General features: G+C 31.5%; 53 protein-coding genes (1 of these 53 running past the window's edge). 16 read left to right on the top strand and 37 right to left on the bottom strand.

Annotation, left to right across the window (positions count from 1 at the left end):
• The 6 genes from ulaG to glcT all read right to left on the bottom strand — a co-directional run.
• Nucleotides 1-740, bottom strand: the 5' portion of a protein-coding gene (gene ulaG / locus LQ688_RS10460; protein WP_135020174.1) for an L-ascorbate 6-phosphate lactonase. The gene continues 325 nt to the left of window position 1, outside the view; the window shows 740 of its 1,065 coding nt (coding positions 1-740); its start codon is at nucleotides 738-740; the stop codon falls past the left edge of the window.
• Nucleotides 741-867: 127 nt separating this feature from the next.
• A complete protein-coding gene (mprF, locus tag LQ688_RS10455) occupies nucleotides 868-3,399 on the bottom strand; it encodes a bifunctional lysylphosphatidylglycerol flippase/synthetase MprF (protein WP_239724888.1) in 2,532 nt (843 codons plus the stop codon).
• Between the two features lie 175 nt (nucleotides 3,400-3,574).
• Nucleotides 3,575-4,726, bottom strand: coding sequence for an AI-2E family transporter (locus tag LQ688_RS10450; RefSeq protein WP_082892512.1), 1,152 nt, complete (start codon nucleotides 4,724-4,726; stop codon nucleotides 3,575-3,577).
• A 211-nt stretch (nucleotides 4,727-4,937) separates the two neighbouring features.
• Nucleotides 4,938-6,965, bottom strand: a complete 2,028-nt coding sequence (ptsG, locus tag LQ688_RS10445) for a glucose-specific PTS transporter subunit IIBC (RefSeq protein ID WP_016999576.1) — start codon at nucleotides 6,963-6,965, stop codon at nucleotides 4,938-4,940.
• A gap of 271 nt (nucleotides 6,966-7,236) precedes the next feature.
• Nucleotides 7,237-9,303: a glucose-specific PTS transporter subunit IIBC gene (gene ptsG / locus LQ688_RS10440; RefSeq protein ID WP_239724887.1), complete on the bottom strand. Its 2,067-nt coding sequence runs from the start codon at nucleotides 9,301-9,303 to the stop codon at nucleotides 7,237-7,239.
• A 118-nt stretch (nucleotides 9,304-9,421) separates the two neighbouring features.
• Nucleotides 9,422-10,258, bottom strand: a complete 837-nt coding sequence (gene glcT / locus LQ688_RS10435) for a glucose PTS transporter transcription antiterminator GlcT (RefSeq protein ID WP_064204985.1) — start codon at nucleotides 10,256-10,258, stop codon at nucleotides 9,422-9,424.
• A 98-nt stretch (nucleotides 10,259-10,356) separates the two neighbouring features.
• Between glcT and LQ688_RS10430 the strand changes: the two genes are divergently transcribed.
• On the top strand, nucleotides 10,357-11,340 hold the full coding sequence (locus tag LQ688_RS10430; RefSeq protein WP_064204986.1) for a DUF1002 domain-containing protein: 984 nt from the start codon (nucleotides 10,357-10,359) through the stop codon (nucleotides 11,338-11,340).
• 140 nt (nucleotides 11,341-11,480) lie between these two features.
• Here the strand turns inward: LQ688_RS10430 and alsT are convergent, their stop codons facing one another.
• The 3 genes from alsT to parE form a co-directional block, all read right to left on the bottom strand.
• Nucleotides 11,481-13,040: a glutamine transporter AlsT gene (alsT, locus tag LQ688_RS10425; protein ID WP_239724886.1), complete on the bottom strand. Its 1,560-nt coding sequence runs from the start codon at nucleotides 13,038-13,040 to the stop codon at nucleotides 11,481-11,483.
• Between the two features lie 85 nt (nucleotides 13,041-13,125).
• A complete protein-coding gene (parC, locus tag LQ688_RS10420; RefSeq protein ID WP_214269860.1) occupies nucleotides 13,126-15,540 on the bottom strand; it encodes a DNA topoisomerase IV subunit A in 2,415 nt (804 codons plus the stop codon).
• A complete protein-coding gene (gene parE, locus LQ688_RS10415; RefSeq protein ID WP_064204987.1) occupies nucleotides 15,540-17,540 on the bottom strand; it encodes a DNA topoisomerase IV subunit B in 2,001 nt (666 codons plus the stop codon). Before parE ends, parC begins: the two co-directional genes overlap by 1 nt.
• Nucleotides 17,541-17,740: 200 nt before the next feature.
• Between parE and plsY the strand changes: the two genes are divergently transcribed.
• On the top strand, nucleotides 17,741-18,319 hold the full coding sequence (plsY, locus tag LQ688_RS10410; protein ID WP_016999584.1) for a glycerol-3-phosphate 1-O-acyltransferase PlsY: 579 nt from the start codon (nucleotides 17,741-17,743) through the stop codon (nucleotides 18,317-18,319).
• A gap of 13 nt (nucleotides 18,320-18,332) precedes the next feature.
• A complete protein-coding gene (locus tag LQ688_RS10405) occupies nucleotides 18,333-18,632 on the top strand; it encodes a HesB/YadR/YfhF family protein (RefSeq protein ID WP_016999585.1) in 300 nt (99 codons plus the stop codon).
• Between the two features lie 55 nt (nucleotides 18,633-18,687).
• Here LQ688_RS10405 and menI read toward each other — a convergent pair whose 3' ends face one another.
• From menI to LQ688_RS10390, 3 genes are all read right to left on the bottom strand, one after another.
• Entirely contained in the window at nucleotides 18,688-19,134 is a 447-nt protein-coding gene (menI, locus tag LQ688_RS10400; RefSeq protein WP_016999586.1) for a 1,4-dihydroxy-2-naphthoyl-CoA hydrolase MenI, read from the bottom strand.
• 100 nt (nucleotides 19,135-19,234) lie between these two features.
• Nucleotides 19,235-21,940, bottom strand: coding sequence for an aconitate hydratase AcnA (gene acnA / locus LQ688_RS10395; protein ID WP_070045238.1), 2,706 nt, complete (start codon nucleotides 21,938-21,940; stop codon nucleotides 19,235-19,237).
• A gap of 294 nt (nucleotides 21,941-22,234) precedes the next feature.
• Entirely contained in the window at nucleotides 22,235-23,860 is a 1,626-nt protein-coding gene (locus LQ688_RS10390) for a BCCT family transporter (RefSeq protein WP_214269859.1), read from the bottom strand.
• Nucleotides 23,861-24,055: 195 nt separating this feature from the next.
• Between LQ688_RS10390 and mscL the strand changes: the two genes are divergently transcribed.
• The gene (gene mscL, locus LQ688_RS10385; protein ID WP_016999589.1) at nucleotides 24,056-24,415 is read left to right on the top strand and encodes a large conductance mechanosensitive channel protein MscL; all 360 of its coding nucleotides are present in this window, start codon (nucleotides 24,056-24,058) and stop codon (nucleotides 24,413-24,415) included.
• A 376-nt stretch (nucleotides 24,416-24,791) separates the two neighbouring features.
• Here the strand turns inward: mscL and LQ688_RS10380 are convergent, their stop codons facing one another.
• The 3 genes from LQ688_RS10380 to sbcD all read right to left on the bottom strand — a co-directional run bounded on the left by LQ688_RS10380 (nucleotide 24,792) and on the right by sbcD (nucleotide 29,660).
• Nucleotides 24,792-25,412 carry an SCO family protein gene (locus LQ688_RS10380; RefSeq protein WP_214269858.1) on the bottom strand — a complete coding sequence of 207 codons (621 nt, stop codon included), beginning with the start codon at nucleotides 25,410-25,412 and terminating at the stop codon, nucleotides 24,792-24,794.
• Nucleotides 25,413-25,509: 97 nt separating this feature from the next.
• A complete protein-coding gene (sbcC, locus tag LQ688_RS10375; RefSeq protein WP_239724884.1) occupies nucleotides 25,510-28,533 on the bottom strand; it encodes an exonuclease subunit SbcC in 3,024 nt (1,007 codons plus the stop codon).
• On the bottom strand, nucleotides 28,533-29,660 hold the full coding sequence (gene sbcD / locus LQ688_RS10370) for an exonuclease subunit SbcD (protein ID WP_218688584.1): 1,128 nt from the start codon (nucleotides 29,658-29,660) through the stop codon (nucleotides 28,533-28,535). Before sbcD ends, sbcC begins: the two co-directional genes overlap by 1 nt.
• A gap of 69 nt (nucleotides 29,661-29,729) precedes the next feature.
• Between sbcD and LQ688_RS10365 the strand changes: the two genes are divergently transcribed.
• Entirely contained in the window at nucleotides 29,730-30,242 is a 513-nt protein-coding gene (locus LQ688_RS10365; RefSeq protein WP_276325830.1) for a DUF2621 domain-containing protein, read from the top strand.
• Nucleotides 30,243-30,260: 18 nt separating this feature from the next.
• On the opposite strand, the gene LQ688_RS10360 is transcribed toward LQ688_RS10365, so the two are convergent.
• From LQ688_RS10360 to sosA, 6 genes are all read right to left on the bottom strand, one after another.
• A complete protein-coding gene (locus LQ688_RS10360; RefSeq protein ID WP_026023651.1) occupies nucleotides 30,261-30,734 on the bottom strand; it encodes a CcdC family protein in 474 nt (157 codons plus the stop codon).
• Nucleotides 30,735-30,768: 34 nt separating this feature from the next.
• Nucleotides 30,769-31,455, bottom strand: a complete 687-nt coding sequence (locus tag LQ688_RS10355) for a cytochrome c biogenesis CcdA family protein (RefSeq protein WP_016999595.1) — start codon at nucleotides 31,453-31,455, stop codon at nucleotides 30,769-30,771.
• A gap of 182 nt (nucleotides 31,456-31,637) precedes the next feature.
• The gene (locus tag LQ688_RS10350) at nucleotides 31,638-31,868 is read right to left on the bottom strand and encodes a YneF family protein (RefSeq protein WP_016999596.1); all 231 of its coding nucleotides are present in this window, start codon (nucleotides 31,866-31,868) and stop codon (nucleotides 31,638-31,640) included.
• A 204-nt stretch (nucleotides 31,869-32,072) separates the two neighbouring features.
• Nucleotides 32,073-34,061 (bottom strand): transketolase, encoded by a 1,989-nt coding sequence (gene tkt, locus LQ688_RS10345; protein WP_016999597.1) that lies wholly within the window; start codon nucleotides 34,059-34,061, stop codon nucleotides 32,073-32,075.
• An 83-nt stretch (nucleotides 34,062-34,144) separates the two neighbouring features.
• Nucleotides 34,145-34,381 (bottom strand): DUF896 domain-containing protein, encoded by a 237-nt coding sequence (locus LQ688_RS10340; RefSeq protein WP_016999598.1) that lies wholly within the window; start codon nucleotides 34,379-34,381, stop codon nucleotides 34,145-34,147.
• Nucleotides 34,382-34,460: 79 nt separating this feature from the next.
• Nucleotides 34,461-34,691, bottom strand: coding sequence for a DNA damage-induced cell division inhibitor SosA (gene sosA / locus LQ688_RS10335; RefSeq protein ID WP_016999599.1), 231 nt, complete (start codon nucleotides 34,689-34,691; stop codon nucleotides 34,461-34,463).
• Between the two features lie 143 nt (nucleotides 34,692-34,834).
• Between sosA and lexA the strand changes: the two genes are divergently transcribed.
• Nucleotides 34,835-35,455: a transcriptional repressor LexA gene (gene lexA / locus LQ688_RS10330; RefSeq protein ID WP_016999600.1), complete on the top strand. Its 621-nt coding sequence runs from the start codon at nucleotides 34,835-34,837 to the stop codon at nucleotides 35,453-35,455.
• A gap of 318 nt (nucleotides 35,456-35,773) precedes the next feature.
• On the opposite strand, the gene LQ688_RS10325 is transcribed toward lexA, so the two are convergent.
• The 3 genes from LQ688_RS10325 to LQ688_RS10315 all read right to left on the bottom strand — a co-directional run bounded on the left by LQ688_RS10325 (nucleotide 35,774) and on the right by LQ688_RS10315 (nucleotide 38,830).
• Nucleotides 35,774-36,790 carry a CAP domain-containing protein gene (locus LQ688_RS10325; RefSeq protein ID WP_064204994.1) on the bottom strand — a complete coding sequence of 339 codons (1,017 nt, stop codon included), beginning with the start codon at nucleotides 36,788-36,790 and terminating at the stop codon, nucleotides 35,774-35,776.
• 20 nt (nucleotides 36,791-36,810) lie between these two features.
• On the bottom strand, nucleotides 36,811-37,788 hold the full coding sequence (gene guaC, locus LQ688_RS10320) for a GMP reductase (protein WP_194200753.1): 978 nt from the start codon (nucleotides 37,786-37,788) through the stop codon (nucleotides 36,811-36,813).
• 91 nt (nucleotides 37,789-37,879) lie between these two features.
• The gene (locus LQ688_RS10315; protein WP_239724883.1) at nucleotides 37,880-38,830 is read right to left on the bottom strand and encodes a metal ABC transporter solute-binding protein, Zn/Mn family; all 951 of its coding nucleotides are present in this window, start codon (nucleotides 38,828-38,830) and stop codon (nucleotides 37,880-37,882) included.
• Between the two features lie 137 nt (nucleotides 38,831-38,967).
• Here LQ688_RS10315 and rpmG point away from each other — a divergent pair, with 137 nt between their 5' ends.
• The 4 genes from rpmG (at nucleotide 38,968) to LQ688_RS10295 (ending at nucleotide 42,621) form a co-directional block, all read left to right on the top strand.
• The gene (rpmG, locus tag LQ688_RS10310) at nucleotides 38,968-39,117 is read left to right on the top strand and encodes a 50S ribosomal protein L33 (protein ID WP_026023653.1); all 150 of its coding nucleotides are present in this window, start codon (nucleotides 38,968-38,970) and stop codon (nucleotides 39,115-39,117) included.
• Nucleotides 39,118-39,313: 196 nt separating this feature from the next.
• Nucleotides 39,314-40,756: an amino acid permease gene (locus LQ688_RS10305; RefSeq protein WP_239724882.1), complete on the top strand. Its 1,443-nt coding sequence runs from the start codon at nucleotides 39,314-39,316 to the stop codon at nucleotides 40,754-40,756.
• 137 nt (nucleotides 40,757-40,893) lie between these two features.
• Entirely contained in the window at nucleotides 40,894-41,208 is a 315-nt protein-coding gene (locus LQ688_RS10300; protein ID WP_016999604.1) for a hypothetical protein, read from the top strand.
• Between the two features lie 12 nt (nucleotides 41,209-41,220).
• Nucleotides 41,221-42,621: a phosphoribosyltransferase domain-containing protein gene (locus LQ688_RS10295; RefSeq protein ID WP_064204998.1), complete on the top strand. Its 1,401-nt coding sequence runs from the start codon at nucleotides 41,221-41,223 to the stop codon at nucleotides 42,619-42,621.
• A gap of 58 nt (nucleotides 42,622-42,679) precedes the next feature.
• Here the strand turns inward: LQ688_RS10295 and LQ688_RS10290 are convergent, their stop codons facing one another.
• From LQ688_RS10290 to LQ688_RS10275, 4 genes are all read right to left on the bottom strand, one after another.
• The gene (locus LQ688_RS10290; RefSeq protein ID WP_016999607.1) at nucleotides 42,680-43,486 is read right to left on the bottom strand and encodes a Cof-type HAD-IIB family hydrolase; all 807 of its coding nucleotides are present in this window, start codon (nucleotides 43,484-43,486) and stop codon (nucleotides 42,680-42,682) included.
• Nucleotides 43,487-43,553: 67 nt separating this feature from the next.
• On the bottom strand, nucleotides 43,554-44,465 hold the full coding sequence (gene thrB / locus LQ688_RS10285; protein WP_016999608.1) for a homoserine kinase: 912 nt from the start codon (nucleotides 44,463-44,465) through the stop codon (nucleotides 43,554-43,556).
• Entirely contained in the window at nucleotides 44,462-45,526 is a 1,065-nt protein-coding gene (thrC, locus tag LQ688_RS10280; RefSeq protein ID WP_016999609.1) for a threonine synthase, read from the bottom strand. Before thrC ends, thrB begins: the two co-directional genes overlap by 4 nt.
• Before the next feature lies 1 nt (nucleotide 45,527).
• On the bottom strand, nucleotides 45,528-46,805 hold the full coding sequence (locus tag LQ688_RS10275) for a homoserine dehydrogenase (protein WP_026023654.1): 1,278 nt from the start codon (nucleotides 46,803-46,805) through the stop codon (nucleotides 45,528-45,530).
• Nucleotides 46,806-47,001: 196 nt separating this feature from the next.
• Here LQ688_RS10275 and LQ688_RS10270 point away from each other — a divergent pair, with 196 nt between their 5' ends.
• Nucleotides 47,002-48,375: an aspartate kinase gene (locus LQ688_RS10270; RefSeq protein WP_016999611.1), complete on the top strand. Its 1,374-nt coding sequence runs from the start codon at nucleotides 47,002-47,004 to the stop codon at nucleotides 48,373-48,375.
• 461 nt (nucleotides 48,376-48,836) lie between these two features.
• On the opposite strand, the gene LQ688_RS10265 is transcribed toward LQ688_RS10270, so the two are convergent.
• From LQ688_RS10265 to LQ688_RS10255, 3 genes are all read right to left on the bottom strand, one after another.
• Nucleotides 48,837-49,430: a hypothetical protein gene (locus LQ688_RS10265; RefSeq protein WP_064205385.1), complete on the bottom strand. Its 594-nt coding sequence runs from the start codon at nucleotides 49,428-49,430 to the stop codon at nucleotides 48,837-48,839.
• Nucleotides 49,431-49,510: 80 nt separating this feature from the next.
• Nucleotides 49,511-49,840 (bottom strand): nucleoside triphosphate pyrophosphohydrolase family protein, encoded by a 330-nt coding sequence (locus tag LQ688_RS10260; RefSeq protein ID WP_239724881.1) that lies wholly within the window; start codon nucleotides 49,838-49,840, stop codon nucleotides 49,511-49,513.
• A 5-nt stretch (nucleotides 49,841-49,845) separates the two neighbouring features.
• The gene (locus LQ688_RS10255; protein WP_239724880.1) at nucleotides 49,846-50,730 is read right to left on the bottom strand and encodes an NAD(P)-dependent oxidoreductase; all 885 of its coding nucleotides are present in this window, start codon (nucleotides 50,728-50,730) and stop codon (nucleotides 49,846-49,848) included.
• Nucleotides 50,731-50,987: 257 nt separating this feature from the next.
• Here LQ688_RS10255 and LQ688_RS10250 point away from each other — a divergent pair, with 257 nt between their 5' ends.
• Nucleotides 50,988-51,746, top strand: a complete 759-nt coding sequence (locus LQ688_RS10250) for a hypothetical protein (protein WP_239724879.1) — start codon at nucleotides 50,988-50,990, stop codon at nucleotides 51,744-51,746.
• 62 nt (nucleotides 51,747-51,808) lie between these two features.
• On the opposite strand, the gene LQ688_RS10245 is transcribed toward LQ688_RS10250, so the two are convergent.
• On the bottom strand, nucleotides 51,809-52,348 hold the full coding sequence (locus LQ688_RS10245) for an N-acetylmuramoyl-L-alanine amidase (protein ID WP_016999615.1): 540 nt from the start codon (nucleotides 52,346-52,348) through the stop codon (nucleotides 51,809-51,811).
• 123 nt (nucleotides 52,349-52,471) lie between these two features.
• Between LQ688_RS10245 and LQ688_RS10240 the strand changes: the two genes are divergently transcribed.
• Nucleotides 52,472-53,392 carry a diacylglycerol/lipid kinase family protein gene (locus tag LQ688_RS10240; protein ID WP_064210896.1) on the top strand — a complete coding sequence of 307 codons (921 nt, stop codon included), beginning with the start codon at nucleotides 52,472-52,474 and terminating at the stop codon, nucleotides 53,390-53,392.
• Between the two features lie 88 nt (nucleotides 53,393-53,480).
• Here LQ688_RS10240 and LQ688_RS10235 read toward each other — a convergent pair whose 3' ends face one another.
• The 3 genes from LQ688_RS10235 to LQ688_RS10225 all read right to left on the bottom strand — a co-directional run bounded on the left by LQ688_RS10235 (nucleotide 53,481) and on the right by LQ688_RS10225 (nucleotide 54,569).
• Nucleotides 53,481-53,684, bottom strand: coding sequence for a TM2 domain-containing protein (locus LQ688_RS10235; RefSeq protein WP_017001237.1), 204 nt, complete (start codon nucleotides 53,682-53,684; stop codon nucleotides 53,481-53,483).
• Between the two features lie 324 nt (nucleotides 53,685-54,008).
• Nucleotides 54,009-54,218 carry a hypothetical protein gene (locus LQ688_RS10230; RefSeq protein WP_017000444.1) on the bottom strand — a complete coding sequence of 70 codons (210 nt, stop codon included), beginning with the start codon at nucleotides 54,216-54,218 and terminating at the stop codon, nucleotides 54,009-54,011.
• 189 nt (nucleotides 54,219-54,407) lie between these two features.
• Nucleotides 54,408-54,569, bottom strand: a complete 162-nt coding sequence (locus tag LQ688_RS10225) for a hypothetical protein (protein WP_017000445.1) — start codon at nucleotides 54,567-54,569, stop codon at nucleotides 54,408-54,410.
• 127 nt (nucleotides 54,570-54,696) lie between these two features.
• Here LQ688_RS10225 and LQ688_RS10220 point away from each other — a divergent pair, with 127 nt between their 5' ends.
• Both LQ688_RS10220 and LQ688_RS10215 read left to right on the top strand, forming a co-directional pair.
• Complete coding sequence (locus LQ688_RS10220) at nucleotides 54,697-54,888, top strand: hypothetical protein (protein ID WP_017000446.1); 192 nt, start codon at nucleotides 54,697-54,699, stop codon at nucleotides 54,886-54,888.
• Between the two features lie 148 nt (nucleotides 54,889-55,036).
• Complete coding sequence (locus LQ688_RS10215; protein ID WP_017000447.1) at nucleotides 55,037-55,366, top strand: hypothetical protein; 330 nt, start codon at nucleotides 55,037-55,039, stop codon at nucleotides 55,364-55,366.
• A gap of 5 nt (nucleotides 55,367-55,371) precedes the next feature.
• On the opposite strand, the gene LQ688_RS10210 is transcribed toward LQ688_RS10215, so the two are convergent.
• Nucleotides 55,372-56,112, bottom strand: a complete 741-nt coding sequence (locus tag LQ688_RS10210) for a sulfite exporter TauE/SafE family protein (protein WP_017000448.1) — start codon at nucleotides 56,110-56,112, stop codon at nucleotides 55,372-55,374.
• Between the two features lie 142 nt (nucleotides 56,113-56,254).
• The gene (locus tag LQ688_RS10205; RefSeq protein WP_239724878.1) at nucleotides 56,255-56,743 is read right to left on the bottom strand and encodes a GNAT family N-acetyltransferase; all 489 of its coding nucleotides are present in this window, start codon (nucleotides 56,741-56,743) and stop codon (nucleotides 56,255-56,257) included.
• Between the two features lie 157 nt (nucleotides 56,744-56,900).
• Between LQ688_RS10205 and LQ688_RS10200 the strand changes: the two genes are divergently transcribed.
• Nucleotides 56,901-57,170 (top strand): YrhK family protein, encoded by a 270-nt coding sequence (locus tag LQ688_RS10200; protein WP_017000453.1) that lies wholly within the window; start codon nucleotides 56,901-56,903, stop codon nucleotides 57,168-57,170.
• Nucleotides 57,171-57,671 lie beyond the last annotated feature (501 nt).

The following is a 57,671-nucleotide window of genomic DNA, read 5'->3' as shown; positions in this document are numbered from 1 at the left end:
CCTATCACGACATTTACATCATTTTCATTTCCGTGTTTAGCGAATCTATTAGCATAATGAGAGTCACCAGCGTGATATAAGGAACCTCCTGAAGTTTTGAATATGTAATTCACTGCAATATCATCCATATCTATCGGTAAGTTTCCTTTTAATACTTGGTCTTCACTTGTTGTTACAAGTGCTGTTCTGTCAAATGCTTCTAATACAATGATTTCCACGCTACCTACTGTTATTTTTTGTCCTGGTTTAACCGTGATACATCTTTCTTCAGGTACTCCCCAAGATTTCCAAATTTCTACAACTGCCTTTGGTCCAATAAACGGTACATCATCTTTACAATTTTGTAGTACTGCTGCAGCTGTATTAACGTCTAAATGATCTGAATGAATATGTGTAACAACTAATGCATCAGCTGTTTTGATTGCGAATGGGTCAATAACGAATGGTTGAGTTCTTAAATTTGGTTGTAAGTTTTGACAACCACTCATTCTTTGCATTTGATGACCTTTTTTCATTTTCTTAACAGCTTTTGTACGCTTACCAGTACCGCACCATAAATCGCATAAAATATTCGTGTCTTCATAAGTTTTTAACCAAATACCTGTACAGCCTAGCCACCACATAGAAAATGTTCCTTCTTCCACCTTGGTTTCTTCAATTTCTTCATTTAACCAAGTACCCCACTCTGGGAATGTATTTAACACCCATTGTTCTCTTGTTATGTCTTGTACTTTACTCATTGTCATCCTCCTATTGAAAGCGTTTTCTATTACACTTATAGTTTACTCCCTGAAAAATAGAAAAAAAGTCCAAATAGAGAACACATAATGTGTTCAACACTGGACCTTTCTTAGTAAAATTATTGTATTATTTTTGTTTATAATTTATCGTTAAACTCACTCTTATTAAATTCCATAATAATGAACTATACTTTTTATAGACTAGAAATCTTGGTTCCCAATCTGGGTGGTATTTTTGTTTGTAGTTTCTTAAACCTTGGAAGCTATATATACCGTTCATATTTTCAAAAACTTTAGCAGCAAATTTCTCTCTTAAGTATGCATATTTGTTATAACCTACATTTGATAATGTAGCCATACCCATATTAAATTGTTTATAGCCTTGTTCTTTAGCCCAAAGCAACATGTGAATATATAGTGCATCCATCACTGCTATATCAATATCTTTATTCCATCTAATTAAATCAATCGATATCGACTGATTATAATTTGTATACATTAATGAACAAAATCCTACGATACCATATGCTTCATGACGTATAACAGCAATTGGAGCTTTATTTAAATAATTTAAATTAAAAGCGCCTACTGAAAAGTTCATTTCTTTTTTACCATTTAACCAATTATCACTTATAGTTTTCATCATTTGAATATCTTCTTCACTATATGGTGCCTCTAAAATTTCAAATAGATAACCTTCAGTTTCAAGTTTATTATATGTTGCGCGCATACCTCTTTTCTTTTTTCCAGATAAGGTAAATGTATCTAGGTTAATGAGCGCTTCTTCACCAAGTTTAAAGAATACATTTCCATATTCATGGTATAAAGAAAGTAATTTAGTTTGTACTTGATAAAAAATGATGTCTCTACCTAAAAAATACATTTGATCATAAAATTTAGTTAACACTTCAGAAAATTTATCTTCATTTCCGATAGGATCACCTAATACAATGACGGCATTCATTGTTTGACGATACATGATAAATACATCTTCATCTTCGTTTACAAAAAATTGTTTATCGCCTGTAAACGCTAGATGACTCACGTAAGAACCTTCATATTTTTGAATGATATTTTCAATCGTTTCAAAATTAAAATCTTTAGTTAAATTTCTTTGATTATTTTTAGAAAGTATAAATGTTATGACTGTTCCTAGAAGTAATAATAGTACGAGTACAACTATAAACAGACTAAATACGGCATATTTATCAAATTTTGTAACTTCATGTGGATATAAATTTAAATAATTCACTGTGATAATTCTGTTGAAAATAAACATGACAAGAATGAGTAAGCCACTTAGCAAAATTTTTATAGGTGTAACGATTTTTTTAACGACATTTGCATTCTTATAACCTATAAATAACAATATTAATAATATTGCTAACCATAAAAATGCAATAATTGTACCGTTCGTTAAAATCGAGACAAACATTAATACTAGCGTTGATATAATACTCATTAATGTGGATCGCATTGTCCCGGACATTACACCTTTAGAACAAATAAGTAAAAGCAGTGTCGCAGCGGTATGTAAAGCTAGTAAAATAGAATAAAACGTATAATGATGAGAATATATGGCATCATATAAAATAAATACATGATTAAAATATAAAACAAACCCAGTTATTCCGACTAATAATCCTAATGCGATAGAAGGAATTTTCGTCAATAAATCTCTCTGAATAGCTTTAATAAATGAAGTTGTATCCATTGCAGGCGTATAGAATTTGCTTTCTTCGATATACTTTCTAATAATACTCCCAAACTCGAATGTAGACAGTCCAAGAGCAATAATAAATGGAAAGAAATAATAAACAATTCTATACAGTAATAAAGCCAATAGAACTTGTTCTTCTGGTACGCCTAACGATTTAATGCCTAATAATATTACTAAATCAAAAGCACCAAATCCACCTGGAATCATACTCATTAGTCCTGATAAAGCTGCAATAACGAATATACCTACTAAATGTGAATAATCTACATGAACATTTAGAGCCTGTAAAATAACATATAGTAAAAAGCTCGCTGCTAACCATTCGAAAGCTGAAACTATTGTGAACTTAACACCTAATAATCTATCTTGCTCTGTGGAAGGCTTTAAAATTGAAAAGATTATAAATATCGGTAAAAAAGCACTGCCGATATATAAAACAATTTTAGCCCATGAAATATTATCTAATAATGTATCGACTTTAAATAAATGCAGAACAATTAATAAACATAATAAACTCAGCCCACTTAACATAGAAAGTAATAATAAAGACACACTCTTGATGAGCACCTTTCTATCTTGGACTTCATTTCTATATGAATAAATTCTAATTCCAGCACCTATTAATCCGCCAAATCCTAAAATGCTATTAAAAGTATTAATGATGAAACTAATTGATAAAATTTTATGTAGCGGTAGTTTAATTTTTAATGATTGCTTTAACATCACGTCATATAAAGATAATATTAGGACAGATAGTACACCTAAAATAACAATACCGACAAATATAAATGTATCCATTTCTCTAAATAACACAAATGTCTTTTTAAAGTTAATTTTAGATATTTCATTATGTAGAATATAAATGACAACTATAAACACTAGACATATAAATGGAATTTTTAAAAACGAAATAATGCTCTTACTATTTAATAATTTCATATTTCGACCTCTTAATCATTTCTTCTACCAAATAATACCATAAAATTCAATAAATTTGTATTTATATATAGATTGAAAGCTATTACATATAAAAAAGCAGTGAAGAATTCTATTGTATTAGAATTCTTCACTGCTAGTCTTATTTATTCTTAATTAAATTTATGGTAGAAGATCATTAATTTTCTTTTATTACCTTATTATCTTCTATTTCATATGGTCCTGAATCATCTTTATAATATTTATTATATCTGCGTTTAAATAAAGTAAATACGTGTGTTACAGCTACTTTAATAATAGCATATGCTGGAATTCCTAGAATAACACCTATTATGCCAGCTAAATTACCTGCACATAACAATACAAATATAATTGTAAGTGGATGAATTTTCATCGTTTTACCCATAATATTTGGCGAAATGAAATGCCCTTCTAAAAATTGTACTGCTGCCCAAACGATTGCAAGTTTAAGTAGCATAAATGGTGAATCAATCGCTGCCAATACGATTGCTGGTGAAATAGCTATCATAGGCCCTAAATAAGGCACTACACTTGTCACAGCAGCAATACTTGCTAATGTTAATGCGTAATCAAGTCCAATGATTGAATAGCCAATAAATAGTAATACACCAATACAGAATGCTACAATCATTTGTCCTTGAATATATGAACCAACTTGAAGGTTCATTTTATCAATTAAATCATGTGTATCTCTTCTAAATTTAGGAGGCATTAAACTAATGAAATAGTTTCTAAATTTTTCTCCATCTTTCAATAAGAAAAATAACACAAATGGGAATGTCGCAATAATAACAACGACATGCGTAATAGTAGAAACAAATGATTGGAATTTGTCTCCGAAACTACCTACTGAATTTGATATTTTTTTAGGAATATCACTAAAGTTTTGTTGTAACCAATTTTGAGCTTGAGTGTAATAATCCGCTATAAACGAATTTTTGGATAACTGTTTAATTTTATCGCTAAACTCATCTATATATGTAGGTAAGTTTTTTGAAAAGCTTTCTATTTGATGCTGTACGACTGGAATCAATAAAGTAACTATAAACGTAATACCTGCAATGATAATAAGTAGTAAAATAAGGATTCCCCATAATCGTGAAATATTCATCCTTTCCATAAAGTTTACTATTGGATTAAATAAATAAAATGCTATAAACGCAACGATAATTGGGCCAATTAAAGTTGTCGTTACTGTGATTAATGGTTCGAAAATAAATGAAACTTTTTGGAATATAAATACCGTTAAACCAATGAGTATAAGCAGACCTAAAATAAAATAAATATCTCGGCCACCAAAAAATCTCATAAATCTTGTTTCTTTACCGTTCGAACCTCGACCTCGTGATTCTTTTTCCAAGAATAGCCCTCCTTGTATTAATTTATAGTCTATTATACCCTAATCGACGAAGTTTAACAGTAAAATTTTACATCAATAGTTTACATAATAATTTTATGATTTATCATAATAAAAATAAAAAAGAGAAGAATCTATTTGAAGATCCTTCTCTTTATATACTCTATTTAACAATAAAGATTTTATCGCCTTGTTCTACTTTTCCTTTAACTAATGTTTCTAACTTAGAATCATTAAGGTTTGTTACAACAATCGGTGTTACTGTGCTATCTGCATGCTCTTTAATATAGTCTAAATCTACTTTCATTAAAGGTTGTCCTTTAATAATATCAGTTTCTGCTTCTGCTAATATTTCAAATCCTTGACCTTCTAATTTAACAGTTTCTAAACCGAAATGAATTAGTAATTCCACACCTTCAGTTGATTCTAAACCAATAGCGTGCTTTGTAGGGAATGTCATTTTTAGTTTACCGTCAAATGGTGCTACAACTTCGCCTGTTTCTGGAATGATAGCTATGCCGTCACCCATCATTTTTTCAGAGAAAACTTTATCTGGTACTTCACTAATATCAATGATTTCACCTTTAATAGGAGAATAAATTGTTGCATCTCCTTCAGCTAGAATTTCAGCATTTTCTTGATTTCCTTCTTCTGTGACTGTTGTTTCGCTTGGTTTCGTAATTTCACCTGAAATAATACGTGCCATGTCATGTTTAATTTGATCTGATTTAGGTCCAAATATCGCTTGAATATTATTACCTACTTCAAGTACACCTGAAGCACCTAAACTTTTCAGTTCAGATTTATCAACTTGGTCTTTATCTTGAACTTCTACACGTAATCTCGTAATACAAGCATCTAAATGTTTAATGTTATCTTGACCACCCATTGCTTCTAAAACTGAGAACGGTAATTCACTATTAGATACAGTTGTTGTTTTTTGTTCTGCATCATCTCGACCAGGTGTTTTGTAATTGAATTTTGAAATAAAGAATCTAAACACAAAGTAGTAAATAACTGCGTATACTAAACCAACTGGGATTACTAGCCACCATGCTGTTTTACCTTGCAAGATTCCAAATGTGAAGAAATCAATGAATCCACCTGAGAATGTATAACCTAGATGTAAATCTAATAAATATAAAATTAAGAATGATAATCCGTCTAATATTGCGTGAATAAAGAATAATAATGGTGCTACGAATAAGAATGAGAATTCTAATGGTTCCGTAATACCTGTTAAGAATGATGTAAGTGCTGCTGAACCCATTAAACCAGCAACTACTTTTTTGTTTTCAGGTTTAGCTGTATGGTAAATCGCTAATGCCGCTGCAGGTAACCCGAACATCATAACTGGGAACTCACCTTGCATAAATTTACCAGCAGTTAAACTTACATTATCAGCAATTTGCGCTTGGAAAATTGATAAATCTCCGTGTACAACTTTCCCTGCTGCTGTAGTATATGACCCAAACTCAAACCAGAATGGCGCATGGAAAATATGATGTAAACCGAATGGAATTAACAGACGTTTAATAAATCCGAATAAGAATACTGCTAATCCTGTATTTGCATCGATTAAACTAGATGAGAATTCGTTTAATCCATATTGAACGTGTGGCCAAATCCAAGCCATTAAAAACGCTAATAGGAATGATGATGCAGCCATCACGATTGGTACGAAACGCTTACCAGCAAAGAAACCTAAGTATGATGGTAACGTAATGTTATAGAACTTGTTATAACACCATGCTGCTAAAGCACCAATGATGATACCGCCGAATACACCTGTTTGTAACGTTGGGATACCAAGTACTAAAGCATTACCAGGGTTCTCAGCATTAATATCATCAGCTGTGATACCTAAATATTGACCCATAGTCATATTTAAAACTAAGTAACCTACGAATGCTGCTATAGCTGCAACACCGTCTCCACCTGCTAAACCAATTGCTACACCCATAGCGAATAGCATAGGTAGATTATCAAATATAATACTACCAGCACTCTGCATTAAATCAGAAATCATAACAACCGTATCATTTGTTAAGAACGGCATGATTTCAACTAAGTTAGGCGTTTGCATAGCTGACCCGAAAGCTAACAACAGCCCTGCTGCTGGTAAAATCGCAACTGGTAACATTAATGCTTTACCAATACGTTGCAACTGACCAAAGAACTTCTTGAACATTATAAAACCCTCCTGTATTTTGAACTTTATAAATTATCGCACTAAAAAAGGCATGAGCAAATAAACATACCCTTGGGTATATTTTATTTGCTCATGCCTAATCGTATTAGTAACACGCAATTTATAAGTTATTATTTAAGTGTTGAATATTTTTTCTACACTTTATCTACCGACTCATTATAGCACGATAAGATTACGCTTTCAATAATATTTTTTATGAAAATACGTGTAACAAAGTATGGGCTCCTGAGACAAATTTCTTTATCCCTTTTTATTTCACTAAAAATATTTTATCTCCTTGGTCAATGTGTCCATTAGTTAATATCTCCAACGTTGAACCTTCTAAATTTGTCACGACAATTGGTGTGACTGTGCTATCTGCATGGTTTTTAATATAATCTAAATCAACTTTCATTAGAGGTTGGCCTTTAATAATATCAGTATCAGCTTCTGCTAATATTTCAAATCCTTGACCTTCTAACTGAACAGTTTCTAGACCAAAATGAATTAACAGCTCAATACCTTCTTTTGATTCTAGTCCAATAGCGTGTTTAGTAGGGAATGCCATTTTTAGTTTACCGTCAAATGGTGCTACAACTTCACCTGTTTCTGGAATAATTGCTATGCCATCACCCATCATTTTCTCGGAAAACACTTTATCTGGCACTTCACTAATATCTATGATTTCACCTTTAATAGGAGAATAAATTGTTGCACCGCCTTCAGCTAAAATAGCTAAACTTTCTTTATCTCCTTCTTCCGTAACTGTCGTTTCACTAGGTTTCGTAATTTCACCTGAAATAATACGTCCCATATCATGTTTTATTTGATCAGATTTAGGCCCAAATATCGCTTGAATATTATTACCTACTTCAAGTACACCTGAAGCGCCTAAACTTCTAAGTTCTGATTTATCAACTTTCGTTTTATCTAAAACTTCTACACGTAATCTTGTAATACAAGCATCTAAATGTTTGATGTTATTTTGACCACCCATTGCTTCTAACACATCAAATGGTAATTCTGATACTGAACTATTACGTGATTCTGTTTCTTTATCTTCTCTTCCGGGTGTTTTCAAATTGAATTTCTTAATTGCGAACGTAAATAAGAAATAATAAACTAATGCATAAATGATACCTACTGGAATAACTAATAGTGCATTTGTACGATCCCAGTTTAATAATCCATATAACACGTAATCAATAAATCCACCAGAGAACGTCATACCTATTTGAATATGTAATAAATGCATCACTAAAAATGAAGTACCTGCTAATATAACATGTATTCCATATAAAACTGGTGCAACGAATAGGAATGAGAATTCTAATGGCTCTGTAATACCCGTTAAGAATGAAGTAAGCCCTGCAGACAACATTAATCCACCGACAACTTTTTTGCGTTCTGGACGAGCTTGACGATATATAGCATATGCAGCCGCTGGTAAACCAAACATCATAAATGGATATTTACCAGTAGTAAATGCCCCAGCTGTAAATGGTACTTTATCTTTAACTTGTGCCATAAATATACTCTGATCTCCACGTACTAATTCCCCAGCTTTATTTACATAACTTCCGAATTCAAACCAAAACGGCGAATAAAAAATATGATGTAGTCCAAATGGAATTAAAGATCTCTCAATAATTCCAAATATAAATGTCGTTAAAGCTAAATTTTTACCTAATAAAAATGTAGATAAGTTATTTAAAGCTTCTTGTATCGGTGGCCAAGCAAATGACAAAACAATACCTGTAACGATGGCTACTACAGATGTAATAATTGGAACAAATCGTTTACCTGCGAAAAACCCTAAAAATGGTGGTAAATTTATGTTGAAATATTTGTTATAGCACCAGGCTGCTAAAGCTCCCATTATAATACCACCAAATACCCCTGTTTGTAGTGTTGGTATACCTAGAACTAATGCATGTGATGGCTCTCTAGCAGCTTGGCTAAGTGTTTCAGCCCCTTTACTATAAGAGTATATGTTATCTATTGTAATGCCTTTTATAACACCCATTGTAGTATTCATAATAAGATAACCTACTAACGCTGCTAAACCTGCTACGCCATCTCCTCCAGCTAAACCTAAAGCAGTACCAATAGCAAAGAGTAAAGGTAAATTATCAAATATAATTTGACCTGAAGACTCCATAACAGATGCAATCATTACAATAATATCTGTTTTTAACCCAGGTGCAATTTCAATAAATTGAGCGTTTTTCATTGCGTTACCAAACGCAAGTAAAATTCCCGCTGCTGGTAATATTGCAACTGGTAACATTAAAGCTTTCCCAATACGTTGTAATTGACCAAAAAATTTCTTAAACATTGTAAAACCCTCCCATTGTTTAACTCAATAAATTACAGCACAAAAAAAGGCATGAGCAAGAAACCTACCATAAGGTAATGTTTATTTGCTCATGCCTGACGAAACAGTAACACGCAATTTATAAGTTATTATTAAAGCGTTGGATGTGCATTGTTAAATATGCTAATTCAGATTCATAAACTGGCCTCTTTAACTGTGTTTGCATCATCTTCACTATCTTTACAGCAATATTATAGCACAGTGGATATTGCGCTTTCAATAACAATTCAATATCAGTTGCATCCGGAATTCTTTCATCTGCTAAGACTCTTTGAATCGCAAAATGTAAATGTCTTACAAAACGACTATAATTAATACTATTCTTATCTATATTAACTTCAAGGCCCTCTTCTATTATAATAATTGACTTCTGTATAATTTGTTTTATATTATTTATGTCGTTAAGTGAATGATTTTCTTCAGCTGAATGGATATGTAATGCTATAAATCCAGCTTCTGACTCAATAAACTGTAAATCTAACTTTTCATTTAAAGCTTTAACAGCGTTTTCAGCAATTTGATATTCCCTTGGATAAAGCACTTCTGTCTCTTTTAAAAATGGATTATGAACATGAATGCCTTCTTCTATTCGCTTTATTGCAAATACAATATGATCAGTTAATGAAATGAGCGTTTTTTCACTTACACTACCGCCCAACTGTTTATCAATTCCATTTACTACTTCTAATATTGTATTAAATACGTGTTCACTCGTTCCGTTTAATAACTGTGTATATCTATCTTTATCTCTCTCAGATTCTAATAAGTAAACTTTCTCTATTAAATCTGTATCAATTTCTTCACCTTGTTTTTTACCAAAACTAATCCCCTTGCCTATTAAAATTACTTCTTTTTGATAATAGTTAGCAACTAACACATTATTATTGAGTGTTTTTTCGATAATATATTTTCCCATATAAAAACCTCATTCTGAAGACCTATTACATATTATACAATTGATGCTAATATAATGATAGATATAATATATCAATAAATTTATAGGACGTGAGTCATGTGAGAAACTTAAAAACATACATTATTTCTATACTATCCGTTTTAGTTATTGCTACTATTTTTTATCCGAAGCAACAAGCTCAAGCAGTAACTGAAGAAGCTTGGGATAACGCAGTTACTGTTTATGGAGCAGCTTTAGAGAATAACCCTTCAGCTAAAGAAACAACTTCAAATCTTTTAGGTACAAAAAACAGTGATAAAACAACATATGTTAATGCTGAAGATTTAAATAAATACTTGAATATGCAGTCATCAAACGATGTACTCAAATCTAGCATTCGTATAACGAAAACTTCTAAAGGTAGTGGCTTGAATTTAACAATCAACCAAGATCAAGGTCAAATCACTAAAGTTACAGAAGATACTTACAAAAATGCTCTAATGACAGCTGGTATTAAAGATGCTGACGTTACAATCGCGTCAAGTGAAGATGTTACAGGAGAAAGTGCCCTTGCAGGGGTTTATAAAGCCTTCGAAGCACAAGGTGAATCTATAGATTCAAACAGAACACAAGTAGCACAAGAAGAGCTATCTACAATAAACGAGATATCTGAAGAGAATAAAGGTCAAGAAGGATTCTCTCAATCACAACTTAACAAGACAGTGGCAGAATCTAAACAAGCAGTTGCAGAAAAATCCGGGAATGTTTCAGTAACTGAAATTACAAATATCGTAAATCAAAAAATTGAAGATAACGGATTAACAAACATCATTAATGAAAATCAAGTTAACAAAATTGTTAATGTAATCGATAGTGCTCAAAAAGACGGTATTTTCGATGGAGAAAATGCTAAAGACTTTATTAAGAACTCTAAAGATTATGTTAATGACATAGTTAAGTCAGATGATTTCAAAAATGCTAAGAAAAAAGCAGAAGACTTAGGAAATAACATTAAAGATAAATTACAAGACGAAGGACTATGGGATAAAATCGTCAACGCAATTAAAGATATCTTTAATTCAATCGCTAATTTATTTAAATAATTTTAGTGAATATACAAAATAATGAGGCTGGGACATAAATACATGTCTCAGCCTCATTTTTACATTCAAAACATAAAAAAGACTGCCGATTTTCTCGGCAGTCCTAAGTAACATTTTCATTCATTTTTTATAAATGATAATTATTGATTTTTCTTATCATCATTTAAAGTTTCGTCTTTATTTTCTGAAACATTTTCTTCTTCTGAATCTACAGTTGGCTTATTTTTCTTTTTCACTGCTGTATCTTCATTTCTACTATATGGGTTATTGCCCCAAGCTTCAATATTACTGAAGTTTGCTTTTAAGTTTTCTATTTTAAATACTGGATTTAATTTACGTTTTCTTTGGTCTCGATAGTCTTTCGCTACTTCAAACACGACTGTAGCTAGACCGAATAATGCTACGATATTAATAACCGCCATTAATCCCATAAATAAATCTGCAGTATCCCAAACAGTTTGTACTTGTACAACTGAACCAACGAATACCATTCCAACAACTAATAATCTAAAAATAAACATTATAAATTTATTTTTCGTTAAATATTCAATATTAGCTTGTCCATAGTAATAGTTACCAATAATAGATGAGAATGCAAACATAAATACTGCAATAGTTAAGAATATACCACCAAACTCACCTACATGTGTTGTTAAAGCTTGTTGTGTAACTGCTACACCTTGTTCTGCATCTGCTCCAAATTGTAAGTCAGTATATAGCAATAACATAATTGCAGTAGCTGAACAAATAATTAATGTATCAAAGAATACACCTAATGATTGAATTAAACCTTGTTTTACTGGGTGACTTACGGCTGCAGTTGCTGCGGCGTTTGCTGCAGAACCCATACCAGCTTCGTTTGAGAATAACCCACGTTTAATACCTTGCATTAATGCAAAACCAATTGCACCACCAAATGCTGGGTGTAATCCAAAAGCACTTTTTACGATGTTTTGTAACATTGGAATAATTTGATCAACATTCATCGCTAAGATGTAGCCTACTAATATAATGTAACCGACTGCCATAATTGGAACGATGAAAGAAGATACTGTTGCAATACTTCTAACACCACCAAAAATAACAATCCCAGTTATAATAGCTAAAATAACACCTGTTATAATATTCGAAAATTCATATTGCTCATTTAAAGATGCAGCAATTGTATTAGATTGCACAGTATTAAATACAAATGCAAAAGTAACTGTAATTAATACTGCAAAGATAACACCTAGCCATTTTTGACCAAGTCCACGTTCTATGTAGTATGCTGGGCCGCCTCTAAAACCGCCCTCTTCATCTTTTACTTTATATACTTGAGCTAAAGTAGCTTCAAAGAATGCGCTGGCTGCACCGATAAATGCAATAACCCACATCCAGAATACAGCACCAGGTCCACCAAGAACGATAGCTGTAGCTACACCGGCAATATTACCAGTACCTACGCGTGAAGCCGCACTAATTGCAAATGCTTGGAAAGATGATATACCTTTTTTCCCATCTTCAAGTGTTTCTGGCTTTTCAAAAATAATTCTAAACATTTCTGGCAGCCATCTAAGTTGTACAACTCTAGAACTAATTGTGAAGAATACTCCTGCCAGTAAAAGTAAGAAAATTAAGTTTTGCGTCCAAATTAAATCATTACCCCATTGAACAAAGTCATGAAACCAACTTGGGATATAACTATCAAAGTCTTTCAAACAAATCCCTCAATTCTAAATAAAATTAGTCTAATAAATCATTATCATGATTTTACCATGACAATTAGTATATGACTATATTTTTTTATTCAAGTGCTTTTTCATCGAAGTATGCATCTATGACTTGACCAAACTCACTTTCATCAATAATAAATCTACCATTTGTATATCTTTCGCTGTAATTAAAGTCTTTAGTGTCTACTTTAATGACGTCTTTTTCAGATGAAATTATACAAGTTTCATTTTCAGAAAGAGTTAAAGCTTTTATAATTTTATGTGATTTTGATTTTAATTCTTTTAATATCATTAAACCACGTTGAGATCTTTTCGCGGGAACAAATTGGTCTGCTTTCATATGTTTTACTGAACCACGATCTGTGACAATGAATACTGATTTGTTACTTGGTAAAGTTTCTGTCATGACCACATTATCATTATCTTTTAAGTTAATGGATTTAACACCAGCAGCTTTTAATCCTATGTCTGATAGTTCATCTGTATCATATGTTAAGCTCATACCTTTTTCAGTTATCACTGTTAAAAGTTCATCTTCTGTTATTTTCAATACTGAAATAACTTCATCATCATCTTTTAGTTTCATTGCAACTAACGGTCTTGTAATTCTAGATGCTTTAAATTTATCATTTGTTGATTTCTTAATCATGCCGTTTTTCGTAGCAATTATATAATTAGATTCTGGTTTAAAATCAGTTTCAAAGAATATATCTATAATTCTTTCGTCGTCACCGATAGGAATCATCTGTGAAACATGTTTACCTAATTCTTTCCACTTTAAATCGGCTATTTCATGTACAGGAATGAATAAATAATGACCTTTCGAAGTAAAAGCAATTAGCGTATCTTGTGTGTTTACTTTTTGATGTTTTAACAAATAATCTCCATCTTTTAAGCCAACTTCTTCAACACCACTTGCTTGATAGCTTCTATTTGAAGTTCTTTTAACATATCCATCGCGTGTCATAGAAACAATCGTTTCTTCACTTGGAACAAGAATTTCTTTTTCAATTTTAATTTCAGAGATTTTTTCTTCTATGTCTGTTTTTCTTTCATCACTAAATTCTTTTTTCACAGATCTTAATTCTGATTTAATCACTTTTAACAATGAACTTTCATTATTTAAAATGTCTTTCAGACGCTCTATTGTTTTCTTTAATTCATCGAATTCTTCTTCTAGAGATACAATATCTGTATTTGTTAAACGATATAATTGTAGCATTACGATTGCTTCTGCTTGTTCTTCAGTAAATTTATATTTTGCAATTAAGTTTTCTTTAGCATCACGTTTATTGTTAGAAGCTCTAATTGTTTCTATTACCTCATCAAGTATAGATAAAGCTTTTATCAAACCTTCAACGATATGCATACGCTTTTCAGCTTGAGAGAGTTCATATTGAGAACGTTTAGTAACAACTTCTTTTTGATGTTCAATATAGCTCTCTAAAATCTCTTTAAGTCCTAATAACTCTGGTCTTCTCTTATTAATTGCAACCATATTGAAATGATATAAAACTTGTAGATCAGTATTTTTATATAAATAATTTAGAACGCCTTCACTATTTATATCTTTTTTAAGCTCAATTGCTATTCTTAAACCTTCTCTATCAGTTTCATCACGAACTTCAACGATGCCTTCTATTTTTTTGTCAGCTCGTAGTTCATCAATTTTTTTAACTAAACTACCTTTGTTCACTTCAAAAGGAACTTCTGAAACGATAATTTGTTCTCTTCCGCCACGTATTTGTTCTATTTCTACTTTACTTCTTACAACTATTTTACCTTTACCAGTTTTGTAAGCCTTTTTAATACCATCTAAACCTTGAATAATACCACCGGTAGGGAAATCAGGTCCTTTAATAAACTTAATAAGTTCATCTATTGTTGTAGTCGGTTTATCTATTAATTTTAGTGTCGCATCAATAACTTCACCTAAATTATGTGGTGGAATATCAGTCGCATAACCCGCAGAAATACCAGTAGAACCATTTACTAATAAATTCGGATATCTCGCTGGTAAAACCATAGGCTCCATTGCCGTATCATCAAAGTTTTGAACATGTTCTACTGTTTCTTTATCTATATCTTGAAGCAGTATTTCTGCTAATTTACTAAGTTTAGCCTCTGTATAACGCATTGCTGCTGGAGGATCATTATCGATACTACCATTGTTACCATGCATTTCAATCAATACATGTCTTAGTTTCCAATCTTGGCTCATACGAACCATTGCATCATATACCGATGAGTCACCATGAGGGTGGTAATTACCGATTACGTTACCTACTGTTTTCGCACTTTTTCTAAAGTTTCGCTCATAAGTGTTACCATCTTTGTACATTGCAAATAAAATTCTTCGTTGTACTGGCTTCAAACCATCACGTACATCAGGAAGTGCTCGGTCTTGGATAATATATTTACTATACCGACCGAATCTATCCCCTATAACATCTTCTAAAGGAAGGTTTTGTATTTGTTCAACCATTAATTAACTTCCCCCTCTGTTTCTATTTCATCATCAAGCAGCTGAATATCATCACTTTCAAGTATGCTTTGATCTTCTTGCATACCAAATTGGACGTGTCTTTCAATCCATTCTCTACGCGGCTCAACTTTGTCACCCATTAATGTTGTCACACGTCTTTGTGAACGTACTTCGTCATCTATGCTTACTCTAATTAATGTTCTTGTTTCTGGATCCATAGTTGTTTCCCATAGTTGGTCAGCATTCATTTCACCTAAACCTTTATATCTTTGTAGTGTGAAACCTTTACCGAGCTTTTTCATTAATACTTCTAAATCTTCATCTGTCCATGCATATTCAACTTGTTTCTTTTTACCTTTACCTTTTTCTACTTTATATAAAGGTGGTAATGCAATATACACGCGACCTGCTTCTAATAAAGGTCTCATATATTTAAAGAAGAATGTTAAAAGTAATACTTGAATGTGAGCACCATCTGTATCGGCATCTGTCATGATGATAACTTTTTTGTAATTACTGTCTTCTAAACTAAAGTCAGCACCTACACCGGCACCAATAGTATGAATAATCGTATTGATTTCTTCATTTTTAAATATATCTTCAAGTTTAGCTTTTTCAGTATTAATAACTTTACCTCTTAAAGGTAAGATCGCTTGGAATTTACGATCTCTTCCTAATTTAGCTGAACCACCTGCAGAGTCACCCTCTACTAAGTATAGTTCATTTTTCTCAGTATTTTTACTTTGAGCAGGCGTTAGCTTACCTGAGAGCAATGTTTCTTTTCTTTTATTCTTCTTACCATTTCTCGCTTCTTCTCTAGCTTTACGTGCAGCTTCACGCGCTTGAGAGGCTTTTACAGCTTTCTTTAATAATGACTTAGATAATTGTCCTTTCTCTTCTAAATAGAAAGGTAATTGATCAGATATTACTGAATCTACGGCAGCTCTTGCTTCAGTCGTACCTAATTTAGATTTAGTTTGTCCTTCAAATTGTAGTAAATCCTCTGGAATACGCACTGAAATAATAGCTGTTAAACCTTCACGAATATCGCTACCATCTAAGTTTTTATCTTTTGCTTTTAATTCTCCAATTTTTCGAGCATATTCATTAAATACTCTTGTAAAAGAAGCTTTTAGTGCCGTTTCATGTGTTCCACCATCTTTAGTACGAACATTATTCACAAAACTTAAAATAGTTTCTGAATACTGATCGTTAAACTGAAAACTAATATCTACTTCAATTTGATTAGAAGTGCCAGTAAACATTGCAACATCATGTAGCACATCTTTGCCTTCATTCAAATATTTAACAAACTCTTTAATACCATCTTCATAATGATAAAAAACTTCATTAGGCTCTTCGCCTCTTAAGTCTTTTATTTTAATTTTGAGCGCTTTTAATAGAAACGCAGATTCTTGTAGTCTTTCACACAATGTTTCAAAATTATAATGAGTAGAATTTTTAAATATTGTTGGATCTGGTTTGAAATGTACAGTTGTTCCAGTTTTTCTCGTCTTCCCCTTTTTCTCTAATGTTGTAACTGGTCTACCGCCTTTTTCAAATCTTTGTTTATACGTATGGCCTTCTCTGTGAATCGTTACTTCTAACCATTCACTAAGTGCGTTCACTACAGATGCACCTACACCATGTAATCCACCTGATGTCTTATAGCCTCCTTGGCCAAATTTACCACCAGCGTGTAAAACTGTGAAAATAACTTCAGGTGTTGGTTTGCCGGTTTTGTGCAATCCTGTTGGCATACCTCTACCGTTATCAGAAACAGAAATACTATTATCTTTATGTATTGTTACTTCTATTTCAGTACCATACCCATTTAAAATTTCGTCAACAGAGTTATCTACAATTTCATAAACTAAATGGTGAAGTCCGCGAACATCTGTTGAACCGATGTACATACCAGGTCTTTTTCTAACAGCTTCAAGACCTTCGAGTACTTGAATTGAATCTTCACCATATTGAACTTTTGCTTGTTTATTCAATATTTCTCCTCCTACAAACGTACGTTCGTTTTTTTACTATACATTAGTTATTTTGTTATAAATCTCCGGAAAATGCAAGTCCTATCACTAATAGTAGTACAATTTCACTTTATATCTTATGGTAAAATCATATTTTAAATAGTAACCTATTTCTAGTTATGGTAAACTATTAGTACCTGCTAACAAAGGAGTGTTTTATAATGACATTTGTTGTTATTATACTTAGCTACTTGATTGGATGTTTCCCAAGTGGCCTCGTGTTAGGTAAATTATTTTATAAAAAAGATATCAGAAATTTTGGAAGTGGCAATTTAGGTGCTACTAATACTTTTAGAGTATTAGGTAAAAAAGCTGGATTTATCGTAATGTTTTTAGATATTTTCAAGGGATTCATTGTAGTTTTCTTCCCAATATGGTTTAATTTAGATATTCCTAGTATTTTTATAGGAATGTGTGCCGTTGTCGGTCACGTATTCCCAGTGTTCTTGAAATTCCGTGGTGGTAAAGCAGTAGCAACAAGTGCTGGTGCAGTATTGGGTGTTCATCCGATATTACTCATCGTACTTGCAATTATATTCTTTGCTATATTATTCCTAACTAAATATGTATCATTATCTAGTATGGTTGCAGCGACGTTTTGTGTTATAGGTGCAATTATAATAGGCGATATACCATTTTTAGTTATTTCAATCGCGATATTCATCATATTATTTGTAAGACATCGATCAAATATCGTGCGCATATTTAAAGGGAATGAACCAAAAATCAAATGGATGTAAAGGAGAATGCACTATGAATTTAGAAATTACAGATAAAGCAGTTGAATGGTTTAAAAATGAATTAGAATTCAATGAAGACCAAGCGTTAAGAATATTCGTGCGTTATGGCGGTGAATTTCAACTCAAGCAAGGTTTTTCACCTGCATTCACTGTAGAACCTTTAAATTCATCTGAAGTTGGGTTTAAAGACGAAAAAGATAACCTTCCATTCTTTATTGACGAAAAAGATTTATGGTACTTTGAAGATAATGATTTACTTATCGATTTAAATGATAACGAAGAAATTAAATACGAAGCTAAAACTTCAAAATAAACTATAAAACAAGCAGATAAACGTCGCTTTAAGGCGATTTATCTGCTTTTATTTTTTATAATTTTCGATCAATACCTTGTTCTGTTTCTTCTTTAATTTTTAAGTAAGCTTCATGCCATTCTGGGAAGCTTTTATCTAATCTAATTGGTCTATTTGTACCTTTTTTCAAACAAACATGCGTTGTTGAACCTGTACTCACAATTTCCCCATCTTCATTCAATATTTCGTATGAATAAATTGACCTAATTGGTGAATAATGCGATATCCACGTTTTAATGATAACTCTCTCAGGATATGTAATAGATTTTTTATATTTAATATTTAAATCGACTACTGGTGAGATGATACCTGCCTCTTCCATATCTGCATAGCTGAAGCCAGCTTTGTAAATATAATCTGTACGTGCAACTTCTAACCAAATTGCGTAATTTGCATGATATACGACGCCCATTTTGTCTGTTTCTGCATAACGTACATCTATTGGTGTTTCACTATAAATCATTTTGTATAATCCCTCTTTCTAAATCGCTATCCCTAATATCATAACATATATAAAACGAGTCTGAGACATAAATGAATGTCTCAGACTCGTTTTTCTGAGTTTAAGCTAATTTATTTCTTAATACCATTTGTAGAATACCACCGTGTCTATAGTAGTCAATTTCTACTTCTGAGTCGAAACGAGCTAACGCTTCAAATTCAGTGACTTTACCGTCTTCATCAGTAGCTGTTACTTTCAGGATATCACGAGGTTTTACACCTTCGTGTAAGTCTACTGAAATAGATTCTCTACCAGTTAAACCTAAGCTATCAGCTGATTCGCCTTCTTTAAATTGTAATGGTAATACACCCATCATAACTAAGTTTGAACGGTGAATACGTTCATAACTTTGAGCGATAACTGTTTTAACGCCTAGTAAGTTAGTACCTTTAGCAGCCCAGTCACGTGATGAACCCATACCATAGTCGTTTCCTGCTAACACACATAAGCCGATACCATTCTCTTGATATTTCATTGAAGCATCATAGATAGGCATGATTTCTTCTGTTGGCCAATATGTTGTAAAGCCACCTTCAGTACCTGGAGCTAATTGGTTCTTGATACGAATGTTAGCAAATGTACCTCTCATCATTACTTCGTGGTTACCACGACGAGAACCGTATGAGTTGAAGTCTCTAATTGCTACACCATGATCTTGAAGGTATTTACCTGCTGGTGTATCTTTACCGATTGCGCCTGCTGGAGAAATATGGTCAGTTGTTACTGAATCACCAAATTTAGCCATAACCCTTAAATCTTTTAGAGGTTTAATATCAGCTGGTACAGTTGATAAACCTTCGAAGAATGTTGGGTTTTGGATATATGTTGATTCTGGATCGAAATCATACAATGGTTGATCTGTTGTTTCAATTTGATTCCATACTTCGTTTGATTCAAATACTGTTTTATATTCTTCACGGAATAATTCAGGTGTTACAACTGAAAGTACAGTATCTCTTACTTCTTCAATTGATGGCCAGATTTCTTCTAAGTAAACATCTTTACCATCTTTATCTTTACCGATTGGATCATGTTGTAAATCGATATTCACAGTACCTGCTAAAGCATAAGCTACTACTAATTGTGGTGATGCTAAGTAGTTTGCTTTAACTAACGGATGAATACGTCCTTCGAAGTTACGGTTACCAGATAATACTGAAGTAACAAGTAAATCTTCGTCTGCAATTGCTTTTTCAATTTCAGGTAATAAAGGACCAGAGTTACCGATACAAGTCGTACAACCGTAACCAACTAGATTAAATCCTAATTCGTTCAGATAATCTTGTAAACCAGCATCTCTTAAGTATCCAGTAACTACTTTTGAACCTGGAGCTAGAGATGTCTTAACGTATGGAGGAACTTTTAACCCTTTTTCGATTGCTTTTTTAGCAACAAGTCCAGCACCTAACATTACGTATGGGTTTGAAGTGTTTGTACAAGAAGTGATAGCAGCAATAGCTAAATCACCAGTTGTCATAGTAGTCTTCGTACCATCATCTAGTTCGATATCTACAGTTTTATCAAATTCAGATTCATCAAAGCCGTGACCTTGGTTACCTGCTGGAGCAGTTACTGAATCTACGAATGATTTTTTCATATCGCTTAATTTAATTAAGTCTTGAGGACGTTTAGGTCCTGATAATGAAGCTTCAACTGTAGCTAAGTCTAAGTCAACAACATCAGTATATGTTGGATCAACTTTTTCAGCTTTGAAGAACATATTATTTTCTTTTAAGTATTTTTCTACTACTTGAACTTGTTCTTCTGTACGGCCAGTCAAACGTAAATAGCTTAGAGATTCTTCATCTACTGGGAAGAAACCACAAGTCGCACCATATTCAGGCGCCATGTTTGCGATAGTAGCTCTATCTGCTAGTGGTAATTTTTCTACACCTGGACCAAAGAATTCAACGAATTTACCTACAACGCCTTTTTTACGTAACTCTTCAGTAACACGTAATGCTAAGTCAGTTGCAGTTGTTCCTTGTGGAAGTTCGTTCGTTAATTTAACACCTATAACGTCAGGTACCGGGAAGTAAGATGGTTGACCAAGCATACCAGCTTCAGCTTCAATACCACCAACACCCCAACCTAGAACACCTATACCATTGATCATAGTTGTATGAGAGTCAGTACCAACTAAAGTATCTGGGTAAGTCACTAATTCATTTTCTTCTTCTCTAATGTGCACGACGCTTGCTAAGTACTCCAAGTTTACTTGGTGAACAATACCTGTTGCAGGTGGTACAGCACGATAGTTATCGAACGATTTAGTAGCCCAATGTAAGAATTGGTAACGTTCAATGTTACGTTCAAATTCTAATTTCATGTTCATTTCTAAAGAAGATGGTAAAGCGTAACTATCAACTTGAACTGAGTGGTCAATAACTAAATCAACAGGAACTTCTGGGTTAATTTTAGATACATCTCCACCTACATCATCCATTGCTTTACGTAAAGAAGCTAAATCTACAACTGCTGGAACACCAGTGAAATCTTGAAGAATTACACGTGATGGTTTGAATGGTACTTCAGCATCTGCATCATTTGATTTACCCCATTTAGCTAAATTCATAATGTGTTCTTCTTTAATAACATGTCCGTCATACTGTCTTAAAACTGATTCTAATAATACACGGATAGAATATGGTAAATTATCAACATTAGTAAGACCTAATTCATCTAATGTATTTAAGCTGTAGAACGTATAATTTTTACCGTTCAATTCAAAAGACTTTTTAGCTTGTTCTTTTAAACTTGAGCTCATTTTTTGTTCCCCCTTTAATTTGTACATCAAAATGCTTCATATACAATTGTATAATCAAAACTTAGGTAAAACAACACTTTCACCCTAAAAATCATTATATTTACCATTCAAGTTTTTGATACGCAACCATAAGTTTTACTTATGCATAATAGTTTATACATAAAAATTAGTTATTAAATGAGAATGATTATCAACTCTTTACGAAATTTATTTTAGAAATAATATAATTTTTATAATAAAAAAACACCTATCAAATAATCACTAATGTGAAATTTGATAGGCGTTTTTAATTGATTAGTCTTCTAATTCTCTTTCTAATCTTCTTTGTTCTTTTAATTCTTGTTCGTATTCACGTTTTGATTTTTCAACGTATTCTTTCATACGATGTTTATTTGGTGTAATAGATAAACCAAGGTATTTACGTTCTTGGTTAGCATCTTTGTAAAACGCTATAATCATCATAATTATGATGAAACTAAATGGAAACGCGGATATTATGGCGGCTGATTGCAATGCGCCTAACCCAGTGTCACCACCAGAGAATAGCAACACAAATGCGATTAATGATTGAGCTACACCCCAAACAATTTTAATTCTACCAGCTGGCTCTAATGAACCATAAGTTGTTTGCATACCTAAAACGAATGTAGCTGAATCGGCTGAAGTAATAAAGAATATACAAATTAATGCCAAGGAAACAAGCGATAAAAGCATGCCCATAGGCAATTCATTAAATACTCCAAACAATTGTGTTTCAGTTGTCATTTTAAATATTTCAGGTGTTTTCTTACCAACTTCAATACCTGTAACTCCAAATACACTGAACCAAATGAAGCTGACGATTGTTGGTACTAACATAACGCCTAAAATAAATTCACGAATTGAACGTCCACGAGATACACGTGCTATGAATATACCTACGAATGGACTCCAACTCATCCACCAGCCCCAATAATAAAGTGTCCAATCATTTAACCACGCACTCTTTTGCTCATTTAATGGTGCAATATCGAAACCATTAAATAAGAAACTATCAAATAGAGCTCCAGTTGATGATGTAAACATATTTAAAATTAAAATAGTAGGACCGATAATTAAAGTAACAATAAGTAATATACTTGCTAAAATAAGGTTTAAATTACTTAAATATTGAATACCTTTACTTAGACCACTCCATGCACTTGCAAGGAATAAGACAGTTACAATAACAATGATAATACCTTGAACTACGATATTATTCGGAACACCGAATAAGTATTCTAAACCACCATTGATTTGTAGAGCACCCATACCTAGTGAAACAGCAACCCCTACTACTGTAGCGAATACTGATAACACATCGATAAATGTTCCAATTGGCCCATCTACTTTGTCACCTAATAAAGGTCTAAGCGTTTTAGATAATAGACCTGGCTCACCTTTTCTAAACTGAGCATAAGCTAACGCTAATGCTACTACTCCGTAAATTGCCCACGCATGAAAGCCCCAATGTAAAAATGTAGATCTCATTGATTCTGTCATTGCAGCTTTACTTTCCGGACTAGCTGTTGGTGGTGAGATAAAGTGTGACATAGGTTCAGCAGCACCATAGAATACTAAACCGATACCCATACCAGCACTAAATAACATAGCAAACCATGAAATTGTATTAAATTCAGGTTTATCTTGTGGTTTACCTAATTTCAGTTTACCTATTGGGCTAAAAATAATAAATACACAGAAAAATACCATCAATATAGTAATAATCATATAATACCAACCAAAGTATTTAGATATCCAAGCACTGATATCAGCAGTTATACCGCCAAATTGAGTTGGAAAAATAGCACCGAGTGCTACGATAATTCCTACTACTATTGCACTAAATGTAAACACATTTGATATTTTTCTACCATTTGGATATTTATGTACGTTCGACATCGCACTACTCCTTTCAAATACAAACTCATAATTGTTTATTCCCGTTTAAATTATTTTTAACCTAATAAATTTAAAAAATAATTTTAACAAAACAGCAACTTCAATACTTTACCAAATATCAAGTTTTAAATCAAATTCACTATTTCAATTTTTGCGTGTTTAAGGTATTATTATGACGACGAGGAGGTGTTTAATATGTCATTATTAAAAGAATTTAAAGATTTTGCTTTACAAGGTAATGTTTTAGATTTAGCAATCGCCGTTGTTATTGGTGCAGCCTTTAACAAAATTGTTACATCTTTAGTAGAGAACGTAATCATGCCATTAATTGGTCTTATTTTTGGTGAAGTAGACTTCGCTGAAAAATGGTCATTAATGGGTATTAAGTACGGTTTATTTATTCAATCGATTATTGATTTTATAATCGTGGCATTCGCTTTATTCATCTTTATTAAAATTGCAAATACTGTTATGAGAAAAGGTGAAGAAGAGGAAGAAATCGACGAACAAACTGTATTACTTACAGAAATTCGCGACGCTTTACGTGAAAAGTAAGTTTTACATATACCATTTGAGGCTGAGACCATTTTTATTGTGTCTCAGCCTCTTCTTTATTTCCTTTTCTTACAAAACGTGTCAATAACACTACTCTTGTTGTCACTTCTCTTCAAACGTGTCAATAACGCTATCCTTGTTGTCATTTCTCTCAAAACGTGTCAATAACGCTATCCTTGTTGTCATTTCTCTCAAAACGTGTCAATAACACTACTCTTGTTGTCATTTCTCTCAAAACGTGTCAATAACGCTATCCTTGTTGTCACTTCTCTCAAAACGTGTCAATAACGTTATCCTTCAATTTATAGATTCCAAAAATAAAAACCCCTAAATCTTAATATTACTAACGATTTAGAGGTTTATTTAAATATGAATTTTAATCTTCAATTGGGCCTTCTTCAACTAATGTCTTAACATCAGCTACGATTTCTGATTTAGGGAATTTCTTATCCCCAGCATCTTGACCACTATATGTTTTAATAATTTTTCCATTCTGATCAACTAAATAGAAACTTGTACCGTGTGTTACTTGGTTACTACCTTTTGGTGGTGGCGCTACAATTGATTTAAAATTATCTTCTGCATATTGCTTAATAAATTTAAAGTCATAATTCGTTACTAGCGTCCATTTTCCATCAGGTACATTATATTGTTTAATATAATCTTTTAATTTTTTAGGTGTATCTTTATCAGGATCTACACTAAAACTGATTACGCCATAATCTTTCACACCATCTTTTTCTAATTGGTCAATTACTGTACTCATATTATATGTCATTGGTGGACAAACTGTTTCACAATCAGTAAATATAAAATCGGCTATGTATACTTTACCTTTCATATCTTTTTGTGAAAATTTATCGCCATTTTGATCAGTGACGTTAAAAGATTGCAATTTGTTGCCATACTGACTCTCGGGTTCTATTGCATTGTTACTACAAGCACTAACTATCAAAATTATGGTAGCGAGTAAGCCAATAAATATTCCCTTTTTCATCTAAACACTCCCAAAATTTGCTATTAATTAAAATATATCAAATTAAAATTACAACTTAAACACATATTTTCATTAATTTATGTCTTTGCTGTGTCTTTTAGTTAACCGTAAAAGAGGTTGTGCTTAAAAATCCATTTTTATTTACATTTAAAATAGTTGGGATTCTAGTTTTTAATTCTGAAACGTGGGAAATGATGCCTACTAACCTTCCAGACATTTGTATATTGACGAGTGTATCCAGCGCTGTTTCTAATGTTTCTGCATCTAACGTTCCAAATCCTTCATCTATAAACATTGATTCTAAGTGCACAGCACCCGCTTCTTGCTGCACTATATTAGATAATCCTATCGCTAAAGATAGTGACGCTTGGAACGTTTCTCCACCTGATAACGACGTTATATGTCTCGTTCTATTAGAAAATCTATCGAACACTTCTATTTCTAATCCGCTTAACCCCATAGACTTTTCTTTTTTACGTACAAGTTGATAACGATTGTTGGTCATTTTAACAAATTGTTGATTTGCGCTATCTAATATATGGTTTAAATAGTAAATGAGTACGTAGTTTTCTAATGACAATTTCTCACTATTCTTACCGTTCATCACTCTAGATAGTTCAATCATTTCTTCTTGTTCTTGTAAATCTCGTTCTATTTTGGCTATTATCTTTTGAATAGCGTCTCGTTTGTCTTTATTTTGATCAACTTTTAATTGTAATTGTGTGTTTAATTTCGTCATTTCTGCTTCTAATTCTTTAGCAGCATTTAATTGAGAAATGATGTCTTCTAAATTTGGTACATCACAATCTTTAACTTTTTCAGTTAATTCTTTTACATCCGCTTCTAACTTAATATATTTCTTATCAAATTCTGTTACTTCAACTTCATACTCATCAATTTTATTCACACTTAATATAAGTTTATCTAATTGTTCGTATGACTCTATTTGTTGCTTATCCATTTCACTTTCTAAATATGACTTAATAGACGCTACTTGTTCTTCAAGCATTTGCCTTCTTTCGCTAATAGAACTTAGTTTGTACTCTATTTGGTACAACTTCTCTTTATATTCATTTACTCGAGACTGTAATGTTTCTAATTCTTGATCATAACTTTTAATTTCATTTTCAAACGATTTAAATTGTTTACTAAAGTCTTCTATAGATTCAAATTGAGTTTCTTTATTAAAATAATCCATGTTATGTTCATAATTCTTGATTTCATTTTGAATACTATTACTATTTATTTCATCTTGAGATAAGCCTTTTTCTAAATCGTGCATTTCTTGTTTCATTTTTTGGCTACGTTGTCTACTATCTCTCAAGTCCGCAATTTCTTTTTGTATTTTTCCTAAATCATCGTTTACAGATTGTATTTTATCCGAAACTGATTCAATATCATTTAATTTCTTAAGCTGTGATTCTGTATTGTTTTGTCTTTCCTTATATACGACAATATCATTAGAAATTTTTTGATGCATTAGTTTAATTTCATGCTGTTCTTCTTTTTCTTTTCTTAATGAATCAAAATCTATATCACCGTTTAAGTTCTCTATGTTGGAACCACATATAGGACAAGCATCACCTTCATGCACATGCTTTTGAATTTTCAGTATTTCATCTTCTACTGTTAATACTTCAAATGCATCTGACTCTTTCATGCTTTGTTCAATATTCTTTTGTTGTTGTTCTAACTCACCTAGTTTTGATTCAATCTCTTTCTGAGTTGAAATAAGTGTTTCCTTTTCTTGAAATTGATTTTGTGTATTTTCTAATTGCTGTAATTCAAGTTTTAAAGATTCTTGCTGTTTTAATTTATTTTGTTCTGCTTCATCATCTGCATCTATATTTTTTAAAGATTCTTGCAATGTTGTAATCGAATTTGTCTTCTGAGTTATCTCTTCTTTTAACTTCTCTAGTTGTTTTTTCGCTTCAGGTAAATGTTCTTTACTATCATAATACTGTTCTATGCTTGTATAGATATGATTTGTCTTATTAATAAATGCTCTTTGCTTATTAATGTCCTCTTGGCTTTCAAACTTTTTACTTAACTTGTTGTTATAAAATTCAAATTGACTGTGAACTTCTTGCTTTTCTGTTTTTAATTCTTCGTGTTGCTTCTCAGTTTCTTTCTTGTTAATTTGTTTCTCTTTTAATTGATTATACTGATGCGTAATATTTTGTACTGTTTTTAAATACCTTAATTGTTCTCTTAAGTTATTAATATGCTCAACTTGTTCGTTAAGCATATTTAACTCATGTTGTTTTTCTTGTAATGTATCAAAGTTTTGTTTAATGACCTTCTTATCTTCATATTTCTTTTCTAAATTTTTAACGATTGTTTCTTGTTCTTTTAATTCTTTCAACTGATAGTCTAATTTTTCTTTACCTATTTCTTCATACTGTACTAATGCATTTTCCACTTTCTTATAGCGATGGCCTTCTATATCTTTTAGTTCTTTTAATGTTTCGTGATCGAAGTCATGTAAATCTGATAAGCATTGAGAAATTTGCTGATAATGACTTTCTATTAAAGCAATTTCTTTCTTCATCTCTTCTCCTAATTGTTCTTGCAATGCTTCGAAACGATCACTATCAAATAATGTTCTTAAGATACTTCTCTTCTCTGTACTATTTGAAATTAAAAATTGCTTAAACTCCCCTTGAGGTAATATTAAAATTTGTCTAAATTGTTTAACGTTCATATGCAATATATCATTCAAATATTGATTACTTTCATTTATCGTACTCGTCTGTAAAGACCATTCGCCGTCTACTTCTTTATACACTTCCACAGTAGAATTTGTTGGATTCTTATTTCCTTCTTTTATATATTTAATTGTTCTAACCACTAAATATGATTCATTTTTAATTTTAAATTCAAATTGCACTTTACTCGGTAATTTAGGATCTGCAAAGTGACTTCTTAAATCCACTTTATCTCTTGAATGGGTAGATGTCTCTCCATACAAAGCATATACCATAGCATCAAATATCATCGTTTTCCCAGAACCTGTTTTACCACTTATTAAAAAGAGTTGAGATTTTGATAAATGGTTAAACTCTATCGTTTCATTAATAAACGGTCCAAAGTATTGCATGTTTAAAGTAAGGGGTCTCATTATTCATCAACTCCTTTATTGATTGCTTTTTCAAGTAATTGAACAACCTTTTCTTCTTTAATACCAGATAACTCCTCATCTGTTACATGACTATAAAATGACTTTATGATTTCTATATCACTTAAAGCATGAACATCTAATTGAATTTCATCTTCTTTCACTTCATAATCTTGTCTAGATATTTGTAATGTATTTGGATATATAGCACGTATCTTCATAAGTGGATCCGTTACATGATCCATATTCGTCAATTTAAAATGAAAATAGTCTTCCTGATTTTGAATTGTAATATTTTCATGTATAACATCTTCATAAGACGCTTGAACAACATGAAAAGAACGTTTAGGTGTTAGTGGTATAAAGTTTTGCTCAAAACTACTCTCGCTATATTCAAACAACCTATAGCCTTTAGCTTGGTTCTGTTCAGAGAATGAATATTGCATTAACGAGCCTGAATAAAATATATAATCTGATTGAATCGCAAATGGATGATGCAAATGTCCTAGCATAACAGTATCAAAAGACTTAAAAGTTTGAGCGCTAACTGTTTCAATCGTCCCTATTGATAGTGGTCTTTCAGAATCACTTGATTCTCCTCCAGCTACGAATAAATGTCCTACGAGTATATTCGTTTTACTGTCATCCATCACTTCTTCCATATGTTTAACGATATAATCAGTAGCTTCTTGGTGTGTATGTATGTCTTTATTGCCAAATGCTTGCCTTATATCAGCAGGCGTGAAATACGGCATAACGTATATATGGATATCATTCATTTCTACTGGTTTAAACATGTCATGATAATCTGTCATAATCTTTAATCCTGACTTAGCAAACCATTTTTCACCGTAATTCAATCTTTCTTTCCCATCATGGTTACCACTTATAGCGATTATTGACGTATTTAATTCTAAATTAATCTTAGATAACGCATCTTCCAACACGACCATTGCATCTTTACTTGGATAATGTAAATCATATAAATCCCCACTTATGATTACAATATCCGGTTTATGTTCTTTTACTGCTTCGTATAATTGTTCTAATACATATTTTTGGTCTTCTAATAATGACTGGCCGTTTATAGTTTTTCCTATATGCCAATCAGCTGTATGTAAAATTTTCATATTCTATCACCTTTCAAAATATTTGTTAGACAGGTTTATTTGCTTCATTTATACTAGTCATAAGGAGTGATTTCATTGAGTAACGTATTTATATTCTTTATTGTCCTATGGTGCATAGTTTTTATTTCGTTACTTGCTATTGGCGGATTCTTTATGTTTCGAAAATTCTTAAAGCGCATGCCTAAAGATGATGGCATGAGTGAACTCGATTGGCAAGATTACTATATCCACAAAGCCTTGCCTTTATGGAATGATGAAGCAAGATCATTATTAAACGAATTAGTGTCTCCAGTACCAGATCTTTTTAGAGACGTTGCTAAAGAGAAAATCGGTGGACGTGTATCTAAAATCGCGCTAGAAGAACATGCTACTTCGATTGAACTCGATCATATCATGAGGGGATATATCGTTGCTACACCTAAACGAGATCACAAATTTATGAAGAAAAAGCTAACAGAACTTAATATCGATTATACACCATATTTGCCATTGTTCGAATTAGCAGACGATGAAAAAAACAAGTTTTCTATATTTGATCATGCAGAAGAAATTTCAAATGCAAAAACAACGCACACTCAATAAATGAGTAGTGCGTTGTTTTTATTTTACAACACTTATTTGATTACGTAATTTCTTATATTTAAAGTACATAGATATTCTCCAAGGAACAATCATACTAAATGCCAATAAGAAAAACATACCAGCTAATTGGCCCGGATCGATTGAATCACTCAATACAAACTTACCTACAGTTCTTATAATCAATAAAGAAATAAGAATTACTGGAAATAATTTTGAACGTTTCATATATATTTCAGAACGTTTAATTTCAAAGTTGGATGTGAATATAAGAAATAATGAAAAGAAAAGACCTACAATGATCGATTCAATTATTTCAGCACCTGTTAGTCTGAAATAAGGCACTACGTACATAAGTGCTCCAGTAGCCATAAAAAATGGTGGTAATATAATCTTTCTAGTATTTGTTGGATAATTTTGTGCTTTCATTCTTACAACTATAACGGCTAAGCTCATTAAAGCTGCTATAAATACTGAAAAAAGCAAATACATGATTAAAACCCCTTTAAGTTCTAAATATCATTTGTGTTTATTCCAAACCCAAAGATTGGAAAAATATTGTTATGTCAGTTAATAAATCAAAGAACAATAAAATTCCCATAATTATCATAATTATACCACCAAACTTCATGATAGCAACATTGTACTTCCTAATTATTTGTAATTTTGTTATAAAGAAAGTTAATACGAAAAATGGAATGCTAAATCCAAGTACATACAGTAGCATATATAACATCGCTTGGGATGAATTTGTTGCTGCTAACGTTCCAATCGCAGCTATAATCGGCCCGTTACACGGCGTCCACCCAGCTGCAAAAGCCATACCAATTAAAAACGTACCAATAAAACCTGAAGGCTTTGCTTTAAAATTAATTTTTCTATCTTTCATTAAAAATTGTGGCTGGAATACACCTAAAATGATTAATCCAAACACAATAATGATGATTGCTCCTACTTGTCTTATTAATGTTTGATAATTTATAAACAAGCCAGATATGTATCCTATGCCCATACCTAAAATCATATAGATCAAACTAAACCCTAACAAAAAGATAATAGTATGTAATATTGCATTACGACTTAGCCCTTTATTTTTTAAATCATCGTAACTCATACCTGTAATGTATGACACAAAAGCAGGATATATAGGTAGAACGCAAGGAGAAACAAAACTTAATATACCTGCACCAAAAGCAACAAAAACTGTTAATTCCATTATATCCCCCCTCACTATTATTTCCATTTTATCAAATTTATGCGTCATTAAAACGATTTATTTTGAACAATAAGTGAAAAGTTATTAAAACTAAGGTTTAATTATACTAAGTTTAACAAATAAAAAGGGACCACATCACTTTCAAGAAGTGTCGCAATCCCTTTAACATCAATGTATATAAACTACTTGATTTTTTGATCCATGTTTTTGTTCATCATTGTCATCATTTGGTTTATTTTCTTTTGAGATGGTTTTTGACCCATTTGCATCATCATCATTCGTAACATTTCCTCATTGATAGGTGGATTCTTTTTCAAGTAATCCATCATATATTTACGCGCAAGGAAGAATCCTAGAGCAATCCCACCGATTAATGCCACGATGATTAAAAGTATTGCTAACCATGTTGCCATTATTTCACCCACTTTCTGTATCCTCTAAAAGTTTACTAAATTAAAAAGATTTTATCAAGATGAAACTTAATGTTTCAAAATTAAAAAGGGAGCGGGACAGAAATCTCATTTTGCTAAAAAGATTTCACAGCCCACCCCGGCAAAGATGACTAGGAATAAAACAGTCCAAGACATTTATATATGTCTCGGACTGTTCAGTTTAAATTAGAAACTTAATACTGTGTTTAATACGTTTTCTTTAGTGAAACCGTATTTTTCAACTACTAAGTCTCCAGGCGCACTAGCACCGAATCTATCAATACTAATTACTTTACCTTCTATGCCAACATATTTGTGCCAACCTAATGATGATGCCATTTCGATTGCAACACGTTTTCTTAATGTTGGAGGTAAAACAGTAGCTTTATATTCAGGGTCTTGTTGATCAAATGCATGCCAGTTTGGTAATGATACAACTTGAACGCCTTTACCTTGAGCTTCAATATCTTTAGCTGCATCTACTGCTAGAGATACTTCAGAACCAGAAGCTAATAATAGATATTCAGGTTCTATTTCAGAACGGTAAACAATATATCCACCTTTACGAACGCCTTCTTCTACTTCAGCTTCTTTAACATCTAAAGCTGTTAAGTTTTGACGCGTTAATACTAATGCTGTAGGTGTTGATTTAGATTCTAAAGCAATTTTCCAAGCAACTCTTGTTTCATTTCCATCTGCTGGACGAATAACATTTAAGTTTGGAATAGCTCTTAAACCTGATAATTGTTCAACTGGTTCATGTGTAGGACCATCTTCCCCAACAGCAATTGAATCATGCGTAAATACAAATGTTGAAGGAACACCCATGATAGCTGATAGACGAAGTGCTGGTTTTAAGTAGTCACTGAATACGAAGAATGTCGCACCATAAGGTTTAACACCGCCATGCGCTGCCATACCATTTACTGCTGCTGCCATACCGAATTCACGAACACCAAACCAAATGTTACGTCCTTCTGGTGTTTCATCATTAAAGTCTGGCTCATCTTTAACGTTTGATTTGTTAGATGACGCTAAATCTGCTGAACCACCAAAGAATGCTGGTACAGATTTACTTAATGCTTGAATGATATCACCTGAATCAGCACGTGTAGCACTACTGTTTCCAGCTTCATATACAGGTAAGTCTTTAGCATAGTCTTCTGGAAGTTCATTAGAAATTGCTTGTTTGAATGCTTCGCCTAATTCTGGGTTAGCTTTAGCATACTCTTCAACTAATTCATTCCATTTTGTTTCATGCTCATTTGCACGAGTTAACATTGTATTGCTGAAAATATCATATACTTCTTGAGGTACGTTGAAACGTTTAGATGAATCTAAACCGTATGCTTTCAATGCCAATTCACGTTCTTCTTCACCAAGTGGCGCACCGTGAGCACCGTTTGTACCTGCTTTGTTAGGAGCTCCGTAACCGATTACAGTTTTTACTTCAATTAACGTAGGACCTTCTAATGATTTAGCCTCAGTTATAGCTTTATCAATAGCTTCTAAGTCATTACCGTCTTCAACTAAGATGTAACTCCAACCGTAAGATTCGAATCTATTTTTAACATTTTCTGAGAAAGCTTTATCTAAATCACCATCTAATGAAATATCGTTAGAGTCGTATAAAGTGATTAATTTATCAAGGTTTAAATGACCTGCTAATGAAGCTGCCTCGTGAGAGATACCCTCCATTAAGTCACCATCACTAGCTAAAACATATGTGTAGTGATCAACAACTTCATAATTATCTTGGTTGAATTTGCCTGCTAAGTGTTTTTCAGCCATAGCCATACCAACACTCATTGCAAATCCTTGTCCAAGAGGTCCAGTTGTAACTTCTACACCATCTGTATGATTAAACTCTGGGTGTCCAGGTGTTTTTGAATCCCATTGTCTAAAGTTTTTTACTTCTTCAAGTTCTAAGCTACCAGAAAGATGTAATAAACTATATAGTAACGCTGAACCGTGACCTGCTGATAATACAAAGCGGTCTCTATTAAAATAGTTTTTTGATTGTGGATTAAAGTTTAAATGCTTTGTCCATAAAGTATATGCCATTGGTGCAGCACCCATTGGTAAGCCAGGATGTCCTGAGTTAGCTGCTTCGATAGCATCGATACTTAATGCACGGATTGAATCTACTGCTAGTTGATCTTTTTCATTAAACATATATTATAGTCTCCTTTATTCTGTTATCCATTATCATTATACATCATAATATTCGGAATATTAATTATTATTACTCATTTTAACTAATTTCTTATATTATTTTTCTTTTGGATTTCTTTTAATTTTTCAGGTGTTACATCTTTACCTTCTGGATCGATAACTTTTGTGCTTTCAATCGTATCTTTAAAGTTACCTCTAAAAGCTTGTAAATATTCTGCACGAAGTTTTGTTTGTTCTTTTGCTTCTTGTTCAGAAAGTCCACTTGTTTTCTTTTTATTTGCTAGCTCATTAATTCTTTCAATCTTTTCTTTACTTAACATTTTATCACCACTTTCCATTTAATTAAAAGATAACAAAAAAAACGAGCAAATCCAAATGGATTTGCTCATATTTTAACGATTAATCTATCGAACCTACCATAGCTTTAGATTTACTTATATGATTTGGTTCTGCATCTATATTATTTGGTTGTTGGTTATCTTGTTGTTTGATTTTGTGATCAGTCATTTCGTACGTCTGTTCTGTTGAATAAACAGCATTAGACTGAGCTAAGTATAAATATCCTATTAATAGAGTCATCAAGAACACTGCTAAATATACTAAAACTGTCTTCTTAATTGTTACTGTCATAACTACTTCCTCCTAGAACGTTTGTTTGTATTTTTATAATAACAGAACAACTGTTCGTAGTCAATGAAAATACGAACAAATGTTTGTTCGAAGGAAACGTATGTGCTATAATAAATTTAAATCAATATTAGGAGCGTGCGACTATGAAAGAATTAACTAAACGTCAATCTGAAATATATCAATTCATTAAACATATAGTACAAACAAAAGGTTACCCGCCTAGTGTTCGTGAAATTGGTTTAGCTGTCGGACTTGCTTCAAGTTCCACTGTACATGGCCATTTATCTAGATTAGAAGAAAAGGGATATATAAAACGTGACCCTACTAAACCTCGTGCAATCGAGATTACCGAGACTGTAGGAGAGAACATTAACCAAGAGAACACCATTCATGTTCCCGTCATAGGTAAAGTAACTGCTGGTATACCTATTACAGCAGTTGAGAACGTTGAAGAATATTTCCCGCTACCTGCTCACTTTACATCAACACATAATAGCAATATCTTTATATTAGATGTTATTGGAGACAGTATGATAGAAGCAGGTATTCTTGATGGAGATAAAGTAATCGTGCGAAGCCAAACAATTGCTGAGAATGGGGATATCATCGTCGCGATGACTGAAGATGATGAAGCTACCGTTAAACGCTTCTACAAAGAAGAATCACGTTATAGACTTCAACCTGAGAACAGTACAATGGAACCAATTTACTTAGACAATGTAAGTGTCTTAGGTAAAGTAGTAGGATTGTTTAGAGAAATGTAAAAAAGCTGTGATGCAAGTGCATCACAGCTTTTTTTATATCATATTCCCTTTATTTGATTATTTGAGCTTTTATTTTTATTATAAAAATCTTTTTATGAAACATCTTTTTTATTTAATAATTCTTTGACACGATCTAAAACGTCAATATCTTTATTATTTATTTCTTTATTTTCCATGTTAAACTTCCCCTTTATATGTTATTCCACCAATCAAATTATTAGAAACAACATGTGTAAAACATTTAAGGAAATATGAAATAATTTTTATATCGTTATTATATCAAAGTTGTTTAGACAATGCACTTTGCTTATCTATTTTCTACTGTTGAGTAATATAGTTTTCAGTCCAATAAGGCTGTAAATCTTCGCCAATATCGACACCTACTCCTAACTCTTTATAATCTTTATTTAAAATGTTCTTTCTGTGTCCCAATGAGTTCATTAGTCCATGATGGGCATAAACACTGCTTATTTGACCATATGCTAAGTTTTCACCTGCAGTTACATAATCAAAACCATCATTGTCTAATCTATCAAATGGAGATAAACCTTGTTTATTCGTATGATCAAAATAGTCGTTATCCACCATATCTGTACTATGCTTACGAGCAGTATGACTTACATTTTCATTATAAGATAATGTCGGTAAATCAAATTGAACGCGCTCTGCATTGACTATATCAAAATTTTGAAGTTCTAATGCACGCTTATATTCATCTGAAGCAGTATGGTACTGATTTGTACGCTTATCTTCAGTTGACGAAGCTACTTGCATAATTCCTTTAATTTGATTGTCTTGATGCTTATCATAAAATATGGTCGTATAAATGTTATCAAATTTGAAAACATCATAATCAGGATCATTTTGAACTAACTTAACTTTATCTTTTTGAATCTCATCTAAAGGTTCACCGAGAATTGAACGAACTTTATTCTTTTTCATTTTACTCGTTATACCTTTTTGAGATGTTATTAAGTCTTGGTTTGTATATAATCCTGTTACTTTGTCATCGTCATAACTGACCATCACAAATCCATTGTATTGGTCATGATATGCATGCCATTTCTCATTATATTCATTAACGGTTACCCGTTTTGGTTTGCCAAGTTTCTTTTCAACTTCGCTTTTCGTTTGATTGATTTGAATATTATTAATCGCAAATTCTTGTTCTTTCGGCGTCTTTAGTTCAACTTTCTTAGTAGTTTGTTCATCTTCAAGTCCTTGTTGAACATTCATCACTTTTTGTTGAATTTGTTTTGATAAATCTGATTCAGGGACTGGCTTGATTAAGGTTATAATCAATAACAATATGAATAAGTAAAATACTTTTTTCAAGTAGTCCACCTCGCCTATTTTTAGTCGCGGTCACCGTTGAATATTGAATTTCGTACAATCACATAGTCTACTTTAGCGATAGATTGTAAGTCTTTGCCACCTGCATACGAGATAGAACTTTGTAAATCTTGTTCGATTTCAATTAAAGTATCTTTTAATGATCCTTTATGCTCGACAAACATTTTTTTACCTTCTACATTTTTACGCTCACCTTTTTGGAATTCTGAAGCACTTCCAAAGTATTCTTTGTATAATTTACCTTCAAGTTCAACAGTTTCACCTGGAGATTCTTCGTGTGCAGCAAATAGTGAACCTACCATAACCATACTAGCACCAAATCTAATTGATTTTGCAATATCACCATTTGTTCTGATTCCACCATCAGCAATAATTGGTTTTCTTGCAGCTTTACTACAATGGTTAATAGCAGCTAATTGCCAGCCACCAGTTCCAAATCCAGTTTTAATTTTTGTTATACAGACTCTACCAGGCCCGATACCAACTTTAGTTGCATCTGCTCCAGCATTTTCTAGTTCACGAACACCTTCTGGCGTTCCAACATTACCAGCAATTACAAATGTTTCTGGAATATGTTGTTTAATGTGCTTAATCATTCTAATAACTTGCTCAGAGTGACCGTGTGCAATATCTATTGTCATATATTCAGGAATTAAATTTTCATTTGCTAATTCTTCTATAAAATCATACTCATCTTTTTTAACACCTACTGAGATAGATGCAAATAAGTTTTTACTTTGCATTTTTTTAATAAATGGAATACGTGCTTTTTCATCAAAGCGATGCATGATATAAAAATAATCATTACTAGCAAACCATTCAGCTAGTTCTTCATTCATCACTGTTTGCATATTAGCAGGTACAACTGGTAATTTAAATGTTTTCGGCCCAAATTTAACAGTAGTATCACATTCAGAGCGACTTTCTACTATACATTTGTTTGGTATTAATTGTACGTCTTCATAATCAAAAATTTTCATATCAATGACCTCTTTCAAAACTATTAATAATAATCCATTAGTTACTATACATGGTTAACATGAAAAAGTAAACGAAATAAGATTATATTTATTAATTATTAAGAGCTTTATCTAAATTCTTGATATTTTCTTCCATTAAAGATTGATATGTGATGTTTTTATTTTTTGCTTCTTCTTTAGTTAATACTTCTAAATTATGAAACTTAAGTGGTTTACTATCAGTATCTTTCTTTATAATATCTGTTACTTTAGAACTTACATTTTGTTCATATAATATATATGGAGATTTTGATTTATTAATCTCTTTTATGATATTTAGAAGTTCTTTTTGACTAGGTTCTTCATTATTCATTCCAGTTACACCTGTTTGTTTAAAATGATAACGATTTGCTAAATATCCAAGAGAGTCATGAGAAATAAATACAGTATCTCGCTTCGTATCTTTTGTGATTTCTTTCATTTCTTTATCGATTTTATCGATATCTGTTATTAGCTTCTTGTAATTCTTTTCATAAGTTTCTTTGTGCGATGCATCTATTTTAACTAATTTATCTTTAATAGATTTAGCCGCTTCTTTATTGGCAATTGGATCAAGCCATATATGCGGGTCATGTTCATTTTCTTCATTATGTGTTGCATCATGTTCATGCTCATGTTCTTCTCCATCTTCATGATGGTGTTCTAATATTTCACTTTCCTCTAAATTAGGAATAGTTTGTAATTTGTGGTCGCCTTGTTTTATTGTAGAGCTAATTTTTTTAGCTACTGGATCCAACTCATCTGAAGAATATACAAATAAATCACTTTTTGCGATATTTAACATTTCTTTTTGAGTGGGTTCGTAATTATGTAAATCAGTACCACTTGGATAGATAGACTCAACATCTACATATTCTCCACCTATTTGTTTAGTAAAACTCTCGTAAGGAAAGTTAGTCGCATAAATTTTTAATTTATCATTACTGTTTGATTTAGATCCACAAGCTGCTAGAAATAAGACAGTAACACATAATACTATTGCTATTTTCGATTTATTTTTCATAAAAGTCTCCTTATTTATATTTATTTTATTATAACAATCTGATGTCCCTATTTCATAGAGTAATTCTATTGCTAAGCATTATATTTTATGATATTATTATAAAACGTAATGATTACTATACAGAAAGGCTGATGAACATGCGTGTAAATATCACGTTAGCATGTACTGAAACAGGCGACAGAAACTATATTTCTACTAAAAATAAACGTACAAATCCAGAACGTATTGAATTAAAAAAATATAGTCCAAGATTAGGTCGTCATACTTTACATCGCGAAACAAAATAATTTCTTATTTATAATAAGATATACGACATTAAAAGTCACTTCATTAATTTGGAGTGACTTTTTTATTATTTCTTTAATTTAATGCTTTAAAGCATTTATGTAATAAAATTTTCATTGCTTATTTTCTGAATAGATAATAAAATATTACTTATATTTAAAATAAGTTAATAGTGAAGTAGAAAGTATGGTGATTTATATGGAAGAAATGAAACGTGGTTTAAAGACTAGACACATTTCAATGATAGCTATCGGTGGTTCTATCGGTACAGGTCTATTTATGGCTAGTGGTGCTGTCATTACACAAGCTGGTCCTGCCGGTGCGTTAATAGCATATGCAATTATAGGTGTGATGCTATATTTCTTAATGACTGCTATTGGGGAGCTTGCTACATTTTATCCAGTTTCAGGATCGTTTAGTGCTTATTCTAGTAGATTCATAGACCCTTCTGCAGGTTTTACAGTTGGTTGGTTATATTGGATTATTTGGGCACTAGTGTCTAGTGTGGATATATTAACAGCTGCTAAAATTATTACATATTGGAATATATTTGACAGTATTGATCCATTTGTATGGAGTATGATTTTTATAGTTATATTGTTCTTATTAAATATATTTACTGTTAAAGCATTTGGTGAAGCTGAATATTGGTTAAGTTTTATCAAAGTTGCAACAATAGTCATCTTCTTAATTGTCGGTGTGCTAATCATCTTTGGTATTTTAGGTGGTAATGAGCCTTTAGGTTTAACGAACTACACATACAAAGAAGCACCTTTTGTTAATGGTATATCTGGTTTCTTAGGCGTATTACTTGTTGCTGGATTCAGCTTTGGTGGTACTGAAGTTGTTGCAGTTACTGCTGGTGAGTCTGAAAATCCTAAAGAATCTATGCCTAAAGCTATTAGACAAGTGTTCTGGAGAATATTATTATTCTATATTCTAGCAATTGCAGTAATAGCAGCAATAATACCTTATACAGATCCATTGTTATTAAACAAAGATAATACAGTAACACAAAGTCCTTTTACAATTGTATTTGATAGAGTTGGTATCGCATTTGCCGCTTCTATTATTAATGCTGTCATACTAACTGCTTTAATATCAGCTGGTAATTCAGGATTATATGCTACAAGTCGTTTGCTTTATTCTTTATCAAAACATAAACAAGCACCAAAAGTATTTAGTAAATTAAATAAACATAACATGCCATTTGTATCACTATGTGTCACAATCGTTTTAATATTCTTATCAATCGTATATGCAACTTTAAATGCTGACGGTTACTATAGATTATTAAATATGCTTGGTGCACTTGTTACATTAGTTTGGTTAATGAGCATCATCAGTCACATTCGTTTAAGAATGGCTATACGAAAACAAGGTAAATCAGAAACTGAAACTTTAGAATATAAAGCACCTTTATATCCTTTAGGCCCTATTATTGTTATTTCAGTTATTGCATTCTTACTAATTGGACAATCATTTGATAGTATCATCAATTTAAATATCCCAATTTTAATTGAATCATTCTTACCTATCATACTTGGCGTTGTTGTTTATTTCATCCATAAATTCATAACAAAAACTAAAGTTATTAAATTAGAAGATATCGATTTATCAAAACACAACTATGATAAATAATGAGTTAATACTACCAACAATACAAATACATTGTTGGTAGTATTTTTTTATACAAAAACAATTGTAACTTTTTCTTATTCCATTATATATAGTATAATAAACATAAATAATTAATAACTCATTAAGAAGGTGAAACAATGACTGGACAAACTAATTTATTTGATGATGTACTTAAACAAGATGAACGCTTTGTTATTGTGGTGCAAAGTGCATTTGATTCTGATTCTCAACTCATAAAAAAGACTTTAAGAGAATATACGAGTTTGACAAGAGAACAAATGCAGTCCTTATTCGATCATTTAAAAGATTTATACTTAAATGAACCTTTTGAAGAAAATCAAGTTTTCTATGATATTACAGTTTATACAAATCAAGATTATGCTGCCGATCAAGTTTATGCACATATAAAAAGAAAAAAATTTAGTCGTGAATGGACGCATACGAGCAAATAAAGGAGTTATTTCATGTCTCAACAGAGTAAAGTTTTCCCTCTAGATAACGAAAAGCAAGTAGAGGTTAAAGTAATAGATAATCGATTTCAGTTCGAAATAGATGAAATGCTAGCCATGACCCAAGAAGAACATTCAGAGTTTCCTTATATCCCTGTATCTCCCTGTTTAGGATATTCAAGAGCATTGTATCCAGAACATCCATTATTAGTCGGTTTATTATTAGGATTTTTATATCATGAAGCCTTAACCGGTGAAACTGATGAAAGGATGGAGACTGTTGCAAGTGCTATTAATAGTCAAAACAGAGGTAAGATGATTCAAGCATTAAATTTAGTAGAAACGAACAAACTTGGACATTACCCACCTACTCGATTTTTAGGGTTGAGTGAGCGTGCAGTTAATCTCGGACATTCTATATTTAGTTTATTTGAAGATGATGTTATGTTCTTGGCTTCTACAAGAGATAAAGTGATCTCTCACCCACCTTTACTTGATCATAGTGATATTGTTGATACACAAGAAAGACTGTTTTTCTATACTAAAGATAAAGACTTTTTTGATAATGATGAGAGGATTGCCATTATAGATAATCATTTGTTAAATGGTCATTCAGTAATTAATCTAATTATGAAAATTCATAAAAAATATCCATCTAGACAAATGTTTACGGTATTAACACCTATCGATTTAAGATCACAAAGTGTTAAAGAATCATTTTCTAGTTTGGAAAAATCTTTAAATATCAAGATTAATATCATTTCATTAATGTCTTTCGATGTAGAAGTCCAAGATATACAAAATGTTACGCATCAACTTACTCATAATGAACTATTAAAAAATAACCACCATGAAACAAAAGTACAATATTATTCGTTAAGACATATTATAAATGATTACTTTATCGTTAAAGCTCAAAATATGTTACGTAATGGAACAATCCATGATAATCCATACTTTATTTCAACAGGTAGATTTACTTTAAACGGTAGAGAACAACAAATTTCTGAAGAATTATTCCAACGTATGGGCGAGTTACTCGGTGATTTATTAGATGATTCATCTAAAATGATTATCGGTATTGGAGAATTTCTATATGTACCTCTGCAAATTGCTAGATATTTACCTGGGAAGGAAGTAAAAGTTCAAGGTACAACACGTTTTAATTTTGATTCAAGTACACTGAACCATTCAAACAAAAAAATTAGCTTCATGTCTCCTTTAGAGAGATCAATCACTCATTATTTATATAACTTAGAAATAGATCAATATGATCAAATCATTGTATTAGTTGAGAGATTGAGACACAAAACAGAAATAGATGATTTAGTTCAACAGTTGAAAATACTAGGTGCAAAATCAATTTTAGTTATTGAAATGACTTCTATTGCTTTTAACGAGGATAGACTTTATTAGACATAAAAAAGCCGTGAAGTGTGGATATTCTATCCTACTTCACGGCTTTTAATTATTCTTATGACTTAAGTAATTTTTCTAAAGCTGTCACGATACCATTATTATCATGGTCATCAGTTACAACGTCTGCAAGTTCTTTAATCGTATCATTAGCATTACCCATAGCAACACCAATAGCTGCTTTCTCTAACATATCTGAGTCATTTAAACTATCTCCGAATGCAATAACTTCTGAAAAATCCGCTTCTATTTTATCAAAAAGCTTTTGAAGTGATTTTCCTTTAGATACTTCATTATTCATAAACTCTAAAAAATAAGGCTTACTTGTAGTTGAAGAAATATGATCGTTAAATTGTCCATTTAGAGACTGATTAGCTTTTGAGATATTTTCTTCGTAATCTATTCCCATAACTTTAGGTACATCTTCAGTAATGACTTCTTTTAAATCTGATACCGATACCATCGGCAAGCCTGTTAATTCACTTTCAATATTCATATATTCATGCGTAGAATCATAAACGATTTCATCATTGATATATGTTAAACTGAAGAAATTATTTTCTCTACAAAAATCTATAATTTTATGTGCATTTTCTTTATCTATCGTCTGTTTAAATACAACTTCATTTGTTGCTGCATCTGTAATAATTGCACCATTATAACTTACAATATATCCACCATTTTGTTTCAAATTTAAAGATTCTGCATGCTTTGTCATACCTGCTGTTGGTCTACCAGAAGCAAGTATAATTTTCATGCCTTCTTGTTGTTTTTTTAATAAATATGCATGTGTTTCTTCACTAATTTTATTTTCTGAAGTTAACAATGTATCATCCATATCCATAACTATGTATTTATATGTCATAACTATCTCCTTAAATGCAATGATGCTTACATTCTACCATAAGAAGAATGTAAGCATCATCTTTATTTTATAAATTAATTGTTGTTTGTTTTACGCCAAATCTATTGATTGTTACAAGCTCTGACTCACAATCTTTAAATTTTTCTTGTAATGTACGCACTAATTTACCACTGAGTTCTTTTTTAATAAGTGTTAATACTGTTGGGCCCGCACCACTAATAACTGTGGCATAAGCGCCGTGTTCTAATGCTATTGTCTTAATATCTTCAAAGTCTGGAATTAAATATTGTCTATAAGGCTCATGAAAACCATCTTTCATCATCATTTTTCCAGCTAGTTCATAATTATGTTGAATTAAAGCACTAATCATTGTATTACTAATTGCACTATATTTTACTGCATCTTTTAATGCTAAATTCTCTGGTAATACTTTTCTAGCTTTTTCGGTAGATAATTCGTAAGACGGTATCGTCGCTATGACATCCACTTTTGGAATATCAATATAAGATACATCGGTTTGGTTTTCTTCTGGATCATAAACACCTAAGACTAAGCCACCATATATAGTCGGTGCAACATTATCAGGATGTCCTTCGATTTCTGTTGCCAATTGAAGCAATTCATATTTAGATAGTTTTAAGTTTGCAAAATGGTTCGCCAAAAAGAGACCTGTTACTAATGCTGAAGCGGAACTCCCTAAACCTCTTGCTAATGGTATATCACTATACATTTTCAATCGAAGTGGAGGTACTTTTTGATTGAATTTATTTGCTGCTTGTTGTGCAATTTGAGTAATATAATGTGTTTCATCTTCAGGTAAACCTGTTAAATGAGGTCCAATGTGCTCAAAGTGCCATTGCTGATCTACTGATACGCTTGCTTCAACTTCTAAGTATTTATCTAAAGCCATCCCTATAGAATCAAACCCAACTCCTAAATTTGCTGTAGATGCTGGTACTTTGAGTTGTAATTTCTTCATCGTAAAGCACTCTCGATATAATCAATAATAGATTGTTCGTCATTCTCTAGTGGTGTGATTGGTGAATCCAATAAATCAATCGCTGTATCTGGATCTTTCAATCCATTACCAGTTAATATGGCAACTACAGTTTGATTTGGTTTTAATTTTCCTTGTTCATGTAATTTCAATAAACCTGCAATTGATGCGTTACTTGCTGGTTCGCTAAACACGCCTTCTTTACTAGTCATTAATTTATAAGCTTTTAAAATTTCTTCATCTGTAACACTATCAATCAAACCATTTGACTCATCTCTCGCCTCTTCTGCCATTTTCCAACTTGCAGGATTTCCAATTCTGATAGCAGTAGCGACAGTTTCAGGATTTTTAACAACTTTACCTTGAACTATCGGTGATGCACCCTCTGCTTGGAAACCACACATTACCGGTAATCCAGATTGATTCAAATTATCAAATTCTTTGAAACCTTTCCAATATGCAGTGATATTTCCCGCGTTTCCAACTGGAATAGCAAAAGTATCTGGCGCTTTACCATCTAACTGTTCTACGATTTCAAACGCACTTGTTTTTTGACCTTCAATTCTATATGGATTAACCGAGTTAACTAAAGCAATTTCGCCTTTTTCCGCAACCTTTTTTACGATATTTAAAGCTTCGTCAAAGTTTCCTTTAATTGAAACGATTTCTGCACCATACATAACTGCTTGTGCTAGCTTACCTAAAGCTATTTTGCCTTCAGGTATTACAACGATCGCTTTCATACCAGCTCTTGCTGCATACGCAGCAGCTGAAGCAGATGTATTTCCAGTAGAAGCACAAATAACAATTTTCTTACCTTCTTCTTTAGCCTTAGCAACGGCCATAACCATACCTCTGTCTTTAAATGAGCCAGTTGGATTCAAGCCTTCGAATTTAGCATATAGATTAATATTTAATTGCTCTGATAAATAAGGTAAATGAATTAATGGTGTATTACCTTCATTTAATGTTAATTCTGGTGTATTTTCATTTACTGGTAAATATTCTTTATATTTATGAATAAGTCCTTGCCATCTTCCCATACTATTGGTCTCCTTCGATTGGATAATATTTTAAAATATTTAACCCATTTTCTTTAAGTTTTTCAGTTGGTAATTCATCTATACCTCTAATAACAATGCCATAAGTATTTTCAGTTCTTTGTTCTACTTTAACACTTCTATGGAAATCTATTATTGATTTAATATCTTCTCTTAATTGATCTTCATCTTTATTACTTTCTACAATGATAAAGTGACTATTTTTCAGAGGGAATTTCACGACATCATCTTCTACAATCTCTTTAGTTGCCTCAGTTTTTAGTTCAAAATGTGGTGGCAATGTGTGTAAGTCTGATTCAAACTGTAGCGAAACATTCAATAAGTCTGATACAACTGCACTTCCAGTTGCTAAACTGCCTGCACCTTTACCATAGAACATAGTATCTCCTACTGCATCACCAATAACGTAAATAGCATTATACTCGTCTTCTACATGAGACATTTGATGGCTGTTCGGTAATAAAGTCGGTTTTACGCTTGCTACAACTTGACCATCTTCGAATTTACCTTGGCCTATAAGTTTAATTTTATAACCTAATTTTTCAGCTACTTTTATGTCTTCAATTTCGACATTCGAAATGCCTATTCTTTCTACATCTTCTAATGAAATAACTCTATTAAATGATAAATAGCTCGTAATAACTACTTTACGAGCTGCGTCTACGCCTTCAACATCATCAGTAGGATCTGCTTCTGCATAACCTAAATCTGTTGCAAGTTGTAGTGCTTCTTCATAAGATTTACCTTCTCGTGTCATTTGGCTAAGGATAAAGTTTGATGTTCCGTTAAAAATACCCATAAATTGATTAATATTGTTCGCGTTTAAACCATTATTAATTGCGTTAACAATTGGGATACCACCGGCAACACTTGCTTCATATTTTAACGCTACTTTATTTTTTTCTGCTAAATCTTCTAATACTCTTAAGTGAACAGCCAATAAATCTTTATTTGCTGTAATAACATGAATACCTTTAGATAAGAATGATTTAAGCCATTCTACAGTTGGTTCAATACCACCCATAACTTCAACAACTATATCTAATTCATCATCGTTTAAAATATCATCAATATTTTCAGTTAAATGATATCTTGAAGTATTAATCGCTCTTTTCTTTCCAATAGAGCTAACAAGTATATGTTTAATATGTATAGACTTTCCGATTGTGTCTTCTATTTGCTCTTTATTTTCTTCAATAATCTTCACAACTCCTGTACCTACCGTACCGAGTCCTAATACTGCTACATTTAATACTTTCATTTCCTCACTCACCTTAATATATTGTTCTTGTAAAAAATACAAATGTCTACTTGAAATAGACTCAACTTTATTATAGTATAAATTCATTAAAGATTTTTGTAAAGTTTGAATTATTTGAATTAATAGTAATATTAACACTATTCCAAGCTTTGTAAAGTAGTACAATAACAATACCCCCAGTAAAAGGACTGATAAAATGAAAGTTTCAAAATTCGGCGGAAGTTCCGTTGCTAATAGCACACAAATCAAAAAAGTATTAGACATTATTAATAGTGACGATGAAAGGAAAATTGTCGTAGTATCAGCACCCGGTAAACGTTTTAAAGAAGATGTAAAAACAACTGACTTACTTATACGTTTGTATGAAAAAATTATAAATAAGCTAGACTACACACATAAATTCCAACAAATCATTGAACGTTATCAAGAAATCGTAGTAGAACTAGAAATGGATGAAATCATTTTAGAACAATTAAAAAATGACTTAAATTGCTTAATTGATACTTACGAAGATAAACCTAAACGATTATTAGACGCATTAAAAAGTTGTGGTGAAGACTTTAACGCTCAAATCATCGCACAATATAATAATGATTTAGGTTTTCCTACTCGATATTTATCTCCAAAAGACGCTGGAATTATCGTTACTGATGAACCCGGTAACGCTATGATATTAGAATCTTCATACGAAAAAATTCATAAATTACGTGAATATGAAGAAACACTTATCGTCCCAGGTTTCTTTGGCTATTCAGAAAATGGAGATATTGTAACTTTCCCTAGAGGCGGTTCAGATATTACTGGAGCAATTTTAGCGAGAGGCATTGAAGCTAGCTTATATGAAAACTTTACAGATGTGTCCGGTATATTTAGAGCTAATCCTACTGTTGTATCCCAACCTGAAATCATACCTGAAATCACATATCGAGAAATGCGGGAACTATCATATGCTGGATTCGGAGTTTTCCATGATGAAGCTCTAGAACCATTATATAAAGATAGAATTCCTGTTGTGATTAAAAATACTAACAAACCTCATGACAAAGGAACATTTATCGTAAGTGAACGTGACATATCTAGTCTGTCACAAATCGTCTCAGGCGTAAGTTGTGACAAAGGATTTACGATTATCAATATTAAAAAATACTTAATGAACAGAGAAGTTGGATTCACAAGACGTGTGTTAAGCATATTAGAAGAAGAAAATATCTCTATCGAACATATTCCTTCAGGTATAGATAACTTAAGTATCATCATGAGAACAACACAAATAAGTGGTAAAGAACAAAATGTACTTAATAAAATAAGAAATCAAATTCAAGTTGATGAACTGACAATCGACTATGATTTAGCGATATTGATGATAGTTGGAGAAGGTATGAATCGAGCAATTGGAACAGCTGCAAGTGCAACAAATGCATTGAGCAAAAACAAAATAAACTTAAACATGATTAACCAAGGTTCTTCAGAAATATCTATGATGTTTGGTATCGATGAACATTATTCTGATATAGCCGTTCAAGCTATTTATGATGAGTACTTTACGAAACAACCAACTGAAGTTATTTAAAAATCAAGCTAAGCCAAATGAAATTGGCTCAGCTTGATTTTTTATATTCAGTGAAAGAAATATAAAAGTTCTAACGTGCTAGATATTTATCACTTGCACGTTACATTTTCTAACGAGCTAGACTTTTCTAACAAGCACGTTAGAACTATATTTTCTATGATTTATATGCCATTTTACTTTAAATACATGTAATTAAAACTTCTAACGTGCTAGATATTTATCACTTGCACGTTACATTTTCTAATATGCTAGACTTTTCTAACAAGCACGTTAGAACGAATGCACCTATCATTTTATAATGTGCTGACGTCCACTATAGGCTCGAGTCATACCTCCGACTTTCAAAATCGCAAAAGAGTCCGAGTATAAATAAATACTCCTAATCCATTGTTATTTAAAATTAATGGATTAGGAGTATTTTTTTGAATAAGGGATTTATGTCCCAGAATCATTATTATTTACTATGTTTCGGCTAATATAATGTGATTGAGCTTATCTGCACCAATAACTTTTCTGAGCATAAAAAATTGATAATAACTTAAATGCTGTATTAGCTTTTGATATTTATAAATATCATCTTGTCTTAATTCATGATACAACTTATACATCATTTGTATTTCTGGCCTTAAATATTTCACGTCATATTCTAAACTATGAAAGTATATTTTGTAATCATCAATTTCAATATTATGATCATGACTAAATTGCCACTTTTCATCTTTTGTTTCGTAAATGTATACTTTAATTATCCTCGCATTTGTTACCGGATCATAAATAAAGTATTTACTGTAATCTGACAGTTCATTTTCTGAGATATGCTCATATTCATTTAATGGTGTCTTCACAACAAATTGATAATTACGCTTTCTAAAGTAAGCATTTAATTCGTCCATTTCTTCTCGACTTATTGTGATACCAATTATTTCTTTTATATGTGTACACTCATTCAAAAATAAATCTACAGCAAGTTCTCCACAAACAATATATTGCAAAGGATAGTCAGACATAATATTTTTCAATTCTTCTAATGTTAAATATTGTTCGTTAGATTCCATTTTCAACCTCCAAAGAAAGCGTTTTCAATTACTTTCATTTTAACAGATTTGGAATCTTTATCCAATAGGTAAGAAATAATTTATTCTTTACGATTTCGTGAATTTTCTTCACTCAATCCATTTGGATATCTTTTTTGTAATTTTTCGATATTACTCTGCCCTATTTCATCCATTTCAATATTGAGTGCTGTAGCACAACACGATATGTACCACATAACATCGCCTAATTCTTTTTTCAGCGCTGTCTTATCTAATTCATGACCATGGAATACATGTTTTTTGATTACATCTGCTACTTCGCCCGCTTCACCTGTTAAACCTAATGCACCATTAATTAAACTTTGAGTCGGGTCCTTATGAATATTTGACATTGTTCTTTTTGATAATTTTTGGTATTCATTTAGTTCCATTTCAATTACCTCTTTTTAATATGATTTTTCAATAGTTGTATTACTGCCTGTGTTCCGTTATCATCGTATCCTGCTTCGCTTAAAGCATCATAAACTTCTTTTGCTTTTAGCAAACCTGGCATATATAATCCCATCTTCTCACTTTCTTCAATTGCTAATTTCATATCTTTAATAAAGTGCTTTACGTAAAATCCTGGTGCATAATCTTCTTTTACCATTCTAGGCCCAAGGTTAGATAAAGACCAACTTCCTGCTGCTCCATGTTCAATGGAATTAAATACTTTATCAATATCTAATCCTGCTTCTTCAGCATAAATAATTGCTTCTGCTACTCCTAACATACCTGCAGCAATAGCTATTTGATTTGATAATTTCGTATGTTGACCATTTCCGCTTTTACCTTGATATACTACATTTTTACCTAACAAATTAAATATATCTTCCACTTGATTATAGGCTTCTTGATCTCCACCTACCATAATCGTCAACGCAGCATTTTTTGCGCCTACATCTCCACCAGAAACTGGTGCATCTAAACTTTTAATATTTCGTTCTTTTGCTTTTTCATAAATGTCGTGAGCTAAAGCAGGACTTGATGTCGTCATATCAATCACAATACTATTTGCTTTGGCATGATTTAAAATACCATCTTGACTTAAATAAATTGACTCAACATCTTTTGGATATCCCACTATAGATATTATAATGTCACTTTTTTCAGAAAGCGTAGCTATCGTGTCACACCAAGTTGCGCCTTTTTCAACTAAATCATCTGCTTTAGACTTAGTTCTGTTATACAAATTCACTTCATAACCTTTATCAATTAAATGGCCAGCCATTGATTTTCCCATGACGCCTGTACCTACGAAGCCAATTGTTTTACTACTCATAAATTTTCCTCCTTAATAACTTCTTCATATTTGTATTATACCGATTTGTTAGAAAAATCAAAAATTTTTAAAATTAAATAGGTCGATATTTCGTTGTATTGATTATTTGTAAATATTGTTTAACTAATATTAATAACGATGTTGAAAAATTTAAAATAATTTAAAATTAATTGGGTTTTATTCAAAATTATTGTGGTATTTAAAGAATATTGATACATAAGTGTCAATCTCATTATCAAAATAAAGGAGTGTATTTTATGAAGAAATTTTTAATATTACTTTTATCTTCTTTTCTATTTTTAGCTGCATGCGGTAATGGCAGCGATAGTAAAGAAGATTCATCATCTGAAAAAGAGTCTTCAAGTTCAAAATCTGATGATAGCTCTAAATCAAGTGACAAAAAAGATTCTGAGAAAGACTCTAGTAAAGATTCAGCAAGTGGCTCTGAAGATAAGAGCTCTGATAGTAAAGCTAACAGTAGCGATAAAGATTCCTCTGATGATAGCTCTTCTACATCTTCTGATTCTAATTCAGATGACTCTAATTCAGATGACTCTAATACAGAAGATTCTAATTCATCATCTAATAGCGCTGAAAACTCAGATTCAAACACATCTGGAGATAGTTCATCATCTACTGAATCAAATAATAGTGCTAACTCTGCTTCTAACAGTGAAGCAAATGAGAACGCTACAAATGAAAATAGTTCAGCACAATCGAACGATAATCAACAGCAAGCTGATGAAAGTAATTCTATGAATAACAACAACTTAAATAATAACGAAACTGTATCAGCTTTAGGTGCAGAACAAGCTCAGCAAATATATAATGAGTCTGGTGTAAACCCATACCTTAATTCTATCAATGCTGAATGGAGACAAGAATATAACGGCGGTCTAACTAATCCTGAAAAAGCTTCATTAAATGCTTTAGAAAAAGGTACTTATAATGGACCTGAACAACCTGAATTATTCTATAATGCATTAGTAGAAATTCAACAACAATATGCACAATAAGGATTTTAAAAAAGCGTTAAGTCATCTAAATGACTTAACGCTTTTTTAGTAAAATATATAATTTAATTCAACATGTACTGCTTAATTTGTTCTATAAAATAGTCTTTCATTTCATTAATAATCCAATCATCAGGTATGCCATCTACTGTTGTACGCCAGTTAGTATGCATTTCTAATGAACGATGAGGGCACTCAGTTTCACTAAATTCTAAATGTAATCTCACTGTATCTCTATTGGGCATTAAATTATAATCAGTCATATCTGCTGCTATGACTCTGAATGTTTCTTGCTCATTTAATAAAAATTCTTCATCTGAACTCGAAAGTGATTCCAGTACCTCGTAACCTATATATTGTTCATTGCCTACTTCGTTTGCTGTATGCCAAGCAATATTTTCTGTATCAATTGCTTGCCATTGGTAATTACGATCAATGTAATAATGAGCAATACCTTGAATATATCTATCTTCCGGTGCGTCTTTTAATACTTCTCGCCATTCATTAGCATTTAATTCACTCGCATCATTATGAACAACAACACCTAATAATGGTTTTTCTCTTTTATCCATAGAATAATTGATATAATCATTTTGTGAGGCCATTTATATTCTCCCCTTTTTATTTCTTTTTATCATTTTAACATATAAAAGTATAAAACTTGAAACTGTATATCTTATCTCATACATGGTATGGTAATAAAAAATATTTCAGGAGGCATCACTCATATGACACAACATTTTCATAAGGGAATATTGTTTTATCATAAAGCTTCTGGCCAAGGCGATGTACACCAAGAGCTTGGTCAAATAACAGAAAACTTAACAAAATTCTGTGATGATTTAACAATTAAATTAAGTAAAGAAGAAGGAGACATTAAATCATTTTGCAAAGAAATAAGTAACAATAATTATGCTACACCTTATGATGTGTTATTTATTTTAGGCGGAGATGGTACTTTAAATGAACTTGTAAATGGTGTAGTTGAAAATAACATTCAACTACCTATAGGTGTACTTCCTGGCGGTACATTTAATGATTTCACTAAGACATTAAACTTATCACAAAAACCTATGCAAGCTTCTGAAGACTTATTGAACAGTCAAATTAAATCCTTTGATGTTCTAAGTGTAAACGGCGTGTATGCTCTAAACTTTACAGGTATTGGACTTATGGTTCAAAATGCTGAAAATGTACAATCTAATCAAAAAGAACTACTAGGTAAATTTAGCTATGTATTTTCAACATTAAAAACTGTTTCTAATCCGCAAATATATGATTATCATCTAATAGCTGATGAAAAAGAATATAGCGGTGAAACATCTATGATATTAATTGCTAACGGCCAACATGTAGGCGGCAATAGAATTCCATTAGAAGATTTATCTCCAAACGATGGCAATATGAACATATTCGTTTTTGAAAATCATAATTTTAGTATTATAAATGATTTCTTCAAAGTAAAAGATAGTATGAATTGGAATGAAATTAGCGACAGTATTACACACATATCGTGTAAAGATGCGTATCTCAAAACAGATCCAGATGCTAGGTTAGATATCGATGGAGAAATTCAATATAATACACCTATTGAAGTCAAAGTATTAAAAGAACGTGTTAAATTGCTTTATTTGGATATGGAAGAATAAACAACATATAAATAAAAACAGCAAAATTCTTATATAAGAATTTTGCTGTTTTTTATTTTACAGGACTATTAAGCCCTATTCTATTTTATTATGCGTATATATTACCATGTTCATCAGACGGTCTCAATAATGCGAGAACTGCGCTTATAAACGCGATGATATGAGGAATTCCCGTCCAACAGAATGCTAAGTGTAATAATCCTACAACTGGTTTTTGTGCGTAAAATTTATGAACGCCAAAGTTTCCTAATAAGATTGCTAAAGCAATATAAATCCATTTATTAACTAACATTGTACCCCTCCTTTAACTACACTTATTATTATAAAGTATTCTATTTATTAATACCCAATTTATACCTAACAAAATCTCTTATCATGTGACAATTTTGTTAGATTAAATAAAAGGGAGTGGTACAGAAATCTCATTTTAATAAATAGATTTCGTAGTCCCACCCCGGCAAGGATGACTAGGGTTGGAAAAAGCTTGATATAAGCGCATTTTCAATCCAGTCAGCTACTGCCATTATAATTAAAGAGGCTGAGACATGTATTTATGTCCCAGCCTCTACAAAATCACCAAGAGTGTTATCTTCTCTATTGGTAATGAATATTAAATTTAGTTACCTAAATATTGATTAAATTCACGAATAAATTGAGATCTACTATCATTAGATTGATATTTCAATCCGCCTAACATAATAGACTGACTACTAACTGTGATAAAATCATAATCAATTGAATGTTTTAAAAATATATTTTGAGCTTCTTCTTCATTGTATTTGTTCTCTAAATCTTCAAATACTAATATTTTTTTATCGAAAAACATAATTGCCTCCAAAAAAACTTAATATATAAATACTACAAAATATCTAAGCCCTATACTAGAGGCAAATCATGTAAATTATCACTTTTAAATACAAATCGTTATTTTTTTAGTAGAATGAAATATCAAATTTTGATGTTTTTGAATGTTTTTGAATGTTTTTGATTTATTTTGATTGTTATTAAATAAATATTATTTTTTTATAAATTCATCTTCTAAATGTGCCATCATTTTTCTAGCTTTTTCTAAACCTGGAGACTCTTTTTCCACTTCTGTTTGTTTAAGTTCGACAATATTTAAATCAATTTCATCTTTAAGTTTCGTCCATATTTTTTGGTATACTTGATCATCCATGAAAATTACCTCCTATAAATATCTTTCATATATTACTTTACCCTTTTGGTACCAACTCAATCATAGTATATTAGCAATATTTATTTTATGATACAATAATCGTTAATTAGAAAAGGAGTGAACTTTGATGGAATTTAGCACGGCAATAAAAAAAGGTTTAAAAGCCAATAAAAATGTATATATTATGACTGTTCATAATAATTTATTTAAAGTTGAAGAATTACTTAAAGATGGGTTTCAACATATTTTACTCGAAACACCAGATCATGTTATTAATGTAGCTAAAGAACATATTATATATGTACAGACTGATAAATAAATTAACACGAGTTTAATAATATATCATTTTATGCTGGGACATTTTTAAAGTTCTAGTATATTTTTATATAAAATTGATATTTCACTTTACAAAGCAGAACATATGTTCGTATAATGTAAGTATTAACTATTCCAAGGAGTGTTCTGAAATGGATAAATACTTACATTTAATCGTTAATCGTTTTGAATCTTATATCACGTTTTTAGACCATTTTGAATCAACTAATGAAGCGGCTACCTTTATAAATGAATCTTTCATATATAATGAAATGAACAGAGTAGATCATTTATTAAAACATAACAAGAATTTAATAAACAACAAACGACGCGATTATGAATTATATTTTGTTGAATTATTCCATATTTATCACAATACAAAGTCATCACAACATCAATTCGAGACAATGTTATTTAGTTTAAAAAACGCCATTAAAGCTTTAAAAGAAACTTCTCATCATCATTTACAAAATCAATTATAGTTATCTTACTTAAAGATCATTAATATACCAAATACGATTAATAATATATATACGTATTTAATAAAAGATTTTGGATCTATTCTTTTGCTAATCATATTACCAAATAGCAACGTTAGTACGAGTAGAGGAATAACAATAATGAGCAAATACCATAATGATGGTGACCAAAATCCAGAAACACCATGACTCGTAACAATAAAGCATCCAGTTATAAAAAAGTGTACTTGAGAAATCTTTTTAAGATCAAATATATCCCACTTTTTCAAAGTACCATAAATAACGATTGGCACACCATGACTATTATAAGCGCTACCTAAAAGACCCGCTATAGTACCAGCAATATAATCAAATTGATTTGGTATTTTTTTATTCATTTGATAAACCTTTACAAATTGATTAATGAGATTAACTAGACCATATACTAATATAAAGATACCTAAGCACTTTACTATTACAGCTTCATCAGTCCATTTAACAATAAAAATTCCAATCGGGGCACCTATAATAGAACCAATTAGCAACCTTTTAATAATCGACCAATCAATGTCTTTTCGACTTTTAATAAATACAGGAAAAGCAACAAGAATACCAATTATTGCGACTATAGATACAGATAACTTAAAATCAATATTCAATAATGAAAGTAATGGCATCGTCACTAGCGCTTCACCAAAACCAAATATATTTCTTACTAAAGCACCTAACAAAATAGCAATTACTACTAGAATTAATAATGAAATATTCATAAGTTCCCCTTTAAATGTAACTTCAAAATACAAAAATGAGAGAGTCTGAGACAATTAATTATGTCCCAGACTCTTTAAAATAGTTATATCTATTATACCATTTCTAACACTTATATATAATTCATTATAATTAACATTCGAGTTATTTTAACATCAGTTGATAAAACACTAATGTTAACCATTTATCAAATTTAAACCCAACATTACTTAATGTACCAACTTGATTGAACCCTTTCTTCTTATGTAAAGCTACACTACCTTCATTACTATCATCGATACCAGCTACCATCGTTTTACACCCTGCTTCAGTAGCAAGCGAAATAACTTCATCTAATAAAGCTGATGCAATACCTAACCTCTTATAACGTGGGTCAACATAAATAGAATGTTCAACAGTATATTGATATGCAGGCCAATTACGAAAAGGACCATAAGTTGCAAAACCAACAACACGGTTATCCCTTTCAAAAACAATTACCGGCAAACCAGTATCTCTTTTATTCTCGAACCACACTTTACGTTCTTCCATGTCCGTTTCATCATATGTATAAACAGTTGTAGTATTTACAATAGCATCATTATAAATATCTAAAATATAAACTAAATCATTTTCAGTAGCATATCTAATCATAACCCGACCTCCTCTAAAACTTATTAAATTATACCAATTAAAAAGCATAAGTAAAATTTCTGTTAAAAAATATAACATGAATATAACAATACTTAGTTTATATTCACTAACTTGAATATTTATTGTATATTGATATCATTAATTTGAGGTGGTAAAAATGAGATTTGAAGATAAAAAAGAACTAGAATTCACCGTTTTAGGCTTCGATATTAAGATTGATACTTTCTATAAATTACTTTATCAAATTAACGATATAATCTTAGCAATGTTCTTTATCGTTGGTAGTTTTTTATTTTTTAAAGAGTCTACAACATTTGCTGGTACTGTTTTATTTGTAATTGGTAGTATTCAAATGCTTATAAGACCATTAATCGCTATTACACGAGACATTCATATTAGTAAGGTAAAAAAAGATATTACAAAATAGATAAAAATGGGAGTGGGACAGAAATCTCATTTTAATAAATAGATTTCGTAGTCTCACCCCGGCAAGGATAAATAGGGTTGGAAAAAGCTTGATATAAGCGCATTTTTAATCCAGTCAGCTACTGCCATTTTAATAAATGAGGCTGAGACATGTATTTATGTCCCAGCCTCATTTTGTTATTTCTTGTTCTACCATTTTTTCTTATGTTTACAACTATTATATCAACTCTTAAATGATATTTCACTTTAGACTTTTCTCGTGAAGATATACGAAAGTACTTTTAAGAGTGCAACTACTTGGATTATTGTCTTAGTAAATCAAATAAGAAGTACTCTACTTGGATTATTGTCTTAGTTAATCCAACAAAAGGCGCTCTACTTGGATTATTGTCTTACTTAATCCAACAAAAGGTACTCTACTTGGATTATTGTCTTAGTTAATCCAACAAAAGGTGCTCTAATTGGATTATTGTCTTACTTAATCCAACAAAAGGTACTCTAC

Origin of the sequence: Mammaliicoccus sp. J-M40 (assembly GCF_022386395.1) — a bacterium.
GTDB classification, from domain to species: Bacteria; Bacillota; Bacilli; order Staphylococcales; family Staphylococcaceae; genus Mammaliicoccus; species Mammaliicoccus lentus.
This window is presented reverse-complemented; position numbering and strand designations above follow the sequence as displayed.

What these genes read in the sequence shown, in the direction of transcription:
- mprF (WP_239724888.1), bottom strand. Translation starts at nt 3,399, where the DNA reads ATGAAATTATTAAATAGTAAGAGCATTATTTCGTTTTTAAAAATTCCA.
- LQ688_RS10450 (WP_082892512.1), bottom strand. Translation starts at nt 4,726, where the DNA reads ATGAGATTTTTTGGTGGCCGAGATATTTATTTTATTTTAGGTCTGCTT.
- ptsG (WP_016999576.1), bottom strand. Translation starts at nt 6,965, where the DNA reads ATGTTCAAGAAGTTCTTTGGTCAGTTGCAACGTATTGGTAAAGCATTA.
- ptsG (WP_239724887.1), bottom strand. Translation starts at nt 9,303, where the DNA reads ATGTTTAAGAAATTTTTTGGTCAATTACAACGTATTGGGAAAGCTTTA.
- glcT (WP_064204985.1), bottom strand. Translation starts at nt 10,258, where the DNA reads ATGGGAAAATATATTATCGAAAAAACACTCAATAATAATGTGTTAGTT.
- parC (WP_214269860.1), bottom strand. Translation starts at nt 15,540, where the DNA reads ATGGTTGAACAAATACAAAACCTTCCTTTAGAAGATGTTATAGGGGAT.
- plsY (WP_016999584.1), top strand. Translation starts at nt 17,741, where the DNA reads ATGACATTTGTTGTTATTATACTTAGCTACTTGATTGGATGTTTCCCA.
- LQ688_RS10405 (WP_016999585.1), top strand. Translation starts at nt 18,333, where the DNA reads ATGAATTTAGAAATTACAGATAAAGCAGTTGAATGGTTTAAAAATGAA.
- menI (WP_016999586.1), bottom strand. Translation starts at nt 19,134, where the DNA reads ATGATTTATAGTGAAACACCAATAGATGTACGTTATGCAGAAACAGAC.
- acnA (WP_070045238.1), bottom strand. Translation starts at nt 21,940, where the DNA reads ATGAGCTCAAGTTTAAAAGAACAAGCTAAAAAGTCTTTTGAATTGAAC.
- LQ688_RS10390 (WP_214269859.1), bottom strand. Translation starts at nt 23,860, where the DNA reads ATGTCGAACGTACATAAATATCCAAATGGTAGAAAAATATCAAATGTG.
- mscL (WP_016999589.1), top strand. Translation starts at nt 24,056, where the DNA reads ATGTCATTATTAAAAGAATTTAAAGATTTTGCTTTACAAGGTAATGTT.
- LQ688_RS10380 (WP_214269858.1), bottom strand. Translation starts at nt 25,412, where the DNA reads ATGAAAAAGGGAATATTTATTGGCTTACTCGCTACCATAATTTTGATA.
- sbcC (WP_239724884.1), bottom strand. Translation starts at nt 28,533, where the DNA reads ATGAGACCCCTTACTTTAAACATGCAATACTTTGGACCGTTTATTAAT.
- sbcD (WP_218688584.1), bottom strand. Translation starts at nt 29,660, where the DNA reads ATGAAAATTTTACATACAGCTGATTGGCATATAGGAAAAACTATAAAC.
- LQ688_RS10355 (WP_016999595.1), bottom strand. Translation starts at nt 31,455, where the DNA reads ATGGAATTAACAGTTTTTGTTGCTTTTGGTGCAGGTATATTAAGTTTT.
- LQ688_RS10350 (WP_016999596.1), bottom strand. Translation starts at nt 31,868, where the DNA reads ATGGCAACATGGTTAGCAATACTTTTAATCATCGTGGCATTAATCGGT.
- tkt (WP_016999597.1), bottom strand. Translation starts at nt 34,061, where the DNA reads ATGTTTAATGAAAAAGATCAACTAGCAGTAGATTCAATCCGTGCATTA.
- LQ688_RS10340 (WP_016999598.1), bottom strand. Translation starts at nt 34,381, where the DNA reads ATGTTAAGTAAAGAAAAGATTGAAAGAATTAATGAGCTAGCAAATAAA.
- sosA (WP_016999599.1), bottom strand. Translation starts at nt 34,691, where the DNA reads ATGACAGTAACAATTAAGAAGACAGTTTTAGTATATTTAGCAGTGTTC.
- lexA (WP_016999600.1), top strand. Translation starts at nt 34,835, where the DNA reads ATGAAAGAATTAACTAAACGTCAATCTGAAATATATCAATTCATTAAA.
- guaC (WP_194200753.1), bottom strand. Translation starts at nt 37,788, where the DNA reads ATGAAAATTTTTGATTATGAAGACGTACAATTAATACCAAACAAATGT.
- LQ688_RS10315 (WP_239724883.1), bottom strand. Translation starts at nt 38,830, where the DNA reads ATGAAAAATAAATCGAAAATAGCAATAGTATTATGTGTTACTGTCTTA.
- rpmG (WP_026023653.1), top strand. Translation starts at nt 38,968, where the DNA reads ATGCGTGTAAATATCACGTTAGCATGTACTGAAACAGGCGACAGAAAC.
- LQ688_RS10305 (WP_239724882.1), top strand. Translation starts at nt 39,314, where the DNA reads ATGGAAGAAATGAAACGTGGTTTAAAGACTAGACACATTTCAATGATA.
- LQ688_RS10300 (WP_016999604.1), top strand. Translation starts at nt 40,894, where the DNA reads ATGACTGGACAAACTAATTTATTTGATGATGTACTTAAACAAGATGAA.
- LQ688_RS10295 (WP_064204998.1), top strand. Translation starts at nt 41,221, where the DNA reads ATGTCTCAACAGAGTAAAGTTTTCCCTCTAGATAACGAAAAGCAAGTA.
- LQ688_RS10290 (WP_016999607.1), bottom strand. Translation starts at nt 43,486, where the DNA reads ATGACATATAAATACATAGTTATGGATATGGATGATACATTGTTAACT.
- thrB (WP_016999608.1), bottom strand. Translation starts at nt 44,465, where the DNA reads ATGAAGAAATTACAACTCAAAGTACCAGCATCTACAGCAAATTTAGGA.
- thrC (WP_016999609.1), bottom strand. Translation starts at nt 45,526, where the DNA reads ATGGGAAGATGGCAAGGACTTATTCATAAATATAAAGAATATTTACCA.
- LQ688_RS10275 (WP_026023654.1), bottom strand. Translation starts at nt 46,805, where the DNA reads ATGAAAGTATTAAATGTAGCAGTATTAGGACTCGGTACGGTAGGTACA.
- LQ688_RS10270 (WP_016999611.1), top strand. Translation starts at nt 47,002, where the DNA reads ATGAAAGTTTCAAAATTCGGCGGAAGTTCCGTTGCTAATAGCACACAA.
- LQ688_RS10265 (WP_064205385.1), bottom strand. Translation starts at nt 49,430, where the DNA reads ATGGAATCTAACGAACAATATTTAACATTAGAAGAATTGAAAAATATT.
- LQ688_RS10260 (WP_239724881.1), bottom strand. Translation starts at nt 49,840, where the DNA reads ATGGAACTAAATGAATACCAAAAATTATCAAAAAGAACAATGTCAAAT.
- LQ688_RS10255 (WP_239724880.1), bottom strand. Translation starts at nt 50,730, where the DNA reads ATGAGTAGTAAAACAATTGGCTTCGTAGGTACAGGCGTCATGGGAAAA.
- LQ688_RS10250 (WP_239724879.1), top strand. Translation starts at nt 50,988, where the DNA reads ATGAAGAAATTTTTAATATTACTTTTATCTTCTTTTCTATTTTTAGCT.
- LQ688_RS10245 (WP_016999615.1), bottom strand. Translation starts at nt 52,348, where the DNA reads ATGGCCTCACAAAATGATTATATCAATTATTCTATGGATAAAAGAGAA.
- LQ688_RS10240 (WP_064210896.1), top strand. Translation starts at nt 52,472, where the DNA reads ATGACACAACATTTTCATAAGGGAATATTGTTTTATCATAAAGCTTCT.
- LQ688_RS10235 (WP_017001237.1), bottom strand. Translation starts at nt 53,684, where the DNA reads ATGTTAGTTAATAAATGGATTTATATTGCTTTAGCAATCTTATTAGGA.
- LQ688_RS10230 (WP_017000444.1), bottom strand. Translation starts at nt 54,218, where the DNA reads ATGTTTTTCGATAAAAAAATATTAGTATTTGAAGATTTAGAGAACAAA.
- LQ688_RS10225 (WP_017000445.1), bottom strand. Translation starts at nt 54,569, where the DNA reads ATGGATGATCAAGTATACCAAAAAATATGGACGAAACTTAAAGATGAA.
- LQ688_RS10220 (WP_017000446.1), top strand. Translation starts at nt 54,697, where the DNA reads ATGGAATTTAGCACGGCAATAAAAAAAGGTTTAAAAGCCAATAAAAAT.
- LQ688_RS10215 (WP_017000447.1), top strand. Translation starts at nt 55,037, where the DNA reads ATGGATAAATACTTACATTTAATCGTTAATCGTTTTGAATCTTATATC.
- LQ688_RS10210 (WP_017000448.1), bottom strand. Translation starts at nt 56,112, where the DNA reads ATGAATATTTCATTATTAATTCTAGTAGTAATTGCTATTTTGTTAGGT.
- LQ688_RS10205 (WP_239724878.1), bottom strand. Translation starts at nt 56,743, where the DNA reads ATGATTAGATATGCTACTGAAAATGATTTAGTTTATATTTTAGATATT.
- LQ688_RS10200 (WP_017000453.1), top strand. Translation starts at nt 56,901, where the DNA reads ATGAGATTTGAAGATAAAAAAGAACTAGAATTCACCGTTTTAGGCTTC.